Genomic DNA, 50,172 nt, shown 5'->3' on the forward strand with positions numbered 1-50,172 from the left:
CACCGACAGAAAAATAGGAAAATATGAGGGTGGCGCTTTTTGCCACAATCAGATTTTATCTTTTTTCCGAGAGGCAAGCCCATGTAGCTAGATAACATTTAAAGCTGAAAGAGTTCGTTCAGTCTTGACAGGAAAATAGGAAAAAATACCTGAGATGCTTTTTACCTTATCTATTTTTTTATCTTTTTCCCAAAAGGCTAGCTCTTGAAGCTAGATAATAAATTATTGTAATATGTATCCTAATCAAGTTACACTAATCATTTCAGTGTGATGCTTGGGCGTAAAAATAATCAAGATTACTAATTTAGATAGCTGTATTTCTCATCATATCTCCTATTCTAAATGATAGCGTATGCAGATTCAAGAAGGGTTTGTACATAATAACCGAATATTCATATTTTTTATTCAAAAGTGACAATGACTTTTTCAGATATAAGGGTAGGATGGAACTAAAACGGAAAAGAGGGAATCGTTATGTTTTCAGAAATATCAGTACCAAGTAGAACTATTATGACGCCAGGACCTGTTGAGGCTCATCCTGTAGCATTGAGAGCAATGTCTGCTTCAATTTTAGGTCAATTTGATCCAGCCTTTTTACAAATTATGGATGAAGTAAAAGAAATGATCAAAATTCCTTTCGGGACAAAAAATAAACAAGCTTTTGCTGTCGATGGAACATCTCGTTCTGGCTTAGAAGCTGCTTTGATTGCCTTGATTGAACCTGGTGATAAAGTTTTGATTCCAGTCTATGGTCGTTTTGCTTATCTTTTGGGAGAAATCTGTGAGCGTGCACAAGCTGAAATTCATTATCTTGAAAAAGAATGGGATGCGCCATTTGAACAAGAAACAGTCATTGAGGAAATCAAAAAATTTCAACCAAAAATCGTTGCTATGGTCCATGGTGAAACTGCTAATGGACAAATGCAAGCAATGAAAAAAATTGGGCAACATTGTCAAGCTAACGATATTTTCTTCGTTGTAGATATGGTTGCAACATATGGTGGTGTGCCACTTGAAGTCGATGCTTGGGGCGTAGATATCGCGATTGCAGGAACACAAAAATGTGTGAGTGTACCATCAGGTTTATCATTGATTACTTATAATGACCGAGTAGAAAAAGTGTTAACAAGTCGTTATCAAAAAGAATTGGGTTTAAGTAAAGATATCCGTAACGCAAATCACATCAGCAGTAATTATCTTGATTTAAGCCAGTTACAGCGTTATTGGAGTGAAGAGCGAATCAATCATCATACAGAAGCTACAAGCATGATCTACGGTCTGCATGAGGGCTTACGCATGATGATCAAAGAAGGTATGGACAATGTTTATGCTCGCCATGCTCAAAATGATCAAGCGATCGTTGCTGGGATAAAAGCAATGGGCTTAGGTTTTTATGGAGATCTATCAACTAAGATGCCAACTGTTACGCCAATTATGATTCCAGATGGAATTGATGGCGAACAAGTCCGAGCATTAATGTTAGACGAATTTGGCGTAGAAATTGCCTCTTCTTTTGGTGCGCTTCAAGGAAAAGTCTGGCGTATTGGCAATATGGGTTACAGTAGTAGAAAATCAAATGTACTGCATGTATTATCAGCTTTGGAAGGTGCACTTAATTATTATGGTGCCCAAATCAACAAAGGTGAAGCTGTCAAAGCGGCATTAAATATCTATAAAAAATAGAATTGATGTTAAATTGTTTGTGTGAAAGAACAAGTGATTGTTCGCTTTGCACAAACTTTTTGACAAGTTTGTGAAAAATAATGATGCGTGAAAGTTTGCTACCGCTTACAATTATTAGTGAATAAGAAGTTATTCTTTTATAAGTTTGAAGTGAAATTGCACAAACATTTTTATTATCAGACATATAAAAAATAACATATGGAGGAAAAGACATGGATGCAAAAAGTAAGGGTTCAGGAATGGATTATTGGAAAAAAATTGTTATTTTGTTATGTGCTGGTTGGGTAACGATCTGGGTTTATCGTTCAGCTTTATCACCTGCATATCCGCAGATTAATGCATCATTAGGCGGAAATATCACGGATACAGCGTTAGGCTTTATCTCTACTTGTTACTTTTTTGGATATGTAGCAATGCAGATTCCAGCAGGTTTTTTAGTAGATAAAATTGGGAAGAAAAAAGTATTGATTCCAGGTTTTATTGTTTTTGGATTAGCCGCTTTATTGATTTCTCAAGCAACAAGTATTTCAATGATTTATATCGGAAGTGTTTTAGCTGGTTTAGGTTGTGGATCATTTTATGGTTCGGCGTATTCTCTAACATCTCAAAATATTCCTAAAGAAAAAAGAAGTTTCTCTACTGCTATCGTGAATAGTGGATCAGCCGTTGGTTCAGGTTTAGGGTTGATTTTATCAAGTTTCTTAGTTGTTCAGTTACAATTCCCATGGCAAACAATGATGTATATTTCGGTAGCATTGATTGTTGTAATGTTAATCGCATTTGTAGCAATTATTCGTAATAATAAAGAAGATGCTGAATTTTTAGCACAATCAGAAGTTGCAGAAGCAGAAGCAGAAGCGGCAGCTGTTGCGAAAGACGCTCCAGTTGTAGAAAAAGAACATGTATCAGTTAAAAAATTATTTGCACCAAAAATGTTATTCGCTTATATTTTATACTTTGCAACATGTTACGGCTATTATATGACAGTTACTTGGTTACCAAACTTCTTGGGTACTGAAAGAGGGTTTGAAGGTGCAGCAATTGGTTTCTCTGCATCATTGGTTGCATTTGCTTCAATTCCAGGAGCGTTGTTCTTTAGTCGTTTAGCAGATAAATATATGCATAAAAAAGTTCAATTTATCGTGATTTTAGAACTTCTAGCTGCAGCAATGTTATTGTTTACAGTTCAAGCAACTAATTCAACATTTTTATTGATTAGCTTGATCATGTATGGATTTTTAGGAAAACTTGCAGTGGAGCCAATCATTATTTCATGGCTTGGCGAAAATGCGCCTAAAGTTGGAATTGGTACAACACTTGGTGTATTCAACTTCTTCGGAATGATGTCTTCAGTTATCGCTCCAACATTAACAGGATCGATTTCAGATGCTACTGGTTCAAAAGTAATGGGCTTCTATATTTCAGTTATTCTATTAGTGGTTGGAACCATTTTATTCTTGTTAGCGAATCTTAACAAAAAACAAAAAGCTTAATAAAGGCTAGATTTCTAATAACTTGTGATTATATAAATCATCCAATGATATCTTAAAAGTGAGGAAACCAGTCATGAAAAAAATTCGTAACATGAGTATGACCAATCAGGTAATGTTAGCCACTATATTAGGCGTCCTAGTGGGAATCATTTTCCAAGATAAAGTTGAATCATTTAAAGTCATAGGAGATTTATTCTTACGACTGATTCAGATGTCTGTAGTCGTATTGATTATGGGGGCAGTCATCGAAGCAGTCGGAAGTTTAGAAGCAAAAGAACTTGGAAAAATCGGCTTAAAAGTTTTTGTATGGTTTATGGGTTCAACTATTTTAGCTGCTATTATCGGTGTTGTGTTTGGTTTATTGATTCAACCGGGTAAAGGGTTAGAAACTTCTGGCATTGAAATGGGGGCGATAAGTGCCAGCACAGAGAGTTTACAAGAAATCATCATTGATTTTATCCCTAAAAATATTATTGAAGCTATGGCACAAGCCAATATGATCCAAGTTATCATCTTTTCGTTATTATTTGGTTTAGCGTTAAGCTTGATCAAAGACAAAGATAAAAACTCGATTTTACTAGATATTGTGTCAGCGTTTAATAACGTGATCTTGAAAATGGTAACATTGATCATGAAACTTGCACCAATCGGTATATTTTGCCTAATTGCTCCTGTTATAGGGACTATCGGTACAGGTGTCTTACTAACATTAATGAAATTTTTACTAACACTTGCAATCAGCGCCTTACTATTTTTAGTCGTTTGGTTATTGATAACTGCTTTGTACTGTAAAGTAAGTGTAAAAAAACTAGCTCAAAATATGTGGAGAATGTCCATTGTTGCATTTACTACGACTTCTTCAGCTATTACGTTACCGATTCAGATAGAAGATGGCCGTGATAAATTGGGCATCAGCGATCGGATTTCAAAATTGGTGATGCCACTGGGAATGACTTTAAACAGTAATGGCTTAGCAATGTTTTTATCGCTAGCAATCGTAACATTTGCCCAGTTTTACAATATTCAGATGGGTGTTGGCGAGTTGGTCAAAGCCGTTTTGTTATCAACATTAGCTTGTTTAGGGACAGTTGTTGTGCCTGGCGGTGGTTTAGTAGCACTTGCGACAGTTATGCCTATGCTGGGTTTACCAACAGAAAGTATTGCATTATTGGCGGGAATCGATTGGTTTTCTGGGATGTTCAGAACCTTACTGAATGTTGATGCAGATACAACCGTAGCATTAATAGTTGCAGCTGATGAAAAAGAGTTAAATTATGATGTGTTTAATTCATAAATATTAATAATAATGGAATAAACCCTTGAAAATTGGATTTACTTGCTAATTTTCAAGGGTTATTTTATAGTAAAAATTATTTTAGTCAAGTTTTTCTTTAGGATTTTTTAAGATAGGCTTACTATTATTTAGCGAAAAAAATTTTTCGTAATAAAAACATTTAAAAAGGAGGCGAATTAATGGAAAACCAAGATTATCAAATCACGGAAGAAGAGCTTCAACGTTATCGAGAGCGTGGCTATAATGAAGATCTACTTCCCAAGTCGTTATCAAAGAGAATGATGGGGAAATTGAATTATTTTACCTTATGGATGGGATCCGTTCATAATATCCCCAACTACACAGCGGTCGGAGGATTTTTATTTTTAGGCCTTTCTCCTATCAACATTATGCTGGCTTTGATAATCAGTGCGTTAGCTGTTGCTTTATTTATGACATTTAATGGTCGAGCAGGATCAAAGTATGGCATTCCTTTTGCTATTCATTTACGGTCAACTTATGGAGATGTTGGAGCGAAGCTTCCAGGATTTCTTAGAGGTTGTGTGGCAGCAATCGCTTGGTTTGGCTTACAGAATTATACAGGTTCGTTGGCGTTGTTGATTTTGATTGGTAAAATTTGGCCGGGATTTTTGACTCTTGGAGGAGACACGGTGATCTTAGGGATTTCGGTTCCTGGATTGATTGCTTTCACGTTATTTTGGGTTGTCAATATGCTGATTGGTTTTGGCGGGGGGAAGATTCTTAATAAGTTTACAGCAATTTTAAGTCCGCTGATCTATATTGTTTTTGGTGGCATGGCTATTTGGGCGATTGGTGCGGTCGGCGGACTTGGTCCAATTTTATCTTATGATGTTGCCGGTGCAGCCCATAATATTTCGCCAGTATTTGTCTATCTGATGATCATCAATTCTGTTTTAGCTGTTTGGGCAGCACCAGGGGCTAGCGTTTCAGATTTTACTCAAAATGCAAAATCAACCAAAGATCAAACAATCGGTCAAACAGCTAGTTTTTTAGTTGGTTATGGTATCTTTGCTTTTTCAAGTGTAGTGATTTTGATCGGTGGATCAATTCGTTATGGTATTCAAGAATGGAATATTCTAAATATCGTTGACCGTTGGGATAATTCATTTGCAATTATTGTAGCAATGCTAGTATTCTTATTAACGACTGTCTCTACTAATGCTACTGGAAATATTATTCCAGCTGCCTATCAGCTGTGTGCCTTATTCCCTAAGAAAATTGATTATAAAAAAGGGGTCTTACTCGCTAGTGTGATTAGTTTTCTAATTATGCCGTGGAAATTGATGGAAAATGCAGCAAGTATCTTTATCTTCTTGAATACGATTGGTGCTGTTTTAGGACCAGTTGCAGGAGTAATGATTGCAAATTACTATTTTGTTCAAAAACAAAAGATCGACTTGAATCAGTTATATATGGATCCAAAGGCAGATAATAGTCAAAATAGTTATAAGGGTCTGAATAAACCTGCTTATGTAGCAACTATTGTGGCTTTAGTGATCTGTTTAAGTGGTAATTTTATCCCAGCATTGAAAATAATTTCTGATATTTCTTGGATCTCAGGTTTTGTATCAGCTTTTGTTTTATATTTGCTATTAAGAAAATTCTTTGATAAAAAATAATAGTTGTGCGGGTTACGCTTTTGCCAATCTGAAAAAGACAAAATATGCTCGTGACAAAAAGCGTCGCAATCGTATTTTCCTATTTTTCTACGAGCCTAATCGAGCCTATTCAGCTTTTAATAGTATCTAGCTGCACAAATCAATCCTTAGGAAAATAGATAAATTAATAGTGAAACAAAGAACGTTTCAATGTTAATTTCCTAATTTTTTAGAGGATTAACCGATTTGTTCCGCTTTTAAATTTAGGAGGAAAGTATATGAGTTATGATCTAATAATCAAAAATGGTTTAGTTATTCTGGAGTCGGGAGAAGTTAAAACAGATGTTGCCGTAAAAGATGGGTTGATTGCAGCGATTGGGAGTGATCTTGGAGAAGCGGATAAGGTCATTGATGCGGTAGGCTTAGTGGTCAGTCCTGGTATGGTGGATGCTCATGTGCATATTACCGATCCTGGTGGTGGTTATCGTGATCAATGGGAAGGGTATATTACAGGAACCGCTTCTTGTGCCAAAGGTGGGGTTACCTCATTTATGGAAATGCCTTTAAACCAAGTGCCAGCAACAGTTGATGGTGAGTCTTTGGAAATTAAATATAATACTGGTAAAGGAAAACTGAAATCGGATGTTGGCTCATTTGGCGGGGTAGTGCCCTTTAATTTAAAAGGCGGAATTCAAGAGCTAGATGCTGGTGGCGTAGCAGCTTATAAGTGTTTTATGGCTACTTGTGGTGATCGTAGCATTGATGGAGATTTTATGAATGTTGATGATTACTCTCTTTATGAAGGGATGAAACAAGTTGCTAAAACAGGTAAAGTTTTGGCGATTCATGCTGAAAATGCAGCCATTACCGATAAATTAGGTGAAATTGCGTATAAAAATGGTGAAACAACACTGAAAGCTTATGTAGCCAGTCGTCCAGTCTTTACAGAAGTAGAACCAATTCGTCGAGCCATTTTATTTGCCAAAGAAACGGGATGTCGTATTCATATTTGTCATATTGCTTGTCCAGAAGGTGTAGAGGAAGTAACCAAGGCTAGAGAAGCAGGTGTTGATGTTACGTGTGAAACTTGTACGCACTATTTATATTTTGATACAGATGAGTTGGATGCAATTGGACCAGTTGTTAAATGTTCACCACCGATCCGTGATAAAGAAAATCAAAATGGTATGTGGAAAAAAGTTTTAACTGGAGAAATCGATTTTGTAACATCTGATCATTCTCCATGTACGCCTGATTTAAAAGATAAAGCGAATGCTTTTGAAGCATGGGGCGGTATTTCTGGTGTTCAAAATAATGTCGATGTTCTTTTTGACGAAGGGGTTCAAAAAAGAGGGATGTCATTAAAACAATTTGCGGATATTATTGCGACGAACCCAGCTGATCGCTATGATCTGGATCAAAAAGGTCGGATCAGTATAGGGAAAGATGCTGATTTTGTGTTGATCAAACCAAATGCTCCTTATACACTAAAAGCTGAGGATTTGGAATATCGTAATAAAATTAGTCCTTATATTGGGCGTGAAATTGGTGCTCAAGTTGTTCAAACAGTTCTAAGAGGTCATGTTATCTATTCGCAAGAATCAGGAGTGGCTACTGATTTTGTGGGTGCCTTTATCAAGAAATAATTAAGTTAATAGCGTGGTTGGGAAGATCAGACATAAAAATAATTATTTTTATTGTCTGATTTTTCTTATTTTAGAGGGGAAATAGAAATGCAGCTTAGTTAGTGATTGAACCTTAAAAAGGAGAACAAATTATGGATGAACTTAAAGGTAGTAATAGACGAACGCCTTATTGGAAGCAAATTATCTATATATTAACGATCGGTTGGATCGTTATCTGGATCTATCGAACAATATTGACCCCTATTTATCCAATCATTAGTGAGTATTTTGGTGGTGCAACGGATGCACAGCTAGGACACATTTCAAGTTTTTATTTTTTAGGTTATGTTTGTATGCAAATACCATCAGGGTTGCTTGTAGATAGGTTAGGGAAGAAGCAGATATTGATTCCTGGTTTCTTATTGTTTGGACTTGGTGCGGTGATTGTTGGTTTGGCTCAAAATATTGGGGTCGTGTTTATTGGAAGTATTCTTGCAGGTTTAGGGTGTGGTACATACTATGGAGTAGCTTATTCATTGACCGCAGAATATGTACCGGTTTCTAAAAGAAGCTTATCGACTGCAATCGTCAATAGCGGAACTGCGATTGGTAGCGGTCTAGGGCTAATTTCTTCCAGTTATTTGGTTGGAACAGGAATATTGCCATGGCAAGCCTTGATTTTTGCTACAATCGTATTGATTTTAATGGCTGTCGTCATGTTTTTACGTTATATTCATTTAGAAAAACCGAAAAAGGGATCAAGTGTTAGTAAGTATTCCGAAAAGAAAAAGCACGTTTCAATTAAGGCGTTGTTTAAACCTCGAATGATTTCAGCCTATATTTTATATTTTTCAACGTTATACACATATTATCTGATCGATACATGGTTGCCCAATTTTTTAGAAACCGAAAAAGGATTTTCTGGAACATCAGTGGGCTTGGCTTCCTCGCTAGTATTTTTTACTGCTATACCTGGTGCATTGATTTTTAGCCGGATTGCAGATGGAATTCCCATGAAAAAGGTACAATTGATTATCGTACTTGAGATTTTAGCTGCTAGTGTGTTGTTTCTGACTGTCACGACAACGAATCAAATGATTTTAGTAATTGGCATTATGGCATACGGTTTTTTTGGAAAGTTAGCGGTCGAACCGATCATTATTTCTTGGCTAGGAGAATCAGCACCTAAAGGCAGCGTTGCAACAATGTATGGAGTGTTTAACTTTTTTGGAATGTCCGCTTCAGTAATTGTTCCGTCGTTAACAGGGAAAATTTCAGATATCACTGGCTCAAAACTCTACGCGTTTTATTTGGCAATTGCAATTATCGGTATCGGGACACTCTTGTTTTATATAATTAATCGCATTGTGGATCAAAAAAGCAAACAAATAAATTGAAATGGCTAAATAAAAAGATACCTTATCTCTTTCAAATTATTGAGATTTGTAAGAAATAAGGTGTTTTTTTAGGCTTGGCTGAAATCATTATTTTTATACTATTTTTAGTAAAATTAATTTTTTAAATGGACTTTCTTTGACAATAACTCTAAAAATCCTCTCTTTTATAATTTCATAAGTATATTAGATGAAGTCTCTTTTTTTTTTCGTTATACTTAACGCAAGGAATGAGGTGGAGCAAAATGAAAAAAACAAAGAAAATCTATATGGTTATGACTCGGGTGAATGTTTCATTAACTGAATTGAAACAAGATGTTTTTGATTGGTTGAGTTTATTACGAATAGTAACGACTCCTGAAACCTATCGTTTTGGGGATGAAGAAGTGCGGCAATTTAGCCTACAAGCTATCACATGTCAAATTCAACATCTTACCGAAGATGAAAATCTATGGATCAAAGTAGACGCTCAAAGTGGCGAATTTCAGCTCCATGTCTCAAAATTAACGCTTCGAGAACAAACAATTTTAGCTGGTAATACTTTTTCAGCTTATCAAACAATGATTGAGGATTATTATGATACTCGAATGGTTAAAAATGGCATGTATGGATATATTCGTTCGTTAGATGAATATTTATATAATAATGTTGAAAATATTGAAAAAAGAACCTTTGAAACAGGTAGTGAAATCAAACAATTGCCGAAACGATATGATCAGAAAAAAGTAGTGATCATTGATTGTAATCAGCTAGCGGGTTACGATGTTTATTTCAAAGGGTTGTGTTTGACCTCTTGTTGGAAGATGTATTATTCAAGTCTATATACTCAAATTATTCCTAAACCGATTTTTATGGAAGTACAACAAGTTCAGACAGTTGAAGAGTTGGGAAGCCAAGTCATCAAGATAACCTTATTCAATGATCCATTCAATTGGGAGTTACCAGTCAATCAAAAATACCAACGCTTATTTAGAGATCAGATGGGCTATGATCAATTGGCCTGGAATAACGGGACCGGGGTCCTAAGACCACCGTTTATCGAGTATGCTTTTGTTGAAGAGGTTATTCAAACAGTACAATATCAAAATAGTTACTATCAACCAGTTGAGAAAAAAAATGCCACATATTTTGTCACAAGAAGCTATGACAATAGGCGGCAAAAATATGTAGTGAATCGTACGAAAGGAATCTTAAATGCGCAAGCTTACTTTCCTTGGATCGATGAAAAGAGCCGTAAGATGATGAATTATCGGGTATTGGATCCTAAGATGGCCATTGACGATGGCCTTTCGGCATATGAATTTTATATTCGTCAATTTCTGGAAATTAATGTGTTGGATAAAAAATATGACGATTTTGTCTCAGTCTTACGTTTTTATTTACCAAAAGAAGCGATTCAACAGCTTCCGTTAGAGTCTTTGTGGGATAAATTGTTTGATGTGAATATCAGTAATTTAAAGCAGAAGGAATCTTCTACAAGATTTGATTTGGAAAAAGCGAAGAATCATTTGCGTGTTGTATTTCTAGATTCTAGTTATTTGGAGACGATCAATCAGACGATCGATATTAGTGAATAGGAAAAGTGGAAGTTGTAATAAAAATAAGTTAAATCCGGCGATCGATTTACAAAGAAGGGTGTGGGACAAAAGTAAAAAGCACTTTTGTTTCACACCCTAAATGCGAATAAACGGTGGGAGCAAACGGTCCTCTATGCTTCGAGGATCGGAGTGAAACGAGAACCGTAGATGCAGAAGCAACCACTACGCTACGCTTCGATCACATCAAACTCTAAGTGCTAAAGCACTAAGATTTGAAGGCTTCGGAAATAAGCTGAAATTCACAAAAATTTGAAGAGCAATTTTCGTGAATTCCCTCTTATTTCTCGGGGTTAAACACTCCTGTCCTAACCTCTTTTGAATTGCTGAAACAGCCTTTAGATAATAGTTTATAAAGCAACTCTATCTCCATTGATCACAAGTTCTGCACCTGTAACAAAACTAGCTTCATCGCAAGCTAGATAAATGATTCCGTTAGCGATATCTTCTGATTTTCCTAGATAAGGAAATTGGACACTTTTTTTGTAGTATGGACTGATAGTTGGAAAGGTTGTTTCTATCAAAGGTGTTTCGATCGTACCTGGACAAATTGAATTTATCCGAATATTATGCTTAGCATATTCAAATGTAGCATCAAGCGATAGCGAACGGATCACATCTTTGGCTGCAACATAAGGATTGCTGTCTGGAAGACCGACTAAACCTTGAAGGGATGAAACATTGATGATCGATCCGCCGTTATTTTTTATCATAAGAGGAATCACTTCTTTTAAACCATATGTAAGACTATTTAAGTCGATTTCTTGAATTTTTTTCCAGTCTTTTACGGATAGATCCAAAATTATTTTGGGTGAAGAAATACCAGCATTATTAACTAAAATATCGATTTTACCATATTTTTTTATGGTTTCAGCGATAACTTTGCGCCAACTAAGGATTGAACGAACATCGTGTTTAAAGGCTGTTGCAATACCACCTGTTTCGATGATAGTAGAAATAATAGTGGCCATTTTCTCCACATGTTTGCCTGTACAAACAACGATTGCTCCTTCTTTGGCCGCTAATTTAGCTGTTGCAGCACCGAGACTGCTTTGTCCATCTGTGATCAACATTACTTTACCTGATAGTCTATTCATAATAAAAAAACCGCTATAATGAATACTCATTATAGTTATCCTTTCTAAGTATTCTAAACAATGATCATCTTACTAGTGAAATAATCTAATGTGTAAAGAATGCGCATTTCTTAAGTATAAGTTTAATATAGATATTTTTTTTAAGCGAATGATACAAACCCAAAATAGTATTTTTTATAAAAAGAAGCCTCCAAAGTAACAGAAGGGAAGAGTCTGTTACTTTGGAGACAGTCATTTTACTTATTGTGGAACTGGTTTTTTCAAGATACCTAAAACAAGAGCAGAGACAACTGCGCCAATTGCAATAAATACTAAATATAAAAGTGGATGACTCAATAAAAGAGCTACAAAGATACCACCATGAGGAGCTAATAAGCGGATACCGAATCCACCAACTAATCCGCCAGCTAAGGCTGATCCAACAACAAAACTTGGAATCGTCCGTAAAGGATCAGCAGCTGCAAAAGGAATTGCCCCTTCAGTAACGAATGACAAGCCCATCACCAAGTTTGTTAATCCTGCATCTTTTTGATCTTTCGTAAATTTATTTTTAAAGATCAATGTTGCAATGAAAATAGCTAATGGAGGAACCATACCACCGGCCATAACAGAAGCCATAATAATACTGCCACCTTCTGTAACCGTTGCAGCGATTGAAGCAGTACCGAATACGTAAGCTGCTTTATTGATTGGACCACCTAAGTCGATTGCCATCATACCACCAAGTAAAGCCCCTAAAAGTGCTGCGTTTGTACCATCTAAACCTAATAAGAAATTATTCAATCCATCGTTGATGACTTTCATTGGAATATTGATCAAAAGCATCAGACCGCCAGTGATCAACAAACCAAAGACTGGATAAAATAAAATCGTTTTGATGCCGTCTAGTGACTTAGGTAATCCTTTGAGTACTTTCTTCAAGAAAATAATGACATAACCTGCTAGGAAACCACCAACTAAAGCACCTAAGAAACCAGCTCCACCAGTATTAGCTAAAGCACCAGCAGCAAAACCAACGACAAGTCCTGGTCGATCAGCAATACTTGAAGCGATAAATCCAGCTAAGACTGGTAACATGAAGCCAAAAGCAGCACCGCCAATTTGATTAAACCAAGAAGCCGCTTCATTATAATTACCAAGCATACTTAGTTGATCTTGAGGAACACCAATAAATTGATCGATCATAAATGAGAGTGCAATCGCGATTCCGCCACCAATTACAAAAGGTAACATATGTGATACACCGTTCATCAAGTCTTTATAAATTCTAGAACCAATCGATCCTTCTGCTGAGTCATCTGCTTCGTTGGAATCAGATTCAGAGCTATGGAAAATAGGTGCTGAACCGTTTGTTGCGATCGTGATCAGTTCTTCTGTTTTACGAATACCGTCGCTCACCGGACGATTGACAAGTTCTTTACCATCAAAGCGATTCATTTCTACTTTTTTATCGGCTGCAACGATCACACCATCAGCTCGGGCAATGTCTTCAGCTGTTAAACGGTTTTTGATTCCTTCAGAACCATTTGTTTCTACTTTGATCTCAACGCCCATTTCTTTGGCTTTTTTCTTCAACGCATCTTCGGCCATATACGTATGCGCAATTCCAGTTGGACAAGCAGTAACTGCTACAACAAATTTACGATCTGAATCGTCTGCGTTTGACTGTTCTTGCTGTTCTTGTTTTTCTTCAGCTTCTTTTGCTTCTTCGGCTGATTGAAACAAGTTTTGGACTGCGTCAGGTGTTTTCGTTTCTTTTAATTGTGCGACAAAATCTGGATCGATTAATAATCGAGACAAAGCAGCTAAGGCTTGAAGATGAGTGTCGTTAGCGCCTTCTGGAGCTGCAATCATAAAGAATAAATAAGTTGGCTGACCATCTAACGCTTCATAATCTACCCCTTTATTACTTTTGGCAAATAGGACAGTTGCTTCTTTAACCGCGCTATTTTTAGCATGTGGCATGGCGATTCCGTCACCAAGACCCGTTGAAGTCTGCGCTTCTCTAGCTAAAATGCCTTCTTTATACGTTTCAATATCTGAAATACGTCCGCCATCATACATTTTTTGAACCATTTCATCGATTGCACCTTTTTTATCGGTCGCTTGCAAATCCATGATCATTACGTCTTTGACTAATAAGTCTTTAATGTTCATTACTTTTCCTCCTAATTTTAAAAGCTCAGCGGGCTCGTCCAGCTCTGACAGAAAAATAGGAAAATATGAGGGTGGCGCTCTTTGCCACAATCAGATTTTATCTTTTTTTCCGAGGAACTAGCCCGCGTAGCTAGATAGTTTTAAAAGCTGAAAGGCTAGCTCTTGAAGCTAGATATGGTAACAACGTTTCGTTTCGCTACACCTTGTACTTTTTAACCGACAAATCTATCTGATTTTTTCGATGTTAACTTCTGAAATCAACTCATTGATCAGATCGGCAGAAGCTAAATCATCTGAAAATGCAGTCGCACTACCACAAGCAACACCCCATTTAAATGCTTCAATAGAATCATTATGTTTTGCAAAGCTTCCCACAAAACCTGCGATCATAGAATCTCCAGCACCAACTGAATTTTTCAAAGGTCGCTTCAACACATTTGAGCGATAGGTACCATCGTTAGTAAATAACAAAGCACCATCCCCAGCCATTGAGATGATCACATGTTGAGCGCCATCTTCCAATAAACGTTCACCAAATGGTAAAATATCCGCCATCGTTTGAAATTCAACATCAAACAATTCAGCTAATTCATGGTTATTTGGTTTGATTAATAAAGGCTTTTGAGGTAGTGCATTGAGTAAATCTTTACCTGTTGTGTCAATGACAAATTCAGCCTGTTTATCTTTGATGATTTGTATTAATTCTTCATAAAAACCGTCACGCAAGGTTGCAGGTGTGCTACCAGATAAAACAACAATATCACCTGCAGAAATCATGCTTAATGATTGTTTTAGTTCTTGCATTTCTTCGTTGCAGATTGCAGGACCTAAACCGTTGATTTCTGTTTCTGTTTCAGATTTCAATTTGATATTGATTCGTGTATCTTCAAGAACCGATGTAAATTTTGTTGTAATTTTTTCTTTCGCTAGCCAGTCAGAAATGAATGTCCCGGTAAAACCACCTAAAAATCCTAGCGCTGTTGATTCTGCTTGGATTCGTTTCAAAATCCTAGAAACATTGATGCCTTTTCCACCAGGTAATTTTAAGTCATTGGTCATCCGGTTTAGTTCGCCTAATTTTAGCTCTTCAACATGAACAATATAGTCTATTGAAGGATTTAAAGTGACTGTATAAATCATTGTGGTGCCTCCTTGATTGTTGTTTTTTTCTGGAATTGTTCTAGTAACTCAGGGGAGCAATGGTTAGTAAGCAAGATCACCTTATCAAGGTTCGTTACTTTTGTGAAAGTGACTTTGTTTAATTTTGTCTGATCGATTAAAATATAGGCTTCATCTGCTTGTTCAATCGCTAAGCGTTTTAAGGCAGCCTCTTCAGGATCAGGTGTTGTCAAACCAAATTCAAGATGAGCACCGTTCATTCCCATGAATGCTTTATTAAAACGAAAATGACTAAGTTGTTCCATGCCAACTGCTCCAATGATCGCTTTTGTAGAAAGTTTTAGTGAGCCGCCTAAGATAATAGTCTTGATATTCAAATCCCCCAGTTTTGCGGCGTGATGAACAGAATTTGTCACAACAGTGATATCTTTTCCAACTAAAAATGGGAGCATTTCTAAAGTGGTAGATCCTGCATCCAGATAAATAACATCGCCGTCATGTACAAATGTAGCCGCTAGTGAAGCGATTTTTTGTTTCTCTTGCGTGTTTTTGGTTGATTTTTCAATCATATCTTGTTCAAAGCCTAAATTTAAAATACGTTTAGCACCGCCATGAACTCGTTCTAATAATCCAGCATTTCCTAATTCTTGTAAATCACGTCTAATCGTTGATTCTGATGCGTTTAAAAGAGTAGACAATTCATGTGATTTCACAACGGATTGTTGATCTAATAAACGTAAAATTGCTTGATGTCTTTCTTCTGTAAGCATTTTCACACCTCTTTTCACTGATTATAATAGCATATTCAAATTGATGATGCAATTAAAAACGGTCAAAAACATTCATTTTTAGTTAAAAACGTTCAAAATTGGTGCTTATTATTTAGGATTCTATCATTTGACAAAGATGTTTGATCTTTGGCTTAATGAAGGTAGGGAAAATCGGAGGGATCAATATGAAGAATCGTACAATATTGCAAGGATTTGAATGGTATTTGCCAGCCGACGGCAAACATTGGCAACGACTGACTGAATCAGCTGAGAAATTACATAAAATTGGAATCAATTGTGTTTGGTTACCTCCAGCTTATAAAGGAGCCAATGGGATAGAAGATGTTGGCTATGCGCCTTATGATTTGTATGATTTAGGAGAATTTGATCAAAAAGGAACGATTACCACAAAATATGGTACAAAAAGTGAGTATTTAGAATGTGTACAAGCTTTAAAAAGAGCCGGAATGGAAGTCTACGGTGATATTGTCTTTGACCATTTTATGGGAGCAGATGAGGAAGAAACTGTGTCTGCAATAAAATATCGACCAGATAATCGAACTATTCCGACAAGTGATGAGGAAGAAATTTCAGCTTGGACAAAATTTACTTTTCCTGGAAGAAACCATCAATACAATGATTACATTTGGACGTGGAGAAATTTTTCTGGAGTTGATTATGATGATCGGCGGCAGGATCATGGTATTTTCAACTTTAGTGGCAAAGGTTGGGAGCCAGAAGTGGATCATGAAAATGGTAACTATGATTATCTGATGGGCTGTAATTTGGATATGGAATACCCTGAAACAGTCCAACAGTTAGACAAGTGGGGACAATGGTATCAACGTTTGACAGATATTGATGGTTATCGTTTAGATGCGGTCAAACATATTCGATTCAACTATTTTGTAGATTGGTTATTAAATAGAAAAAAAGAAAAAGGAAAAGAACTATTTGTAGTTGGTGAGTATTGGCATGGAAATTTTGAAAAATTGACGAACTATATTGATAGCTCTGGAACTTTGATTTCCTTGTTTGATGTTCCATTACATTATCGTTTGTATGAGGCAGCGAATTCAGATGGTCGCTTTGATATGCGGAATATCTTTGCAGGAACATTGGCAAAAGAACGTTCAGAATGGGCTGTGACATTTGTAGATAATCATGATACACAACAAGGACAAAGTTTAGAATCATGGATCGCGGGTTGGTTTAAAGTTCACGCTTATGCACTGATTTTGTTACGAAAAGCTGGAACTCCAGTTGTTTTTTGGGGAGATCTATTTGGAATTCCAACTCAAAACGTGAATCCAGTAGGAAAAAATTTGGAACTATTGTTAAAAATTCGGGAAAACCTAGCTTATGGTAGCGAAATGGACTACTTTGATGACCCCGATGTGGTCGGTTGGATAAGAACAGAGACGTTTGACCGAGAAAAATCTGGTTATGCTGTTGTCATGACCAACGCACTGGCTGGGGCAAAAAATATGACGATTAGTGCGGTCCATGCTGGGAAAACCTTTGTTGATATCTTGGGTAACAATTCAACAAAAGTAATGTTGGATGAAACGGGTAGCGGAACGTTTCCTGTAAATGATGGGGCAATTTCTGTCTATGTAAATGAAGAAATTGTAGAAAAATTAAATAAAGGAGTTACAGATATCTTTGCTGAAAAATGATTAGTGCGTGACTTTTATTGATAGGGTATTTATACTAAATGTAATAGATAAAAGGTTGAAGGCTGTAATTTTGGTGCGACCCTCAAGTGCACATGAAAATACTGGGGGATTCGCACTAACTTTTGAGGAAAATTAGGAGTAAAGACCTTGTTTTTCTCATTGAATTCACATTTTATTGAATGGTTAGTGTGGAGAAGTAGTAAAAGTGTAATGTTTTTATTGCTTTTTCACGGTTTCACTCTTTATTGAGTGAGTGGATTGAAATTCATGAACGAAGACAAAAATCATTTCTATGATTTTTGTCTTCGTTTTTTATATTTGACGTATGTTCAAACTTGTTATCATGAAACCAATGACTAAAATAAATTGTTGTAGAAAAATAGCAGGTTGATCAAAAGAAAAGGTTGTCCTATAAAGCAGTAACATTATTGAAGAATTTTCCTGCTATCGTCTAGCTTTACAGATTAAACCTTTCGGTAATAACCTAAAAAAATTCATGGTGGTAAGCGCCAATAAATTTTTTTATATGTTATTACTCAAGGTTTGGTCAATCTGTTCAGCTTTTGTGTTTTTTTTGGTATAATGTATAAGATTGAAAAAAGAGAGAGGACGTTGATGATGGCACAAGAAAACGCCTTGATCCAAGGTATGAACCCGAGACAAAAAGAAGCCGTTCTACATACTGAAGGGCCTTTATTAGTGATGGCGGGAGCAGGCAGTGGGAAAACGAGAGTTTTAACACATCGTATTGCCTACTTAATTGAAGAAAAAGATGTGAATCCCTGGAATATTTTAGCCATCACTTTTACCAATAAAGCCGCAAAAGAAATGCGAGAGCGGGTTGGTAAGTTACTAGAAGTTGGCGGAAACGATGTTTGGGTTTCCACATTCCACTCAATGTGCGTGCGGATATTACGTAGAGATGTCGATCATATTGGCTATAATCGGAATTTCACGATCATTGATACTTCTGAACAGCGCACATTGATGAAACGAATTTTAAACGAACTGAATATTGATGTGAAAAAATATGATCCTCGCTCGATTTTAGGGACGATTAGCAATGCTAAAAATGAGTTGCAGACACCCGCAAAAGTAGAGGAGTTACAAGGGACACCTTACGAAGAAGTAGTGGCAAAATGTTATAAAATGTATCAAAAAGAGTTAAGAAATAATCAGTGTATGGATTTTGATGATTTGATTATGAATACGATTCGGTTATTTAATGAACATCCAGATTCATTAAACTATTATCAAAATAAATTCCACTATATCCATGTTGATGAATACCAAGATACCAACCATGCGCAGTATACTTTAGTCAATATGCTGGCTGCACGCTTTAAAAATCTATGTGTTGTGGGAGATGCGGACCAAAGTATTTATGGTTGGCGTGGAGCAGACATGCAGAATATTTTGGATTTTGAAAAAGATTATCCAGATGCTTCTGTGATCACCCTGGAACAAAATTATCGTTCAACCAAAAAAATCCTTGATGCAGCCAACAATGTTATTAAAAATAACCGTAATCGTCGCGATAAACAATTATGGACGGAAAATACAGATGGTGAAAAAATTGTCTATTATCGTGGAGATAATGAGCGGGATGAAACGCAATTTATCGTAGGGCAAATTCAAAAAGAAATGCGCGAAAGAGACCGTATTTATGGTGATTTTGCTGTATTGTATCGTACTAATGCTCAATCACGAGTAATGGAAGAAATGCTGTTGAAATCAAATATCCCTTATACGATGGTGGGCGGCCATAAATTCTACGATCGGAAAGAAATCAAAGATATCTTGGGCTACTTGAATATTATTTCCAACCCGATGGATTCTCTAAGCTTTGAACGGGTAGTCAACGAACCAAAACGAGGAATCGGTAAAAGTTCAGTTGAAAAATTAAGAAGTTTTGCTCAGATGCATGATTGGTCCTTACTAGAAGCTTCACAAAATGTCGATCTAGCGAATATTTCAGGAAAAGCTGGTAAAGAACTAGGTAGTTTTGGCATGATGATCCAAGACTTGACGCAAATGATTCCTTATTTAACAATTACGGAATTAGTAAAAGAAGTCTTAGAACGTAGTGGATATCGCGAAGAATTAGTCAGACAAAATAATTTGGAATCCCAAGCTCGTTTAGAAAACTTGGATGAATTTTTAACCGTTACCCAAGAATTTGATAAACGTTATGAACGTCAAGACGAAGAAGAGCCAGATGCACCAGAAGAAAAATTAGCTGTCTTCCTAAATGATTTAGCACTTGTTTCTGATTTGGATAATCTAGAAGAAAGTACCTCTCAAGTAACCTTGATGACGCTTCATGCAGCTAAAGGACTTGAGTTTCCAGTTGTCTTTTTGATTGGACTAGAAGAAGGGGTCTTCCCGTTGTCTCGTGCGATGCTGGAAGAAAGTGAGTTAGAAGAAGAACGTCGTTTAGCCTATGTAGGAATTACTAGAGCTGAGGAAACGCTATTTATCACCAATGCATTCTCTAGAACCTTATACGGCAAAACACAATATAATCGTCCGAGTCGTTTCCTAGACGAAATTGACGAAGAATTATTAGACTTACAAGGGTCGATTGCAGCACCAAAAGCACCAGCTAGAACGTTTGAACCTAAAGTGTTTAAACCAGCTTATGCTCAGCCAACTAAGCAGCCAGTAACAGATAAAGTTGCAAGTGGCGGAGAATCAATGGCCTGGCAAGCAGGAGATAAAGTCAAACACAAAGCATGGGGGACGGGTACGGTAGTTCGCGTTGGCGGCACTGCTAAAGACTTGGAATTAGATGTTGCGTTCCCGGAAAAAGGTATTAAACGCTTATTAGCAGCATTTGCTCCGATTGAAAAAATATAAAATACGAGCGAGCTCTTTCAACTTTAAATTTAGGAGGGGTATCATGGCGGAATTTCCATTAACATTAGCCGAAGCGACAGACAAAGCAAAAGAGTTACGGACGCAGCTTAATCAATATTCTCATGAGTATTATGTAGCTGATAAGCCGACCGTAGAAGATTATGTGTATGATCGCTTGTATAAAGAATTAGTCGACATAGAAACTGAATATCCAGACTTGATTACTTCTGATTCACCAACGCAACGAGTTGGCGGTAAGATTTTACAAGGTTTTGAAAAAGTTACCCATGAAGTTCAGATGTATAGTTTGAATGATGGTTTTAGTAAAGAAGATATTTATGATTTTGACGAGCGTGTCCAGAAGTTAGCAGGGAAACAAGTTGGTTACTGCTGTGAGCTGAAAATAGATGGTCTAGCGATTTCATTAAAATATGAAAATGGAAAGTTCGTTCAAGGGGCAACCCGTGGAGATGGCACAATTGGTGAAAATATCACGGAAAATTTAAAAACAGTTAAGTCAATTCCTTTAGAATTGAAAAAGCCAATTTCAGTGGAAGTCCGTGGCGAATGTTACATGCCAAAACAATCATTTGTTAATTTAAATAAAGAGCGAGAAGAAGCAGGACAAGATGTTTTTGCTAATCCAAGAAATGCCGCTGCTGGTAGTTTACGTCAATTGGATACAAGTATGGTGGCTAAACGAAATCTCAGCACTTTTTTATATACAGTGGCCGATTTTGGACCAATGACGGCACAAACTCAATTTGACGCATTAAATGAATTATCAGAAATTGGATTTAGAACCAATCCTGAGAAAAAATTATGTCAAACAATTGATGAAGTTTGGGCTTATATTGAAGAATACCATGAAAAACGGATGGAATTACCTTATGAGATTGACGGAATCGTGATCAAGGTCAATGAATTTACGATTCAAGATGAATTAGGTTTCACTGTAAAAGCTCCTCGTTGGGCGATTGCATATAAGTTTCCGCCAGAAGAAGCACAAACAGTAGTGGAAGAAATCGAATGGACGATCGGTCGGACTGGTGTTGTAACGCCAACGGCTGTGATGCAACCAGTTCGAGTAGCAGGAACGACTGTGAGTCGTGCAAGCTTGCATAATGCTGATTTTATTGCGATGAAAGATATTCGTTTGAATGACACTGTGATCATTTACAAAGCAGGCGATATTATTCCAGAAGTTGCTCAAGTCTTGACCGAAAAACGGGATGATAGTAGTCAACCTTATCAAATTCCAACGCATTGTCCTGTTTGTAATAGCGAGTTAGTTCATTTAGACGAAGAAGTAGCCTTACGTTGTATAAATCCTAAGTGCCCAGCCCAGATCAAAGAAGGCTTGAATCATTTTGTTTCAAGAAATGCAATGAACATTGACGGATTAGGTCCACGTGTATTAGAACAAATGTATGATACTAACTTAGTTGCTGATGTAGCAGATCTGTACTTTTTAACGGAAGAACAATTAATGACGTTGGAAAAAATCAAAGAAAAATCAGCAAATAACATCTACAAAGCAATTGCTGCAAGTCGTGACAATTCGGTTGAGCGCTTGATTTTTGGTTTAGGCATTCGTCATGTAGGTTCGAAGGCAGCTAAGGTGTTAGCAGAACATTTTGGGGATCTTTGGGCAATTAGTAAAGCGACAAAAGAAGAAGTTGTAGCACTAGATTCGATGGGCGAAATCATAGCAGATAGTCTGGTCACATATTTTGATAATGAAGAAGTGCATGAATTGATGGATGAGTTGACTAAAGCTGGTGTGAATTTTGACTATAAAGGGATTCGTACAGCCCAACTTGAAGCTGTAGAGTCACCATTTAAAGATAAGACAGTCGTTTTAACAGGAAAATTGACGCATTACAATCGAGAAGAAGCGAAAGAAAAGATTGAAAATTTAGGCGGTAAAGTGACAGGTAGTGTCTCTAAAAAAACAGACATTGTGGTTGCTGGTGAAGATGCCGGTAGTAAATTGACGAAGGCGCAAGACCTTGGAATCGAAGTCTGGGATGAACAACAAATGGTCACAGCAATCGATAATAGCTACACAAAAGAAGAGGATGAGTAGCTTGAAAGTGAAATAAAGTAAGTTTTCAGCTGTATTTTTACATTTACAGTGTATTTTCTTTCATCTCTTTCAAAAATTCTTAGAATTTTATGATAGAATAAGAAAAAAGCTGTTTTCTTAACGTGAAACATTGTTCAACAGTATAAAAAATGAACTAGTGAGCTCTTAATTGAGTTTTTCTAATGGAAAGAAGGGTACCCATGGCAATCAGTGAAGAACAAGCAAAACATGTAGCCAAGTTGTCTAAATTGTCTTTTTCCGATGGAGAATTAAAAGACTTTACCGATCAACTAGGTAAAATTATCGACATGGTAGAATTATTAGAAGAAGTAGATACGGAAGGTGTTCCATTTACCTCTAATGTAGCGCAATCGATCAATGTAATGCGAGAAGATGTCGTTACACCTGGTATGGATCGCAATGAATTAATGAAAAACGTACCTGAATCAGAAAATGGCTATATCAAAGTGCCAGCAATTATCGACAATGGGGAGGCTGGTGCATAATGGAAAAATTATATGATAAGTCACTAACAGAATTGCATGATTTACTTGTTTCTAAAGAAATCACTGCAACAGATTTAACACATGCTACGTTAAATCGTATCAATGAGACAGAAAAAGACGTGGATTCGTTTATTACGATCAGCGATGAAAAAGCCTTAGAATTAGCGAAAGCTATCGACCTGAAAGGCATCACAGAATCAAATCCTTTAGCTGGTATTCCAATCGGAATCAAAGATAACATCGTAACCAAAGATATTTTGACAACAGCAGCGTCAAAAATGCTCCACAACTTTAATCCAATCTATGATGCAACAGTAATGGATAAAGTCTATCAAGCAGATATGATCCCTGTTGGGAAATTGAACATGGATGAATTTGCGATGGGCGCAAGTACAGAAACATCATACTTTAAGAAAACGAAAAACGCTTGGGATCATTCCAAAGTTCCTGGTGGTTCTTCAGGTGGTTCAGCAGCAGCTGTCGCAGCAGGACAAATCCCAGTTTCTTTAGGAAGCGATACTGGCGGAAGTATTCGCCAACCTGCTTCATTCAATGGCATCGTTGGAATGAAACCGACTTATGGACGTGTTTCACGTTTTGGTTTGATTGCATTTTCTTCAAGTTTAGATCAAATTGGTCCAATGACAAGAAACGTTCAAGACAATGCATTAGCTTTAAATGCTATTAGCGGTTTTGATGAAAAAGATGGTACATCTGCTGGCGCGTCTGTTCCTGACTTTACAGCTGGTTTAACAGGTGATATCAAAGGCATGAAAGTGGCTCTGCCTAAAGAATATCTTGGTGAAGGTGTGGATGCTGGCGTTCGTGAAGCAGTTCTGAAAGCAGCAGAAACATTTAAAGCGTTAGGCGCAACAGTCGAAGAAGTTAGTTTACCGCATTCTAAGTATGGGGTTGCTGTGTATTATATTATCGCTTCATCAGAAGCAAGTTCAAACTTACAACGTTTCGATGGTATTCGTTATGGTTACCGTTCAGAAAACGTAAAAAATCTTGAAGATGTTTATGTAAATTCTCGATCTGAAGGATTCGGTATCGAAGTAAAACGTCGTATTATGTTAGGTACTTTCTCATTAAGTGCTGGTTATTACGATGCCTACTTCAAAAAGGCTGGACAAGTTAGAACCTTGATTAAACAAGACTTTGATAATGTTTTTGAAAAATACGATATCATCATTGGTCCTGCTTCACCGACTGTAGCATTTGGTTTAGGAGAAAATATCAATGATCCAATTACCATGTACATGAATGACTTATTGACGATTCCAGTGAACTTAGCTGGACTACCTGGTATGTCAGTACCAGCAGGATTTTCAGAAGGCTTGCCAGTCGGCTTACAAATTATTGGGAAACCATTCGATGAAAGTACGATGTATAAAGCAGCGTATGCATTTGAACAAGCAACGGATTTCCATACGAAAAAACCTGTGATCTTAGGGGGGAATGACTAATGAATTTTGAAACTGTCATTGGACTTGAGGTCCATGTAGAATTAAAGACAAATTCTAAAATCTTTTCACCTGCGCCAGCTCATTTTGGTGCAGAACCAAATAGCAATACTAATGTGATCGACTGGGGTTACCCAGGCGTATTACCTGTTATGAATAAACAAGCACTTGAATTTGGCATGAAAGCAGCGCTTGCGTTAAATTGTGAGATTTCAAAAGACACTCATTTTGACCGTAAAAACTATTTCTACCCAGATAATCCCAAAGCTTATCAAATTTCGCAATTCGATCAACCAATCGGTCACGATGGCTGGATCGACATCGAAGTGGAAGGCAAAACAAAACGCATTCGTATTGAACGTGTCCATTTAGAAGAAGATGCTGGTAAAAATATTCACGGTGACGGCGGTTATTCTTATGTTGATTTAAACCGTCAAGGTACACCACTGATCGAAATCGTTTCAGAAGCTGACATGCGTTCACCAGAAGAAGCCTATGCATATTTAGAAGCTATTCGTTCAATCATTCTATTTACAGGCGTTTCAGATGTAAAAATGGAAGAAGGGTCAATGCGTTGTGATGCGAACATTTCTTTACGTCCTTATGGCCAAGAAGAATTCGGTACAAAAGCAGAGCTTAAAAACTTAAACTCAATGAGTTTTGTAAAAAAAGGTCTTGCCTTTGAAGAAAAACGCCAAGCAAAAGTGTTGCTATCTGGTGGAGAAATCCAACAAGAAACACGTCGCTTTGATGAAACAACCAATAAGACATTATTGATGCGTGTCAAAGAAGGATCAAGTGATTACCGTTACTTCCCAGAACCAGATGTGCCACGTTTTGCGATCGATGATGAATGGATTGAAAAAGTTCGTCATAGCTTACCAGAAATGCCGGCCTCTCGTCGTGCTCGTTATATTAAAGAATTAGGCTTACCAGAATACGATGCAATGGTTCTAACACTAACTAAAGAAATGTCTGACTTCTTTGAAGCTGCTTTAAATGAAGGTGCGGATGCGAAACAAGTGTCTAACTGGTTGATGGGTGAAGTTTCAGCATATCTAAACAGCGAAAAAATCGAATTGGCAGACACTAAATTAACACCTGCCAACTTAGCTGGCATGATTACTTTAGTAGCAGATGGAACGATTAGTTCGAAAATCGCTAAAAAAGTCTTCAAAGAGTTGATCGAAAATGGCGGAGATGCCAAAGAAGTGGTTGAAGCTAAAGGGTTAGTTCAATTATCTGACCCATCACAATTACTACCGATCATCAATGAGGTACTAGATAATAATCAACAATCTGTCGACGATTTCAAAAATGGAAAAGATCGTGCAGTTGGCTTTTTAGTTGGTCAAATCATGAAAGCTACAAAAGGCCAAGCCAATCCAGGTGTTGTTAACAAATTACTTCAAGAAGAATTAGCAAAACGCTAGAAAGCAGCGAAAGATGATGAAAAAAGCAAGAGTGATTTATAATCCAACTTCAGGTAAAGAGTTAGTGAAGAAAAACCTAGCTGATATTCTTTCTGTGGTGGAAGAATGCGGATATGAAACCAGTACTTTTGCTACAACTCCAGAAGAGAATTCTGCAAAAAACGAAGCTCGCCGAGTGGCAGAGTTAGGCTTTGACCTAATTGTTGCAGCCGGCGGTGACGGAACGATCAATGAAGTTGTAAATGGGATCGCTCCTTTAGAAAAAAGACCAACAATGGCGATCATTCCTGCTGGAACAACCAATGATTATGCAAGAGCATTGAAAATCCCTAGAGATAATATTCTTAAAGCAGCCGAAGTCATCAAAAAAAATCAAACAGTTAAAATGGATATTGGGAAAGCGCAGGATAGCTATTTTATCAATATTGCGGCAGGTGGTCATTTAACAGAATTGACGTATGAGGTCCCTTCAGAACTCAAAAGTATTTTTGGCTACTTAGCTTATTTAGCAAAAGGTGCTGAAATGTTACCACGAGTGAAACCAATCAAGATGCGCATGGAATATGATGAAGGTGTTTATGAAGGGAATGCTTCAATGTTTTTCTTAGGCTTGACTAATTCTGTTGGTGGTTTTGAAAAGATTGCACCTGACGCGAAGCTTGATGATGGAAAATTCTCTTTGATTATTGTGAAGACAGCTAATGTATTTGAAATTCTACACTTAGCAGCGCTGATGCTAAACGGCGGTAAACACATAGAAGATAATCGTTTGATCTATACTAAGACTAGCCATTTACGTGCAGAAACACTTGAACCAAATAGTCGTATGATGATCAATTTAGATGGAGAATACGGCGGTGATGCACCGATGGAATTTACGAATTTACATCAGCATATCGAAATGTTTGCCAATGCAGATGCTATTCCCTCTAACGCAATCATGGGGTCTGTTTTAGATGATTACGATGATGATTCAGATGAAGAAGATGAATATCTGGAAACAAGTAAAGAGTTTGTCAAAGAAGTAGAACGCTTGACCGAAGAAGACATTGATAATAATGGAAAAATTGGTTAAGCATTTAAAATAAAAAAGAGTATCTAAGACAATTTTGTCTTAGATATTTTTTATTTTGATAGATACAATTTGAAAAATGAAAACAAATAATACACAATATATAGATTATTAAAATTAAAAAACACAATATGTTGTATAAAAAATGTCTCATAATCAATAATTGAGAAGGATTCTCATTGACTTGTGTTTGAAACAGAGGTAAATTAAATAAGTCGTCATCTCTGCAGAAAATGATAAATAAGACAAGTGAGAGGTTTGTTTGGAATGAGTTCAAATTTTATTATCAATGATTTTAAAGGATGGGAGCGAAAGAACTATCTTTTTTTACTTACGATGATTGGTGTACAATTAGTTGCGTTTTCGTTTAACCCTTCTAGCTGGATTACTTTAGTAGGCGGATTATCTGGTATTATTTGTGTTAACCTAATCGCTCAAGGCAAAGCGAGCAATTACATTTTTGGGTTTATAAGTGCATTGATCATAGGGTATTTTGGTTTTAAAACGCGAGTATATGCTGAAGTTTTACTTCAAAGTTTTTACATTATAATGGATGTTACTGGTCTATATGCTTGGTTAAAAGCTAGCGAAGATGGATCTGGGAATGTAACTGACGTGAAAACATTGAAAGGTATCCAGTGGCTGTATGCGGGGTTAGTTTGGTTTGGAATCGGTATGATTGCCTATTTTCTTTTAGGCTTTGTCAATGATGCCCAGCAAACGTTAGATGCCATAACATTCAGTGTTTCGGCAACTGGCATGCTATTGATGATCAAAAGATACCAGTCACAATTTTTATTTTGGTTATTAGGAAATATTTTTTCTTTAGTCTTATGGTTTAGAGCAGGAACACATGCTGGTGGAGACTATGCTTTGTTTGTTATGTATTGTATGTATACATTTAATTCTATTTACGGTATGATTCATTGGTTAAAATTAAAAAATAAACAATATTAGGTAGGGAGTTCGATGGCAGTGATCGTTTTAGCAGGCACAATTGGTGCAGGAAAATCTAGTTTAACAGAAATTATTTCAGAACATTTAGGGTCGGAGGCTTTTTATGAATCAGTGGATGATAATGAAGTTTTACCTTTATTTTATGCAGATCCTAAAAAATATGCCTTTTTACTACAAATCTATTTCTTAAATAAACGCTTTGATAGTATTAAACAAGCCCTTTCTCATGAAAATAATGTCTTGGATCGCTCGATCTATGAAGATTCTTTATTATTTCATTTAAATGCAGATTTAGGGAGAGCAAATGAAACAGAAGTAAAAGTTTATGATTCGTTATTAGAGAATATGCTGCAAGAATTGCCATATGCGGCTCAAAAAAAGCGACCAGATTTATTAGTGCATATTAAAATATCTTTTCCAAAAATGTTGGAACGAATCAAAAGACGGGGCCGGATTTATGAACAAGTAGAACAAGATCCAGCGTTATATGATTACTATAAAGAGTTAAATAGCCGTTATGAAACATGGTTTGAAGAATATAATGAGAGTCCGAAAATCCAAATCGATGGCGATCAGTATGATTTTATTGAAAGCGAAGAAGCAAAAAATCAAGTGATTCAACTAATTGAACAGAAGTTAGCTGAAATCGACTAAAAACAATAAGCCAAATTCTAACCTATTTTTTCTTCTTTTAGCTGTAGAAACAAACTCTCTATTGCTTTTCTAGCATTTTTTCATTAGAATGGGAGAAGCGCATTAAAGAAGGAGCGACTTATGAATAATTTTCCAGTAAACAAAAATGAAACAATCGAAGTTGATATTATTGATTTGACACATGAAGGAATGGGTGTTGCCAAAGTTGATGGTTACCCACTTTTTATAGAAGATGCTTTGCCAGGTGAAAAAATTGAAATCAAAGTGCTGAAAGTCGGAAAAAGTTTTGGCTACGGAAAAGTAGTGACGATTTTAAAATCAAGTGAAGACCGTGTACCAGTTAAAGATGCGAATTTTACAAAAGTTGGGATCAGCCCATTACAGCATTTAGCCTATGGTGCTCAATTAACATTTAAAACTGACCAAGTAAAAAATGTAATGCAACGTGTTGCAAAATTACCGGATGTTCCTGTTTTAGATACGTTAGGCATGAACAATCCTTGGGGTTACCGTAATAAAGCACAGATCCCAGTGAGAAAAATTGGGGACAAACTACAAACTGGATTCTTCAGAAAAAACAGTCATGATCTAATTCCTTTAGAACATTTCTATATTCAAGATCCCAAAATCGATGAAGCAGTGATTAAGATCCGTGATATCATGAGACGTTACAGCATCAAACCTTATAACGAATCAGATAACACAGGAAACTTACGTCATATTGTTGTTCGTCGTGGCTACCACACGGGTGAGATGATGGTTGTGTTGATTACACGAACAGCAAAATTATTCCCAACAAGTAAAATTATTCCTGATATTTTAAAAGCTTTACCAGAAGTAGTCAGCATCGTGCAAAACGTCAATCCGAAGAAAACCAACGTGATTTTTGGGGATGAAACGATTCTATTACATGGTGAAGATAAAATGATCGATACGATTTTTGATTTGAAATTTGAAATCTCATCTCGTTCGTTCTATCAAGTAAATCCGCAACAAACAGAAGTAATGTACAATAAAGTCAAAGAATACGCTGCGTTAACGGGCGATGAAATCGTTGTAGATGCGTATTGTGGAATCGGTACGATTGGTTTAACCTTAGCCAAAGATGCCAAACACGTTTATGGTGTGGAAGTCATTGAAGAAGCAGTGAAAAATGCGGAAAGTAATGCCAAATTGAACGAAATCACAAACGCAACCTTTACTGCTGGTTTAGCGGAAGAAGCACTACCAAGAATGATCGAAAATGACATCAAGCCTGATGTTGTGATCGTCGATCCTCCACGTAAAGGGTTAGAAGCAAGTTTAGTTGAGACCTTGATTGAAACAAAACCAGCACGAATCGTTTATGTGAGTTGTAATCCAGCAACATTGGCACGTGATTTGGCTCTACTTGTTGAAGGCGGTTTTGAAGTCAAAGAAGTCCAACCAGTTGATAACTTCCCACAAACAACACATATCGAGTCGGTGACTCTATTGACAAGGGCGGTGTAATAATGGATACAAAAAAGAAAATGCTTGAATTAATCAAAAAGAAACAAAGCGGTGGCCGTTCAAAACAAATGGAAACACCTAAAAATGATCGTAAAAACATGCGTAAAGGGCCGAAAATTTATAATAAATAGGACCTAATTGAACTAAAGAAAGAGAGTAGTCTAAACGGCCGATGCTGTTTAGACTACTCTTTTTCTTTCACTACATTCGTCAATAAAGCAAGATTAATTTTTTTGACTATTTTCTATTCTCGTTTTATACACTTCTATTTTATGATCCAGCATATCAATTCCTTCTTCAATTTGTTCCATTTCTTTTAATGCAATTGCTTTTTGTTTTTTTAACAGATCCAAGCGATTTTGATTCGTAGAGTCTCCTTCATACCACCAAACAAGATATTGCTTAATATTTTCAATCGTCATACCCGTTTTTTTCAAATGCATAAAAAAATCGATCCATTCCTTATTGCGGTCATCATAAATCCTAATATTATTCTGATCTCTTTTAACTGTGATCAATCCTTCTTTCTCATAAAAACGCAGAGTATAGGGTGTCAGACCAGTCATTTTTGAAAATTCATGAATTTTATAAGCCAACGGAAATTCCTCCTCTAGTATTCTTACTATTAGTTTACCACTTAGAGTTGACTCTAGGTCAAATAGAAATAAACTAGCTGGGCTTGGTTTTAAAGCAGTCACAGTCTTAAGCCTTTTTCTTAGAACGACTATCATGCCAATTACAAATCGTTACTTGGTAAGCAATACCTAAAATGAATTCAATCATTGTTTTTCCTCCCTATCAATCTATTTACATAAACTTTAGCATGAGTAGGGAAAAGAGCCTACTTACAACTGACAAGAGAAACGTACAATGATATAAGGAGCTAAAGTGATCAGTAGTAGAGAGTGGTTCGTTAAATGGTAAAAAAGAAGTGAATAATTTACTGAACCCTTGATAAGCGTCACTCGAAAAGTATTCCCTACTTTATAATTTTATGTTAACATTAAGACGTTAAAAGTTTAATAAATAGTAAAAATACATATTTGTGGAATGAAAACAAGAAAGGAGTCTATAATGGTAAAAAGTAAAATAACTGAAATGTATGTAAACACTTATAGAGCCTCAGCTGAACTGTCACAGGATGATCTTGCGACTAGAGTTGGGGTTGCAAGACAAACAATCATTAATTTAGAAAAAAATAAGCATAATCCATCTTTATTATTGATGTATGCCATTTCAGAAGAATTAGGCACAACGATTGAAGAATTAGTTCGTTTTGAGAAATTAGAAGAGAATGAGTAGAACAACGATAGAGTCCTCTGTTTTGTACTAATAAAAGGAAGATATGCAACCGATTAATGCCAATATTATTTTTTTATCTATTATAATTCTAGTTGATTCTATCTTATATTTGGTAGAATGGATTAGAGTTATAATTATGTAGTATTAACGGAATTAAGACCTAAGTATTTTTTTATGTTTAACTAGTTGACTAGGTAAAAAAATAAACCTTAAGGAGAAACGCATTGATTGAAACAAAAAGATTAATCATTCGAACAATTGAAAAAACAGAAACAAATCTGAATGCGTTATACATCCTATTATCTGATGAAGACGTAAATAGATATCTTCCTTGGTATCCTGTAAAGGATAGAGATGAAACTAAGCAGTTTTATGAGACACAGATCGAATCGAATTACAAAAAACAAGGTGGTTTTTATTTTGTCATTTGTCTTAAAGAAAATCCGCATCCAATTGGCTATATTGTAGTAAGTGGTGCAAAAAGCCATGATTTTGGTTATGGTTTATTGAAAGAGTATTGGGGCTTAGGACTGGTTACAGAGGCCAGTGAGGCAATTATCGATTTTTTGAGAGTACAAGGTTGGCTGTATATTACAGCTACACATGATATCCATAATATTGGTAGTGGCAAAGTCATGCAAAAAATTGGCATGAGCTACAAATATTCGTACAAAGAGCAGTGGCAGCCTAAGAATCTAGAGGTGACATTTAGATTGTATCAATTGAATTTAGATAATAATCAAGAAAGAATCTATACGGAATATTGGGATAGGTATACAGATCATTTTATAGAAGATTTATAGAGCAGGAGCAAAGTACGAAACAATTGTGCCATTTTGATTTAACTTGTAAAATTGAAAAAAATAGAATTAAAAACAAACAGCTGTCTACCCCTATGTTGGTAAAATGGTTGGGTTGGTAGTTTACAAAAAAGGAATAGCATTTGGATAAACAGCTGCTTGAACGAACAGGCTCTGCTAACCTGCTTGTTTTTGAAAGTTAGAATCACTAATCCGCCAGATTAATTCTAACTATTACTTGTGAACATAGAATCGTTCGTTACTTTTTATTACTTAGCCTTGTAGATCTCGGAAATTATTTGTTTGCATGTTATTTTCGATTGGTTCTCGCTGTACGCATTGACTTAGCAAGCTTTTCAGACTAAGTAAAAAGTATGGTAGTGATCGATTCTAGGAACACAAGCTCGTAAACACCGAGAGATTACTTTACGAAAGTAATGAGAAAAAGGAGAACTTAGTGTTTACTATTTATAAAAAGAGCGAAAAAATACAGTATTGGCCACCAACCAATACTGTGCAAGAGTTCAATGAATAACCATTCACTACTCAAATTACTAAAAGTTTGTAAAAAACACTAGTATTTCTTACAAAAATTAGGTAAAATGAATAAGTCAATGCATTGACTGGGCAACTTGTATTGTCAGTTTGTGCTGACGATACAGGGCTCTGTAGGAGGATTTGTGGTCTTCTTGCAGAGTGCCTGTTTATTTTGTTTTTCGCTCCAATTATCTAAATAAGCAATAGAAAATTAAAAAAATGGTATTAGTCAGCAACTAATACCATGAAGCGTTCGCTAAATAAATATCAACTAAACACATTGAATTTGCAAAAAAGACTAGTAATCTTTTCTTACTTTTAGTACAATGAGAATAGTCAATAAACAATTGACGGAGGCAACTTGTATTATTAGTTTGTGCTGATAATACAGGGCTCTGCGGGATGATTTGTGGTCCTCCTGCAGAGCGCCTTTTTTTATTTAATATTGTAACACTATATTAACTTAAAGGTGAGAATATAGTCAATATAATTTCGTTAAATAGTAAAAAAATAAGTCGATAGAGTAAAAAATAAGCTTGTGTTATCAGCATTGCTATTTTCTCTCTAAAGAAATTCTTAACATTCTGTTCGGTCTGGACACCAGGCACTAGAAAGAAAGTCTTTTGTTAATTTTTCCGCTTTATATTTTACTGAGGGGAAAGCGAGGTCAAAAAAAATCCTATCTCAGCCAAGATAGGATCGGTTCTTATTTTATCTTTGGGGAAGATAATTAAGTAACTCTCTATGTCTAAATAATAATAGATGTACGCTGATTTTGCTACTTCAATAATTTCTTATCGATAAAACTTTTTTGAATAAAGGTCGTTTTATAGAAGTTATTCACGCCAAAATTTCGTGTAATCGATTTTTTCTTGAACGTTAAAATTGATTATTTTTTAGTAATGAATAGTCAATTGGCTGCTCTCACGTGATCTTGATGATATTATCTGTGTGTTGATAGCCTGATTTCTCAATGTCCTCTTTAAATGTATAAATCGTCACAGTTTCTGGTGCAATGGAAAGATGCTTTTTTGAAGTACTATACGCAATGATAAAAGTACCATGATCGGTAAACATCGGCTGATTCCATTTGATTACAATACTAAATTGCGGATAAGCTTTTATCGTCCATTCAAATAATTCTTCTAAACGCTTACGATGTTCAGGTTCATTAATACTTGAAAAAAATTCATTGATACCTTTCATGATACACCCTCTTTTCTTTCTAGTTATTCTTTTCTCTATTATAATATAGGGACAACATTGAAAAAACTATTTGCTTTAGTGAGGATGAATTATTAAGGTGGTGGGAGTTATATATGGCAACTTATATTGCTTTATTACGCGGCGTTAATGTTGGTGGAAAAAATCGTGTGGTCATGGCAACGTTGAAAGAACGGTTTGAACAGCATGGATTTATAAATGTTAGTACGTATTTAAATAGTGGCAATGTTCTTTTTTCTAGTGAAGAAACGAATATTTTACAACTGACAGAAGATTGTGAAAGACTGATTGAATCTGAGTTTGGGCTTAAAATTATTGTGACGATCGTGTCTGCCAAAATGTTACTGGAAGCATTAGAGCAGATGCCAGAATGGTGGAATACAGATAAAGAATCAAAGCACAATGTGATTTTTGTGATCCCGCCAACAACAACCGAAGAAGTAATCGAATCTGTCGGCGAGGCTAAACCTGAGTACGAAAAAGTTGCTTATCACGAACGAGTCATTTTCTGGTCGGCACCGATCAAAACCTTTTCAAGAAGCCGTTGGTCAAAAATCGTTGGAAGTAAGATGTATAGTCGAATTACAATCAGAAATGCAAACACTGTAAATAAGCTTGAGGAGCTAGTCCGAAAAAATAATTAAAAAAGAACTTGTCTTGGAGGTACCTCCAAGGTTTATACTTTCCTTGTTGACCGATCAAACAACAAAAAGAGAGGAAATATAGAGATGAGTAAAAAGATCTGGTTCATAACAGGAGGTTCAAAAGGATTAGGATTAATGTTAACAAAAGCGTTGCTAAATAATGGGCATGAAGTTATCACAACAAGTCGAAATAAAGAGAGTCTAATTCAAAAGGTCGGACCTGAAAGTCCAGCGTTTTTACCTGTTAGCATGTCGCTGACAGATGAGACAGATATCAAACGTGTAATTGCGTTAGCCGTTGAAAAGTTCGGGAGGATCGATGTCTTAGTAAACAATGCAGGATTTATGGTAGCAGGAGCTGCGGAGGATTTAACGGATGAGGAAGTTCGTGCCTGTTTTGATGTCAATGTGTTTGGGACATTGAATATGATGAGAGCTATTATACCGATCATGCGAAGTCAAAAATCTGGCTATATCATCAATACATCATCGATTTCTGGCCTTTATGCTGGCGCATTTGAATCAACCTATGCCGGAACGAAATTTGCAATCAATGGAATTTGCCAAGCTGTTGCAGAAGAAGTCAAACCGTTTGGGATCCACGTCATCAATGCAGCACCAGGGTATTTGCGAACAGAATTTTTATCAGAAAATTCCTATGCGATGTCTCATATAATCAGTGAGCCATACAAAAAATCAGTAGAAGAACGTTTAGGTTTTGTTGCTGCGATGAATGGGAATCAAGCAGGGGACCCTGAAAAAGTTACTGCACTTTATATGTATGTCGTTGAAATGGCACAACCACCTTTAGAGTTAATGGTAGGTAGTGATGCATACGAGTTAGCTTTAAATATGGCAAATCAGAAAATACAAATGACTGAGCAATATAAAGAATTGTCAGAGTCGATTGATTTTATACAAAAGGAGAAATAGATGACGATTAAAGAAATGGCAGAGCTAGTAGGCATTTCTGCGGATACATTAAGGTATTACGAACGAATTGGCGTAATCCCAGCTGTTACAAGAACAGTTCATGGCGTTCGCGATTATGATGAGATTCACCTTGAATGGATTCAGTCGATCTTAAAATTAAAAGCGTCTGGCATGACATTGGAAATGATCATTGAATATGTTCGTTTAGCGAATGTAGGTGACTCTACGATTGAAGCAAGGAAACAATTATTGGAAGAAGAACAGGAACGTATTACAGCGAAAATCGAAGAGCTACAGGATAGACTGGCGACAATAAATCTTAAAATTGCTGATTATTATGAAGACTTATTGCCTAAGACGACTGCGATGATCAATAAGATGAAACCTAAGATAGACTAAGTGACATAAAAAATAAGAAAAGTGGAAAGTCCTGTGAAAAGGTTTTTCTGCTTTTTTATCCTATATTGAAACTAACTCATTTTACGCTTATAATGAATATTACGTTAAAAAGATGGAAATGTGTTGGGGGAAAAGAAGAATGTGGCAGTTTATAAAAGATAATCTATTTATGATCAAAAGAGCTGGGTTGTTGTATAATTTGAACCTAGAAATACGTTTTTACTTACTTTAATACTTGGGGCAACGCGGATTCCAAGGATTTTAAATAGAAATTTTATTTCAGGTGGTATTTTACTCTTTATATTTATCGTTACGAGTGATTGGGGTGTTTGATGCTGTTACGAGCCTTTTTTATCGAGAACCAGAACCAAAAAAGCAAATGGTTGAAGATAGACATAAGATAACGAGAGCTGCAGTAACAAAGGATGTCTCAAAAGAAAAGTCCAACGAAATCCCAAAAGAGCGAATTAAGATAAGACCCGATCAGGAAAATACGATCAAAGTAGGAAACAAAATCTGTCATTTTTGCGGTGCACCGATGCAGACAAACGAAAGTGTTTGTTCTTATTGTAGAATGGAAAGTACCCAGTAGAAAGTTGAGAAAATCATGAATTTAAGGAAAAGTATTAAAGTATTTTTAAGTGTTCTATCCATTTTTATCGCCATCATTCTAGTTTATGTCGGCTATGTTTTTTTCAGTTATGGAAGAATTGTGGATAACGAGCCTGTTGAAATCACTCAAAAGGCTAAAATGAACCAAACGGCAACAAATAAAGAATACAAAATTTCAACTTTTAACATAGGCTATGGCTCTTACACGCCAGATTACACCTTTTTCATGGATGGCGGTAAACAATCTAAAGCAGTCAGTGAAGCAAGTGTTGTCAAAAATATCTCTGGCGTGATTGATACGACTAAAAAAATCAATCCGGATTTTGCTTTATTTCAAGAGGTTGATGAAAAAGCCACCCGTAGTCGTGGTGTAGATGAAGTGACACAAATCAATCAGCAATTTTCCGATTATACTAGTGTGTTTGCTACCAATTATGATTCAGCGTTTCTGATGTATCCTGTATTAGATCCAATTGGTAAATCAAAATCAGGCATCGTAACATTGAGCAATCACGAGATTGAAAAAAGTACGCGCTATAGCCTACCGATCGAAACCAATGTCAATAAATTCTTTGATTTAGATCGTGCCTTCACGGTCTCAAAAATTCCAGTTGAAAATGGCAAATATTTGATGCTGTATAATGTTCATCTATCGGCCTATATCAAGGATCAAAAAATCCAAAATGAGCAAGTGCATAAATTATTCGATCATATGGAAAATGAATACAAAAAAGGAAATTATGTTGTCGGTGGTGGTGATTTTAATCATGATTTACTCGATTCTTCAACTGAAACATTTAAAAATACCCCAACAGAAGAATACACATGGTTACAACCTTTTCCAAAAGAAGAGCTACCGAAAAATCTACAGGTTGCAACATTGAGTAAAACGAAAATGCCAGTTCCTTCAGTGCGTAACTTAGATAAACCATATATAAAAGGGAAGTCCTTTGTAGCATTGATTGATGGATTTATCATTTCTGATAACGTTGAGAATGTTAATGGAAAAGTGATTGATGCTGAATTTGAGAATTCAGATCATAATCCAGTTGAAATGATATTTAAGCTGAAACCATAAAAATAGAGTAGAAGTAATCAAAAAAAGATTCAGATACCAAGCACTTTCACTTGGTATCTGAATCCTTTTTTTATAATAAATAAGTGTTTGTCAGAGCAACAATAAATTAAATAAGATGAAAACAGAATAATCTATTAATATTCTAAGTAGAATAGCGTAGGACTTTCAACTGATTTAATAAAATCAAACAAGAGATTGGCCTATTAATTATTGTGATTTTTTAATTCTATTAATCGTTCAACTATACAGACCTTAAGTTTATATTTTTATTATATTAAAAGGTGTTTAAAAATTAACAGCTGAACGTAGTTGAGTATTCAATAAGTGATATAGGTAAATAAACAATCCTTTTGATTTGTGCATCGATTTATTATACAGATTTATCTAGATCTCATTTTTTTTAGATTTTTTGATGGCTTGACTTTATTAACAATGATAAAAGGAAGCTTTTTATTAGCTTATTGGAACCAGTGTTAATTGTTGATTATCGTATAAAGCTAATAGTGTAACATCATTTTTTCTAAGTAAATTCTTCATTTCTTCAAAGCCCAACTCATAATCTTGAGCTACATGAGCATCTGAGCCTAAAGTAAACAGAGTTCCTCCAAGTGATATATATAAAGGAATCGCATATTCATAAAGGGCTTTATTTTCATATTTAATAAAACTCTTGGCATTTAATTCAAACGCAATCCTTTTATCAATCATTATTTTAAAAATATCGATAAGATAAGGTTCAGCCATTTTTTTAAATTCATCAACGGATAATTGTAATAGTCTCACTCCATAATCAAAATGAGTAAGTACATTGGCAAACTCAACAGATTGGACAGCATCAAGCATACGTGAATAATAATCATCTATCAAATCTGCGACATCCAAATCTTTTACTGATTCATCCATATAATCAATTGTGCCATTTTGATGAATGCTCAAAAGAATGATGTCATAATGGTTTGATGCTAAAAAATGTTCAATCATTTCTTTATGAGTGTCAACATAACCTACCTCAATACCACGCAATAACTTTGTATCATAGCGACTATGCAAATGGTTGAGTTCTTTTTTGTAAGCACTATATTCGGGAATACTGTCTTCGCCATTTACATATGGATTTTTAAAATCCAAATGCTCTGTTGAAACAAAAATAGTTGGACAAAAACGATCTAAGTAATTTTCAAAGGATTCATTTGAATCGAATGAATGATGTGTGTGCAAATGTTGATCATAATAATTCACTAGGCAACGCTCCTTCTTTTATATGCTATTAGTTTATCATCAAAATATGATTTTTATAGCGTTTTACTAAAAATTTACATTGTTTACAAAAAAAAACTTAGTTTTTGCTATAAATTTACAGTCCAAGAATATAATAATAATTGAAAAAATATTAAAAAGTGAGGTTTACGATGAAAGGTAAATTAGTTAAGGGTCTATTAGGAGTGGCAATAATTGCAGCGTTAACAGGATGCTCATCAGGAACAAACAAAAATAAAGATACAGCTGTCAATACTACTGATAATTTAGAAACAATTATAGAAAAGGCTAAAAAGGAAGGCGAGATCGCCAGTGTTGGAATGCCTGATACATGGGCAAACTGGGTTGGAACTTGGGAGAATATAAAAAGCCAATATGGTATTAATCACAATGATACAGATATGTCTAGTGCAGAAGAGTTAGCAAAGTTTGAATCTGAGGGAGAAAAGGGTACAGCTGATATTGGAGATGTTGGAATAAGCTTCGGACCTTTGGCTGTAAGTAAAGAGTTGACGTTACCATATAAAACATCGTATTGGGATGATATTCCTGATTGGGCAAAAGATGACGCAGGGCACTGGCTGCTTAGTTACACTGGAACAATTTCATTTATGGTAGATAAAGATAATGTTAAAAACGTACCGACCAGTTGGAAAGATTTAAAAAACGGTAACTATAAAGTAGCTGTAGGAGATGTGGCAAAAGCGAATCAAGCTCAATTTGCTGTTTTAGCGGCAGCTATGGCTAACGGTGGGAATGAAGAAGATATTCAACCAGGAATAGATTATTTTAAAGAGATAGCAAAACAAGGTCGAATCTCATCTGTAGATGCATCTCTAGCAAATATAGAAAAAGGAGAAACAGACGTTGTGATTTTATGGGATTTCAACGCTCTAAATTATAGAGATACAATTGATAAAGACCGATTTGAAGTAAGGATTCCAACGGATGGATCGGTTATTAGTGGATATACAACAATAATAAATAAAAATGCACCGCATCCAAATGCAGCGAAATTAGCAAGAGAGTATATATTATCTGATGAAGGACAAATTAATTTGGCCAAAGGGTATGCTCGTCCAATTCGTACAAATGTTAAGTTACCAGAAGATGTTGCAAGTAAATTATTAAAAGATGAGGAATATAAAAGTGCTCAGCCAGTTGAATCAAATGAAAGTTGGGACAAAACGGCTCTAACGCTACCGGAAAAATGGCAAAGTGAGGTTTTAGTCAATGTTAAAAAATAAAGTTGTTTTGATTATTTTAGATGGTTGTCGTTATGATGTTGCGATGAAACAAATGGGTTTTTTAAACAGTTTAGTCGAACATAAGCAAGCACAACTAAAAAAAATGGTAGCGGAAATGCCTAGTAATTCAAGACCGCTTTATGAAGTGATTATGACGGGGCAGCCTATGTATAAAAATGAAATATACACTAATTTAGTGGTACAACAGTCCAAAGAACTATCTATCTTTGAGTTAGTAAAACAAGCTGGTGGAACGACAGGTGTTGCAGGATATTTTTGGATGAGCGAGTTATATAATAGAGCACCTTATAATATATTAACGGATAGAATTCAACATGATGAAGCAAAGTTAATTCAACACGGTATTTTTTACAGTGAAGATACTTATCCTGATTCTCATGTATTCGCTGATGCTAATAGTATTATTTCAACCTATGAACCAGATTTTATGGTGGTTCATTCGATGAATATTGATGATATTGGTCATAAATATACTGCACTTTCTAGAGAATATATGACTCAAGTAAATATCGCTGACACTATTATCGGAACAATTGTTCCTAAGTGGCAAAAAATGGGTTATCAAATCATCGTTACAGCTGATCATGGAATGGATGATTATGGATTACATGGAGGGAGTTTACCACAACATAGAGAAGTACCATTTTATCTATTGAATAACACGACTGAATTGTCTAAAGAAACAGAAATATCTCAATTACAGCTGATGCCAATGATTACGGAGATAATGGGATTAACTTAAAAGGAGTTTATTATGATTAGAAAAAAGAACTACTGGGTGGGATTACTCCCACTTTTTATTATTGCCATTATGTTTTTATTTGTTCCGATTATTTTCATGTTTTTAGCTAGTTTCCAATTAGACGTAACAAACGAATTCAGTATGAATAATTACATTCAAGCACTGACTAATCCATATTACTATCAAGCTTTTGGTAACAGCATTTTAATTGCTGCAGTCTCAAGCGTGATTGGTATTGTTGGTTCTCTCATTTTTTCATATGCTTTGATTGGATTATCAGAATCAGCTCAAGAAAAATTGACTCTCTTTTCTAATCTGGCCGCTAATTTTGCAGGGATTCCATTGGCTTTCGGTTTTATTATTATTTTAGGAAATTCAGGATTGTTGAAAATGGTTTTTCCTATACTAAAGTCGTTTGATTTATATACTTGGAAAGGGTTGGTTTTAACGTATACCTATTTTCAAATACCATTAGCCACATTATTTATTTATCCAGTAATGAGAAAAGTAAAAAAAGAATGGCAGGAAAGTGCTGAGATGCTTGGGGCAACTACTTTTTTATATTTGAGAAAAGTTGTCTTTCCATTCTTAGTTCCAACGATTAGTGGCACATTTGCTATTTTATTTGCTAATGGCATGGGAACCTATGAAACAGCCTATGCACTAGTTAGTAGTAACGTTGGGTTAATAACGACAAGAATTGCTGCTTTAGTTGCAGGTGATGTTTATGCAAAACCAAATGTCGGAAGTACCTTGTCAGTTGTATTTGTGGTTAGTATGATTTGTGTTATTTTCATATCACAGTATACTATGAAAAAGCTTAGAAAGGATTTGGCATGAAAAAAATAAAACGAAATCATCGCTTATTTTCATATATTATCATCACGATTTTAGGGATATATTATTTAACGCCTCTAATTATGACTGGAGTGTATGCCTTTGGAGATGAGTGGGGAAAATCTCTTCTTCCTACTAACTTCACATTTCATTGGTTTAATGAGTTGTTTAATGATCAAGCCTTTTTCTTATCGATTATACGTTCGTTCATTTTATCAACTATAGTTTTAGTAATGATATTAATTGTAATGATTCCAAGTGTTATTATTATTTACTTACACTATCCTAAAATAGATAAATTATTACAGTCTATTTCAGTACTTCCTTACGCAATACCTGGGGTGATTTTAGTGACAGCTTTATTAAAAACTTACTCTAAAACAGGAGTTCCAATGTTTGTTGTATTATGTGGAACATTATTAATTTCTCCAATCATGTATATGGGAATTCGTAATAGCTTACAAGCAATCAATACTAAACAATTGATTGAAGCAGGCCAGATGCTTGGTTCGAACATGATTACAATTATTTTTAAAGTGGTCTTACCTAATTTAAGAGTTGGTATTGTCCTATCAAGTATTATGGTATTTTCTGGTGTATTTGGTGAATATGTTTTAACAAATTTACTCATTGGTGGTCGGTTTGAAACGTTACGCATCTATATGTTACGTCGTATGAATGAAAATGGCCATCTAGCTAGTGCGGTGATGGTATGTTATTTCGTGATGATTTTCTTGAGTGGAATTATTATTTATTATTTTTCGAATAAGCAAAAGCTACAGTTAAAAAAAATTAAACTAACTAAAAAAATAAAAATGAGTCAGGAAATCACAAATTCGGCTGTTGAGGAGAGTCTGCTATGAGCTATCTACGTTTAGAAAACCTATCCTTATCATTTGATAATAAACCAGTATTAAATGATATTTCATTGTCAGTAAAGAAAGGTGAATTAGTAACATTGCTTGGACCGAGTGGTTGTGGAAAGTCAACATTGTTACGTACGATTGCTGGTCTAGAAATTCCAGAAGCGGGAACCATTTATTTGGATAACGTAGAAATACAAGAAAAAGCAAGTAGAGAAAGAAACATTGGAATGGTTTTTCAACAATATGCGTTATTTCCAACGATGACAGTCTATGATAATGTTGCGTTTGGTTTGAATGTAAAAAAAGTAAATAGAAAGCAAGTAAGAGCAAAAGTTGAGAAAATCCTTGAATTGGTTGAATTGACTGAGTTTTCTGATCGGCATGTACCACAGCTCTCAGGAGGACAGCAACAACGTGTCGCTCTGGCTAGAGCATTAGTGGTGGAACCGAAACTTTTACTTTTAGATGAACCGCTTAGTGCATTAGATGCACGAATTAGAAAGCAACTTCAACTTGAAATACGTTTAATTCAAAAAGAGCTAGGGATAACAATGATATTTGTCACACATGATCAGGAAGAAGCTATGAGAATTAGTGATCGAATTTATGTATTATCAGAAGGCGAATTAAAACAAGTCTCATCACCAAAAGAATTATATAGTCAACCGAAAAGTCAATTTGTAGCTGAGTTTATTGGGGATTATAATCAAATTCAATTAACAGATTTAATCGGAAAAATTGATTTTAACCAATCTGATAAATATTTTGCAAGACCTGAAATAATCAGTTTTCAACAAATCCCTGACAGTATTGGAGTTAACGTTGTATACGAACAAGAGATTATATTGGGAAATATCATCCGTTACCAATTTAAAACAAAAGAACAAAAGTTATTATTCGTTGATCGTCTAAATAATGGAGAGAATTTTTCTGTTGAAACAATAGAAAAACTATTTATCCCAGAATGTGAATTATTGGCAATAAAAGACCTGTAAATGATGTTCAATAAGTAATGTATTGCCTTTATGATAGATTATGGCAAAAAAATGTTCACGTCATTGAATCAAGTTATTTTTTATACAAAGAAATAGGCAAAACGAACATGACTTGGATTCAAATTTTTGGAATATTGACAAATTAATGTCTAACTTGTATTCTATATATGTTAATTGAATAGATTTCTTCGGGGCAGGGTGTAATTCCCGACCGACGGTGACAAGTAATAACTTGAAGTCCGTGACCCGCAATAGTTGCGGTTGATCCAGTGAAACTCTGGAACCGACAGTTAAAGTCTGGATGGGAGAAGAAAAACTTACTAGAACTGATGGGAGAAGTATGTCTTTTTTTGTCATGGTTTCTTTGAGTTTGTTTTTTTACCAGCCCTATGTGCATACATAGGGCTTTTTTGTTTAGAAAGGAGGAATTTTTTTGCATGAAATATTTATGAAGCTAGCGATTCAAGAAGCAAAAAAAGGACAGGGAAATACCTATACCAATCCTTTAGTTGGTGCAGTGATTGTTAGCGAGAACAACGTACTTTCAAAAGGTGCTCATTTAGAGTATGGACAAGCACATGCCGAAAAAAATGCAATTGATTTATGTAAAACTCCCGAAAAACTACTTAATTCAACAATTTATGTTACCTTGGAGCCTTGTAATCACTACGGAAAGCAACCACCATGTACACAATTAATCCTTGATTCAGGGATCAAGAATGTTGTCATTGGACAGCTAGATCCTAATCCATTGGTTTCGGGGAAAGGGGTGAAGGCATTAAGAGATCATGGTATCCGTGTGATGATAGGTATTTTGGAGAAAGAGGTACGAAATTTAAATAAGAATTATAATTATTTTTTCGAGAAGCAGCGGCCATATGTTTCTCTAAAGTTGGCGATGTCATTGGATGGAAAGATTTCTTTGAGGAAAAAACGATTACAAATTAGTCAACAGGAAGTATTCGAGAGAGTTCATGAAGAAAGAGATAATTATCATGCAATTTTAGTTGGAAGTGAAACAATTTTAATTGATGATCCTCAACTGCTTTCGACAAAAAAGACCAAATTTTCTCCCATTCGTATTGTGATGGATAGAAGAGGCAGGCTTTTAGATAATTTTAAGCAAACGATTTTTAAAGACAGTAGTGCACCAGTTTTGATTTTCACAGAAGCTACTGAATATTCAAATCAATTACCAGAACACGTGGAGGTGATAAGCCAATCTGCTGTTACTGTACCAGATGTTTTGAATGAACTATACAAGAGAAATATTCAATCTGTTTATGTTGAAGGTGGTTCAATCATTCATGATACTTTTTTAGCCAGTCATTGTTGGGACGAGATAATTTGTTATTTGGCACCAGTAATTCTTGGTGGGGACAGTCTTTCAAGTATATCAAGTAAACGAATGAGCCATTCAATAACAAAATTAAAATTTGTGGATCTAGAACAAATTGGCAATGAATTTAGGATTGTTGGAAGGAGAGTGTAAGATGTTTACAGGTTTAATTGAAGGAAAAGGGAAAATCATCCGAATAAAGCATGTAGGTCAAACAATTAAATTGACCTGTCAAACTTCTCAGCAGTTACTTGAAAAGTATAACGTTGGTGACAGTATGGCAATAAATGGTGTTTGTTTGACCGCTATTGAAAAAGCAACGCAACAGTTTACGGTGGATATTATGCCAGAAACTTTTCAACGTACGACGTTTTCACGATTGAAAATAAATGATGAAGTGAATTTAGAACGAGCACTACCGTATAATGGACGTTTGGAAGGACACTTACTGGCAGGTCATGTAGATGGAATCATACGTCTTAAAGAAAAAAAAGTAGAAGAAAACGCGCTTGTTTTAACCTTTGACTTTCCTAAAAAGTTTCAAGGAGAAATTATTTCTCAAGGCTCTATAGCTATTAATGGAGTCAGTTTAACCGTTACACAGATAGCTAAAACAAGTTTTTCTATTAGCTTGATTCCACATTCGAAAAATCAAACAAATCTTGGTAAATTAAGGTATGGAGAGTATGTGAATTTTGAAACGGATATATTAGGAAAATATTTAAAAGCACAATTAAAAACATTTCAATCAAAAGAGTGGAAGGTGCTGAATTAATTGGGGAAAGAAAACATTCAAGAAGCAATTGAGTTTTTAAGAAAAGGTAAGCTGATTGTGGTGGCGGATGATGATGATCGAGAAGCTGAAGGTGATTTGGTTGGCATTGCAAATTTGGTTTCACCTGAGAGCGTTAACTTTATGGTTACATTTGCACGCGGATTGATTTGTACGCCAATTTCAAAAAGAATTGCTGACCGTTTAAATCTTGGAGAAATGGTAGCGAGAAATACAGACAGCTTTGGAACAGCATTTACTATTAGTGTCGATCATAAAGAAACTTCAACGGGAATTTCTGCTTATGATCGCGCGACAACGATTCAAGCTTTAACCAAGCAAGAGAGTGTTGTAGAAGATTTTCATCGTCCAGGACACATTTTTCCACTCATCGCTAAAGAAGGTGGTGTTTTGGAAAGAAGAGGTCATACTGAAGCAGCTATTGAATTAGCGAAGCTAACGAATCAAACTGAAGTAGCCTATATTTGTGAAATTTTGAATGAAGACGGGACGATGGCGAGAAAAAGACAGTTAAAACAGTTCGCAGAAAAACACAAACTTCCATTTATTACTGTGGAAGAATTAGTACTATACTTAAATACACAAAAACCGTTAACGGTGAAATTACCGACTGCTTTTGGTGAATTCGACCTAACACTTTTTGAAGACCTGCAGCATAAAGAGCATTTAGTTTTATCAAAAGGAGAGATTGGAAAACAGGCAGAACCGATCATGGTTCGAGTACATTCTGAATGTCTGACAGGCGATGCTTTTGGTTCTCATAGATGTGATTGTGGTGAACAATTACATGAAGCAATGCAAATGATTGAGAAAAAAGGTAAAGGAGCTATTTTATATCTTCGTCAAGAGGGTAGAGGCATTGGCTTGAAAAATAAATTACGAGCTTATAAGTTGCAAGAACAAGGAATGGATACTTTTGATGCGAATTTGGCGCTGGGGTTCAAAGCAGACGAAAGAGACTATGAGTTTGCGGCAAATATAATAGATACTTTAGGTATAACAGAAGTTGATTTGATTACCAATAATCCTGAAAAAATAAAACAATTAGAACTTTTTGGAATAAAGATCAATCAGCGCATACCTCTGGAAATAGAAGCTGTAGAAGAGAATAAAGACTATTTAAAAACAAAAAAACAAAAGTTTCATCATTTATTGATTATTTAAGAGAGGAAGAAAAATATGACAACATTTGAAGGGCAGCTTTATGGAAAAGATATGAACGTTGGAATTGTGGTTGCACGATTTAATGAATTTATTAACGCTAAGCTTTTGAGTGGAGCAATGGATAGTTTAATCCGTCATGGTGTATCAGAAGAAAATATTGATGTTTATTGGGTACCAGGTGCATTTGAGATACCTTTTGTAACAAAAAAATTGATTAGCAATGAACATTATGATGGCTTAATTACGTTAGGAACCATTATCCGAGGAGCGACAACACATTACGAATTAGTGAGCAATGAGGTTGCAAAAGGAGTGGCTCATATTAGTTTGGAATCAGATATTCCTGTAATGTTTGGAGTGTTGACGACTGAATCTATTGAACAGGCAATTGAGCGTGCTGGAACAAAAGCAGGTAATAAAGGCGCAGAGGTTGCTCAAGGATTAATCGAAATGATTTCTTTAAACCAAGCTATAAGAAAGTTGTAGAATAATAAGATCTTATAATCATGGTGTAGCTAAAAACGTACTTTGCAGATATAATAGCACTGTTTATTTTGACGTTGCTACTTAATAGTTAAATGAGTTAGATATTCTACCCTATAAAACGATAAAGCTAGGATGCTTCGCTGAAGTCAAAGATATGCTAGTAGAAGGATGGAAAGCATATCTATATTAACAATTTGTTGAATCGAATAATAATAGTTTCTATTTTTATACTAGTACTGAGGCAATTAGCCAATCATAGAGTAACTTGACTATCCAAGTTATTTTATGATTGGATTTTTATTTGATAGGATAATGTTGTGCTGTTTGAAAAGAAAAATAACGAGATAGTATTATTTTTTGGAAAATATATGTAATACATAAATAGAGATGTGTATAAGAGACAGGTAAAAAAGGAAGTTTATTTATTGGGGGGATTTTGTTTGGAAGTGCAGGGTTTAAGTTATTATCCAGCAAAGAAGCTAAAAATATCTATTCTCACGGTCTGTCAAAAGCTTTTAAGATAAAAGATAGTATTGATACTTCTCTTTCTGCTATTAAGCAACATGCAGATGATGTTCAAGCGAACGCAAGAGATATTTATAACAGAGAAGAAAAGAATAGTAATTTAGAAATGATCAATGTTGATGCTGAAGAAAATCTAATTGATAATGATGCTAAGTTATAAAATTGTTTTTTCAACAAAACATCGAACTAGAATTGAATTACCTTTTAAGCTTAATCAAGATATTAAAGAATATCTTGAATATATCATACGCAAAAATTCTACCTGTCTCTTATACACATCTTATAATGTTACACTGATTACCATTAGAAAATAATAATGAACATTTTGGGTTTTATAGTATATTATTTGTTTAATATTTACTAAGATATTTATAGTAAAAAATTTAAAAAGAAAAGAGGAAATAATATGTTAATAAAGTCTTTTGGTAAAGTGTTTATTTGTTTATTTATTTTTATGCAGATTTTTTTACCTTTAACGGTAGTTTATGCTGAAAATTCGACTAAAGGAACAATTGATGTGTATTCTTATGATGAGGTAGGTAACATTATAGGATTCTATCCGAATAGCGCTATGTGAGATGTTGGTGTAGATTATACGATGACAGCACCGGAAGTAGGCGGCTATGAATTAGATACGAGTAAACTGCCAACAAATGAAAGTGGTCAATATGATGAGGGTTTTATACAAGTGAGTTTTTATTATAAGAAAAAATTGACTGAAGGAATAGTCGATGTATACTGTTTTGATGAGTCAGGCAACATTATAGCAGAGTATCCGAACAGTGATACGGGTGTTGTGGGATCAACTTATACGGTAAGCGCACCGGAAGTAAGTGGCTATGAATTAGATACAAGTAAACTACCGGCAAATGAAAGTGGTCAATATAATGAGGGTTTTATACAAGTGAGCTATTACTACAAGAAAAAAATGATATCGGATATAATTAAAAAAAATTCAAATGGAAATTCAATTAATAATAGCAAAAATAGTAATGTTTTAAAAAATGAGCAACCCAAAAAAATATTAGAAAATAGAATTATACCTAAGATGGGAGAAGAAACTAATTTTAGTTATATTTTTCTCGGTGTGATGATATTATTATCTTTATCTTTCTACTATAGGAAAGACAAAGATACAAAGTAGAAAAAAAGCATGACTATAAATATGTTACAATTGAATTTAAAAAGCACAAAACTTTATAGAAAAGTAAAGTTTTGACTAATTTGACTAAATAGAAGAATCTTAGTTTATTTTGAACATTCCAAATGAAACGGTTAATTAACTAGAAAACTAATTTTGAAAAAACGGTTCTTTATATAGCACACCCCTATTAGCTAGACTTTTTATTGAGTGGATTTTTCCACTCTATTTTTTTTAAAGTTTTTGATTGAGTCGTTGAAACTCATTTGGATTATACTAGGTAACATCTTTTTTATCTGGTAATAAATACACTAGCAAATAGAATACTTAAATACTTACCTTAACTCATTTTGACTTCAATAGGCTTTTCTGTAATACAATTTTTGCTTTGTAATGCTCTGAAAAAATTTTCCATAGGAGAATTAACTAAAGAGTTTTTTGAGAAATAGCTTCTTCAATCATAATCGTTTTCTCATTTAGAACTTCAAAAAAAAATATTAACGTATTGTTAGTTTTGTTTTTTCTTTCATATTCAAGGATATCCCTCATATGCTATCTTTTTTCCTGTTTTTTAAATTATCTGTAATAGATAACACATCTCACATTTATACTGTTCACTTTTTTCTACTCATCATTACTTCATTAACTAATAGTTCGTGAATTTTTGATTGATTATTTCAGTCCTACATAGTGCGTAGTTATGTGATAAGTATTATTTTTTAAGCTATATGCCTTGCCACAAGTAGGACATAAATAAATGTTTTTATTATATTGTTTTCGTGCTAAGTTTTTACATTCACAATCTATATAATAAGTACTGTTCTTATGATATCTATTTTTTTTTTGATAAATTGGTTGCTTAAAGAAATCATACCCCATATTATCCACCTTCTTAATGTTTTTAGAAACGAAGTTCTTAGTTGAACTGGGAGCTTTTTTTTGTAAAAAATATATCTAAACTTCGTAGGTCAGAAAATTACTAAATATATCTTGTAGGTTAATTTTTTTATTATAATTTAGGTTAGCCTTAAAATCAAGTTTAATCTTATTGTTATTATGTGAAAAAAATTAAAATTTATCTTAAATATTATAACTATGGTTGAAAGTCTACGATGTAAAAAAACTTTTTATTTCTCTATTTGGTTATTTTTTTTTACTTTTTTAATAATATACTTAAT

Annotated in this window: 42 protein-coding genes, 2 pseudogenes and 1 riboswitch; of the genes and pseudogenes, 37 read left to right on the forward strand and 7 right to left on the reverse strand. The window is 35.1% G+C overall.

Features of this window, described 5'->3' with window-relative positions; all coding sequences use genetic code 11:
- The first annotated feature begins 474 nt into the window (after positions 1-474).
- The 7 genes from A5819_RS10965 to A5819_RS10995 all read left to right on the forward strand — a co-directional run bounded on the left by A5819_RS10965 (position 475) and on the right by A5819_RS10995 (position 10,685).
- Entirely contained in the window at positions 475-1,683 is a 1,209-nt protein-coding gene (locus tag A5819_RS10965) for an alanine--glyoxylate aminotransferase family protein (RefSeq protein WP_086278830.1), read from the forward strand.
- A 212-nt stretch (positions 1,684-1,895) separates the two neighbouring features.
- On the forward strand, positions 1,896-3,176 hold the full coding sequence (locus A5819_RS10970; RefSeq protein ID WP_086278831.1) for an MFS transporter: 1,281 nt from the start codon (positions 1,896-1,898) through the stop codon (positions 3,174-3,176).
- 73 nt (positions 3,177-3,249) lie between these two features.
- Entirely contained in the window at positions 3,250-4,470 is a 1,221-nt protein-coding gene (locus A5819_RS10975; RefSeq protein ID WP_086278832.1) for a dicarboxylate/amino acid:cation symporter, read from the forward strand.
- A 179-nt stretch (positions 4,471-4,649) separates the two neighbouring features.
- A complete protein-coding gene (locus A5819_RS10980; protein WP_086278833.1) occupies positions 4,650-6,110 on the forward strand; it encodes a putative allantoin permease in 1,461 nt (486 codons plus the stop codon).
- A 257-nt stretch (positions 6,111-6,367) separates the two neighbouring features.
- Positions 6,368-7,735: an allantoinase AllB gene (gene allB, locus A5819_RS10985; protein WP_086278834.1), complete on the forward strand. Its 1,368-nt coding sequence runs from the start codon at positions 6,368-6,370 to the stop codon at positions 7,733-7,735.
- Positions 7,736-7,866: 131 nt separating this feature from the next.
- Entirely contained in the window at positions 7,867-9,111 is a 1,245-nt protein-coding gene (locus A5819_RS10990; RefSeq protein ID WP_086278835.1) for an MFS transporter, read from the forward strand.
- Between the two features lie 242 nt (positions 9,112-9,353).
- Positions 9,354-10,685, forward strand: a complete 1,332-nt coding sequence (locus tag A5819_RS10995; RefSeq protein WP_086278836.1) for a hypothetical protein — start codon at positions 9,354-9,356, stop codon at positions 10,683-10,685.
- 368 nt (positions 10,686-11,053) lie between these two features.
- On the opposite strand, the gene A5819_RS11000 is transcribed toward A5819_RS10995, so the two are convergent.
- The 4 genes from A5819_RS11000 to A5819_RS11015 form a co-directional block, all read right to left on the reverse strand.
- Positions 11,054-11,830: an SDR family NAD(P)-dependent oxidoreductase gene (locus A5819_RS11000; protein WP_086278837.1), complete on the reverse strand. Its 777-nt coding sequence runs from the start codon at positions 11,828-11,830 to the stop codon at positions 11,054-11,056.
- Between the two features lie 210 nt (positions 11,831-12,040).
- Positions 12,041-13,957, reverse strand: coding sequence for a fructose-specific PTS transporter subunit EIIC (locus A5819_RS11005; protein ID WP_086278838.1), 1,917 nt, complete (start codon positions 13,955-13,957; stop codon positions 12,041-12,043).
- Positions 13,958-14,182: 225 nt separating this feature from the next.
- The gene (gene pfkB / locus A5819_RS11010) at positions 14,183-15,097 is read right to left on the reverse strand and encodes a 1-phosphofructokinase (RefSeq protein ID WP_086278839.1); all 915 of its coding nucleotides are present in this window, start codon (positions 15,095-15,097) and stop codon (positions 14,183-14,185) included.
- Positions 15,094-15,846: a DeoR/GlpR family DNA-binding transcription regulator gene (locus tag A5819_RS11015; protein ID WP_086278840.1), complete on the reverse strand. Its 753-nt coding sequence runs from the start codon at positions 15,844-15,846 to the stop codon at positions 15,094-15,096. The genes pfkB and A5819_RS11015 overlap by 4 nt, the downstream gene beginning before the upstream one ends.
- 185 nt (positions 15,847-16,031) lie before the next feature.
- Between A5819_RS11015 and A5819_RS11020 the strand changes: the two genes are divergently transcribed.
- The 11 genes from A5819_RS11020 to A5819_RS19810 all read left to right on the forward strand — a co-directional run bounded on the left by A5819_RS11020 (position 16,032) and on the right by A5819_RS19810 (position 30,183).
- The gene (locus tag A5819_RS11020) at positions 16,032-17,525 is read left to right on the forward strand and encodes an alpha-amylase (protein ID WP_086278841.1); all 1,494 of its coding nucleotides are present in this window, start codon (positions 16,032-16,034) and stop codon (positions 17,523-17,525) included.
- 618 nt (positions 17,526-18,143) lie between these two features.
- Positions 18,144-20,384, forward strand: coding sequence for a DNA helicase PcrA (gene pcrA / locus A5819_RS11025; RefSeq protein WP_086279676.1), 2,241 nt, complete (start codon positions 18,144-18,146; stop codon positions 20,382-20,384).
- A gap of 43 nt (positions 20,385-20,427) precedes the next feature.
- The gene (gene ligA / locus A5819_RS11030; protein ID WP_086278842.1) at positions 20,428-22,473 is read left to right on the forward strand and encodes an NAD-dependent DNA ligase LigA; all 2,046 of its coding nucleotides are present in this window, start codon (positions 20,428-20,430) and stop codon (positions 22,471-22,473) included.
- Between the two features lie 200 nt (positions 22,474-22,673).
- Positions 22,674-22,979, forward strand: a complete 306-nt coding sequence (gene gatC, locus A5819_RS11035) for an Asp-tRNA(Asn)/Glu-tRNA(Gln) amidotransferase subunit GatC (protein ID WP_086278843.1) — start codon at positions 22,674-22,676, stop codon at positions 22,977-22,979.
- A complete protein-coding gene (gene gatA, locus A5819_RS11040; RefSeq protein WP_086278844.1) occupies positions 22,979-24,448 on the forward strand; it encodes an Asp-tRNA(Asn)/Glu-tRNA(Gln) amidotransferase subunit GatA in 1,470 nt (489 codons plus the stop codon). Before gatC ends, gatA begins: the two co-directional genes overlap by 1 nt.
- The gene (gatB, locus tag A5819_RS11045) at positions 24,448-25,878 is read left to right on the forward strand and encodes an Asp-tRNA(Asn)/Glu-tRNA(Gln) amidotransferase subunit GatB (RefSeq protein WP_086278845.1); all 1,431 of its coding nucleotides are present in this window, start codon (positions 24,448-24,450) and stop codon (positions 25,876-25,878) included. Before gatA ends, gatB begins: the two co-directional genes overlap by 1 nt.
- A 16-nt stretch (positions 25,879-25,894) precedes the next feature.
- Positions 25,895-26,953, forward strand: coding sequence for a diacylglycerol kinase (locus tag A5819_RS11050; protein ID WP_086279677.1), 1,059 nt, complete (start codon positions 25,895-25,897; stop codon positions 26,951-26,953).
- Positions 26,954-27,217: 264 nt separating this feature from the next.
- A complete protein-coding gene (gene pnuC, locus A5819_RS11055; RefSeq protein WP_176271413.1) occupies positions 27,218-27,907 on the forward strand; it encodes a nicotinamide riboside transporter PnuC in 690 nt (229 codons plus the stop codon).
- Between the two features lie 12 nt (positions 27,908-27,919).
- Entirely contained in the window at positions 27,920-28,561 is a 642-nt protein-coding gene (locus A5819_RS11060) for a deoxynucleoside kinase (protein ID WP_086278846.1), read from the forward strand.
- 120 nt (positions 28,562-28,681) lie between these two features.
- The gene (gene rlmD / locus A5819_RS11065; protein WP_086278847.1) at positions 28,682-30,052 is read left to right on the forward strand and encodes a 23S rRNA (uracil(1939)-C(5))-methyltransferase RlmD; all 1,371 of its coding nucleotides are present in this window, start codon (positions 28,682-28,684) and stop codon (positions 30,050-30,052) included.
- A 2-nt stretch (positions 30,053-30,054) separates the two neighbouring features.
- Entirely contained in the window at positions 30,055-30,183 is a 129-nt protein-coding gene (locus A5819_RS19810) for a hypothetical protein (RefSeq protein WP_010765698.1), read from the forward strand.
- A gap of 93 nt (positions 30,184-30,276) precedes the next feature.
- Here the strand turns inward: A5819_RS19810 and A5819_RS11070 are convergent, their stop codons facing one another.
- Positions 30,277-30,648, reverse strand: coding sequence for a MerR family transcriptional regulator (locus A5819_RS11070; RefSeq protein ID WP_086278848.1), 372 nt, complete (start codon positions 30,646-30,648; stop codon positions 30,277-30,279).
- A 478-nt stretch (positions 30,649-31,126) separates the two neighbouring features.
- On the opposite strand from A5819_RS11070, the gene A5819_RS11075 reads away from it, so the two are divergent.
- A complete protein-coding gene (locus A5819_RS11075) occupies positions 31,127-31,354 on the forward strand; it encodes a helix-turn-helix transcriptional regulator (protein WP_086278849.1) in 228 nt (75 codons plus the stop codon).
- Between the two features lie 224 nt (positions 31,355-31,578).
- Positions 31,579-32,157 carry a GNAT family N-acetyltransferase gene (locus tag A5819_RS11080; protein ID WP_086278851.1) on the forward strand — a complete coding sequence of 193 codons (579 nt, stop codon included), beginning with the start codon at positions 31,579-31,581 and terminating at the stop codon, positions 32,155-32,157.
- 1,458 nt (positions 32,158-33,615) lie between these two features.
- Here the strand turns inward: A5819_RS11080 and A5819_RS11085 are convergent.
- Complete coding sequence (locus tag A5819_RS11085) at positions 33,616-33,897, reverse strand: iron chaperone (protein ID WP_254907258.1); 282 nt, start codon at positions 33,895-33,897, stop codon at positions 33,616-33,618.
- A gap of 113 nt (positions 33,898-34,010) precedes the next feature.
- Between A5819_RS11085 and A5819_RS11090 the strand changes: the two genes are divergently transcribed.
- From A5819_RS11090 to A5819_RS11110, 5 genes are all read left to right on the forward strand, one after another.
- On the forward strand, positions 34,011-34,559 hold the full coding sequence (locus A5819_RS11090; RefSeq protein WP_086278852.1) for a DUF1697 domain-containing protein: 549 nt from the start codon (positions 34,011-34,013) through the stop codon (positions 34,557-34,559).
- Positions 34,560-34,643: 84 nt separating this feature from the next.
- Positions 34,644-35,492, forward strand: coding sequence for an SDR family oxidoreductase (locus A5819_RS11095; RefSeq protein WP_086278853.1), 849 nt, complete (start codon positions 34,644-34,646; stop codon positions 35,490-35,492).
- On the forward strand, positions 35,493-35,891 hold the full coding sequence (locus tag A5819_RS11100) for a MerR family transcriptional regulator (protein ID WP_086278854.1): 399 nt from the start codon (positions 35,493-35,495) through the stop codon (positions 35,889-35,891).
- A gap of 325 nt (positions 35,892-36,216) precedes the next feature.
- Positions 36,217-36,483, forward strand: a complete 267-nt coding sequence (locus tag A5819_RS11105) for a hypothetical protein (RefSeq protein ID WP_139843297.1) — start codon at positions 36,217-36,219, stop codon at positions 36,481-36,483.
- A 15-nt stretch (positions 36,484-36,498) separates the two neighbouring features.
- Entirely contained in the window at positions 36,499-37,581 is a 1,083-nt protein-coding gene (locus A5819_RS11110; protein WP_086278856.1) for a hydrolase, read from the forward strand.
- Between the two features lie 453 nt (positions 37,582-38,034).
- On the opposite strand, the gene A5819_RS11115 is transcribed toward A5819_RS11110, so the two are convergent.
- Positions 38,035-38,820 (reverse strand): PHP domain-containing protein, encoded by a 786-nt coding sequence (locus A5819_RS11115; protein WP_086278858.1) that lies wholly within the window; start codon positions 38,818-38,820, stop codon positions 38,035-38,037.
- Positions 38,821-38,990: 170 nt separating this feature from the next.
- Here A5819_RS11115 and A5819_RS11120 point away from each other — a divergent pair, with 170 nt between their 5' ends.
- The 12 genes and pseudogenes from A5819_RS11120 (at position 38,991) to A5819_RS11170 (ending at position 48,997) form a co-directional block, all read left to right on the forward strand.
- On the forward strand, positions 38,991-40,085 hold the full coding sequence (locus tag A5819_RS11120) for an ABC transporter substrate-binding protein (protein WP_086278859.1): 1,095 nt from the start codon (positions 38,991-38,993) through the stop codon (positions 40,083-40,085).
- A complete protein-coding gene (locus tag A5819_RS11125; RefSeq protein WP_086278860.1) occupies positions 40,072-40,848 on the forward strand; it encodes an alkaline phosphatase family protein in 777 nt (258 codons plus the stop codon). Before A5819_RS11120 ends, A5819_RS11125 begins: the two co-directional genes overlap by 14 nt.
- A 12-nt stretch (positions 40,849-40,860) precedes the next feature.
- The gene (locus A5819_RS11130) at positions 40,861-41,688 is read left to right on the forward strand and encodes an ABC transporter permease subunit (RefSeq protein WP_086353051.1); all 828 of its coding nucleotides are present in this window, start codon (positions 40,861-40,863) and stop codon (positions 41,686-41,688) included.
- A complete protein-coding gene (locus A5819_RS11135; protein WP_086278863.1) occupies positions 41,685-42,548 on the forward strand; it encodes an ABC transporter permease in 864 nt (287 codons plus the stop codon). The genes A5819_RS11130 and A5819_RS11135 overlap by 4 nt, the downstream gene beginning before the upstream one ends.
- Complete coding sequence (locus A5819_RS11140; protein ID WP_086278864.1) at positions 42,545-43,546, forward strand: ABC transporter ATP-binding protein; 1,002 nt, start codon at positions 42,545-42,547, stop codon at positions 43,544-43,546. The genes A5819_RS11135 and A5819_RS11140 overlap by 4 nt, the downstream gene beginning before the upstream one ends.
- A gap of 180 nt (positions 43,547-43,726) precedes the next feature.
- Positions 43,727-43,863: riboswitch (FMN riboswitch) on the forward strand.
- 131 nt (positions 43,864-43,994) lie between these two features.
- Entirely contained in the window at positions 43,995-45,038 is a 1,044-nt protein-coding gene (ribD, locus tag A5819_RS11145) for a bifunctional diaminohydroxyphosphoribosylaminopyrimidine deaminase/5-amino-6-(5-phosphoribosylamino)uracil reductase RibD (protein ID WP_176271465.1), read from the forward strand.
- 1 nt (position 45,039) lies between these two features.
- Positions 45,040-45,660 carry a riboflavin synthase gene (locus A5819_RS11150; protein ID WP_086278866.1) on the forward strand — a complete coding sequence of 207 codons (621 nt, stop codon included), beginning with the start codon at positions 45,040-45,042 and terminating at the stop codon, positions 45,658-45,660.
- Complete coding sequence (gene ribA / locus A5819_RS11155; protein ID WP_086278867.1) at positions 45,661-46,842, forward strand: GTP cyclohydrolase II; 1,182 nt, start codon at positions 45,661-45,663, stop codon at positions 46,840-46,842.
- A gap of 15 nt (positions 46,843-46,857) precedes the next feature.
- On the forward strand, positions 46,858-47,328 hold the full coding sequence (ribE, locus tag A5819_RS11160) for a 6,7-dimethyl-8-ribityllumazine synthase (protein WP_086278868.1): 471 nt from the start codon (positions 46,858-46,860) through the stop codon (positions 47,326-47,328).
- Between the two features lie 406 nt (positions 47,329-47,734).
- Positions 47,735-48,013: pseudogene (locus tag A5819_RS11165) on the forward strand (DUF6110 family protein); the annotation flags it as partial.
- A 432-nt stretch (positions 48,014-48,445) separates the two neighbouring features.
- A pseudogene (locus tag A5819_RS19815) lies at positions 48,446-48,547 on the forward strand (hypothetical protein); the annotation flags it as partial.
- Positions 48,542-48,997 (forward strand): MucBP domain-containing protein, encoded by a 456-nt coding sequence (locus A5819_RS11170; RefSeq protein ID WP_254907308.1) that lies wholly within the window; start codon positions 48,542-48,544, stop codon positions 48,995-48,997. The pseudogene A5819_RS19815 and the gene A5819_RS11170, both read left to right, overlap by 6 nt.
- The last annotated feature ends 1,175 nt before the right edge of the window (positions 48,998-50,172 follow it).

It is taken from the genome of Enterococcus sp. 7E2_DIV0204 (assembly GCF_002140855.1).
Taxonomy (GTDB): domain Bacteria; phylum Bacillota; class Bacilli; order Lactobacillales; family Enterococcaceae; genus Enterococcus_L; species Enterococcus_L lemimoniae.

Excerpts from the sequence above, each read along its gene's own strand:
- A5819_RS11005 (WP_086278838.1), bottom strand. The coding sequence starts at position 13,957 with ATGAACATTAAAGACTTATTAGTCAAAGACGTAATGATCATGGATTTG.
- A5819_RS11090 (WP_086278852.1), top strand. The coding sequence starts at position 34,011 with ATGGCAACTTATATTGCTTTATTACGCGGCGTTAATGTTGGTGGAAAA.
- A5819_RS11060 (WP_086278846.1), top strand. The coding sequence starts at position 27,920 with ATGGCAGTGATCGTTTTAGCAGGCACAATTGGTGCAGGAAAATCTAGT.
- ribE (WP_086278868.1), top strand. The coding sequence starts at position 46,858 with ATGACAACATTTGAAGGGCAGCTTTATGGAAAAGATATGAACGTTGGA.
- allB (WP_086278834.1), top strand. The coding sequence starts at position 6,368 with ATGAGTTATGATCTAATAATCAAAAATGGTTTAGTTATTCTGGAGTCG.
- rlmD (WP_086278847.1), top strand. The coding sequence starts at position 28,682 with ATGAATAATTTTCCAGTAAACAAAAATGAAACAATCGAAGTTGATATT.
- A5819_RS11100 (WP_086278854.1), top strand. The coding sequence starts at position 35,493 with ATGACGATTAAAGAAATGGCAGAGCTAGTAGGCATTTCTGCGGATACA.
- A5819_RS11150 (WP_086278866.1), top strand. The coding sequence starts at position 45,040 with ATGTTTACAGGTTTAATTGAAGGAAAAGGGAAAATCATCCGAATAAAG.
- A5819_RS11110 (WP_086278856.1), top strand. The coding sequence starts at position 36,499 with ATGAATTTAAGGAAAAGTATTAAAGTATTTTTAAGTGTTCTATCCATT.
- A5819_RS11050 (WP_086279677.1), top strand. The coding sequence starts at position 25,895 with ATGAAAAAAGCAAGAGTGATTTATAATCCAACTTCAGGTAAAGAGTTA.
- A5819_RS11135 (WP_086278863.1), top strand. The coding sequence starts at position 41,685 with ATGAAAAAAATAAAACGAAATCATCGCTTATTTTCATATATTATCATC.
- A5819_RS11085 (WP_254907258.1), bottom strand. The coding sequence starts at position 33,897 with ATGAAAGGTATCAATGAATTTTTTTCAAGTATTAATGAACCTGAACAT.
- A5819_RS10965 (WP_086278830.1), top strand. The coding sequence starts at position 475 with ATGTTTTCAGAAATATCAGTACCAAGTAGAACTATTATGACGCCAGGA.
- A5819_RS11015 (WP_086278840.1), bottom strand. The coding sequence starts at position 15,846 with ATGCTTACAGAAGAAAGACATCAAGCAATTTTACGTTTATTAGATCAA.
- A5819_RS10990 (WP_086278835.1), top strand. The coding sequence starts at position 7,867 with ATGGATGAACTTAAAGGTAGTAATAGACGAACGCCTTATTGGAAGCAA.
- A5819_RS11125 (WP_086278860.1), top strand. The coding sequence starts at position 40,072 with ATGTTAAAAAATAAAGTTGTTTTGATTATTTTAGATGGTTGTCGTTAT.
- A5819_RS11130 (WP_086353051.1), top strand. The coding sequence starts at position 40,861 with ATGATTAGAAAAAAGAACTACTGGGTGGGATTACTCCCACTTTTTATT.
- ribD (WP_176271465.1), top strand. The coding sequence starts at position 43,995 with ATGAAGCTAGCGATTCAAGAAGCAAAAAAAGGACAGGGAAATACCTAT.
- pfkB (WP_086278839.1), bottom strand. The coding sequence starts at position 15,097 with ATGATTTATACAGTCACTTTAAATCCTTCAATAGACTATATTGTTCAT.
- A5819_RS10975 (WP_086278832.1), top strand. The coding sequence starts at position 3,250 with ATGAAAAAAATTCGTAACATGAGTATGACCAATCAGGTAATGTTAGCC.
- A5819_RS11020 (WP_086278841.1), top strand. The coding sequence starts at position 16,032 with ATGAAGAATCGTACAATATTGCAAGGATTTGAATGGTATTTGCCAGCC.
- A5819_RS10970 (WP_086278831.1), top strand. The coding sequence starts at position 1,896 with ATGGATGCAAAAAGTAAGGGTTCAGGAATGGATTATTGGAAAAAAATT.
- A5819_RS11000 (WP_086278837.1), bottom strand. The coding sequence starts at position 11,830 with ATGAGTATTCATTATAGCGGTTTTTTTATTATGAATAGACTATCAGGT.
- A5819_RS10995 (WP_086278836.1), top strand. The coding sequence starts at position 9,354 with ATGAAAAAAACAAAGAAAATCTATATGGTTATGACTCGGGTGAATGTT.
- pcrA (WP_086279676.1), top strand. The coding sequence starts at position 18,144 with ATGGCACAAGAAAACGCCTTGATCCAAGGTATGAACCCGAGACAAAAA.
- gatC (WP_086278843.1), top strand. The coding sequence starts at position 22,674 with ATGGCAATCAGTGAAGAACAAGCAAAACATGTAGCCAAGTTGTCTAAA.
- A5819_RS11075 (WP_086278849.1), top strand. The coding sequence starts at position 31,127 with ATGGTAAAAAGTAAAATAACTGAAATGTATGTAAACACTTATAGAGCC.
- gatB (WP_086278845.1), top strand. The coding sequence starts at position 24,448 with ATGAATTTTGAAACTGTCATTGGACTTGAGGTCCATGTAGAATTAAAG.
- A5819_RS11120 (WP_086278859.1), top strand. The coding sequence starts at position 38,991 with ATGAAAGGTAAATTAGTTAAGGGTCTATTAGGAGTGGCAATAATTGCA.
- A5819_RS10980 (WP_086278833.1), top strand. The coding sequence starts at position 4,650 with ATGGAAAACCAAGATTATCAAATCACGGAAGAAGAGCTTCAACGTTAT.
- pnuC (WP_176271413.1), top strand. The coding sequence starts at position 27,218 with ATGAGTTCAAATTTTATTATCAATGATTTTAAAGGATGGGAGCGAAAG.
- ligA (WP_086278842.1), top strand. The coding sequence starts at position 20,428 with ATGGCGGAATTTCCATTAACATTAGCCGAAGCGACAGACAAAGCAAAA.
- A5819_RS19810 (WP_010765698.1), top strand. The coding sequence starts at position 30,055 with ATGGATACAAAAAAGAAAATGCTTGAATTAATCAAAAAGAAACAAAGC.
- gatA (WP_086278844.1), top strand. The coding sequence starts at position 22,979 with ATGGAAAAATTATATGATAAGTCACTAACAGAATTGCATGATTTACTT.
- A5819_RS11140 (WP_086278864.1), top strand. The coding sequence starts at position 42,545 with ATGAGCTATCTACGTTTAGAAAACCTATCCTTATCATTTGATAATAAA.
- A5819_RS11095 (WP_086278853.1), top strand. The coding sequence starts at position 34,644 with ATGAGTAAAAAGATCTGGTTCATAACAGGAGGTTCAAAAGGATTAGGA.